Annotated in this window: 38 protein-coding genes and 1 pseudogene; 16 read left to right on the top strand and 23 right to left on the bottom strand. The window is 70.5% G+C overall.

The annotated features are described in order from the left end of the window. Positions 1–456: pseudogene (locus tag ABZ805_RS21545) on the top strand (bile acid:sodium symporter family protein); the annotation flags it as partial. Between the two features lie 10 nt (positions 457–466). Here ABZ805_RS21545 and ABZ805_RS21540 read toward each other — a convergent pair. The 10 genes from ABZ805_RS21540 to ABZ805_RS21495 all read right to left on the bottom strand — a co-directional run bounded on the left by ABZ805_RS21540 (position 467) and on the right by ABZ805_RS21495 (position 13,495). Continuing rightward, positions 467–1,681, bottom strand: coding sequence for a 3-deoxy-7-phosphoheptulonate synthase (locus ABZ805_RS21540; protein WP_358443069.1), 1,215 nt, complete (start codon positions 1,679–1,681; stop codon positions 467–469). Further along, the gene (locus tag ABZ805_RS21535) at positions 1,678–3,945 is read right to left on the bottom strand and encodes an anthranilate synthase component I (RefSeq protein WP_358443066.1); all 2,268 of its coding nucleotides are present in this window, start codon (positions 3,943–3,945) and stop codon (positions 1,678–1,680) included. Before ABZ805_RS21535 ends, ABZ805_RS21540 begins: the two co-directional genes overlap by 4 nt. A 45-nt stretch (positions 3,946–3,990) precedes the next feature. After that, positions 3,991–5,007 (bottom strand): ketol-acid reductoisomerase, encoded by a 1,017-nt coding sequence (gene ilvC, locus ABZ805_RS21530; protein ID WP_358443063.1) that lies wholly within the window; start codon positions 5,005–5,007, stop codon positions 3,991–3,993. Between the two features lie 108 nt (positions 5,008–5,115). Beyond that, positions 5,116–5,934, bottom strand: a complete 819-nt coding sequence (locus tag ABZ805_RS21525) for an acyl-CoA dehydrogenase family protein (protein WP_358443060.1) — start codon at positions 5,932–5,934, stop codon at positions 5,116–5,118. A gap of 53 nt (positions 5,935–5,987) precedes the next feature. Beyond that, on the bottom strand, positions 5,988–7,172 hold the full coding sequence (locus ABZ805_RS21520) for an acyl-CoA dehydrogenase family protein (RefSeq protein WP_358443057.1): 1,185 nt from the start codon (positions 7,170–7,172) through the stop codon (positions 5,988–5,990). A gap of 11 nt (positions 7,173–7,183) precedes the next feature. After that, positions 7,184–8,140, bottom strand: coding sequence for an enoyl-CoA hydratase/isomerase family protein (locus ABZ805_RS21515; protein WP_358443054.1), 957 nt, complete (start codon positions 8,138–8,140; stop codon positions 7,184–7,186). A 147-nt stretch (positions 8,141–8,287) separates the two neighbouring features. Further along, entirely contained in the window at positions 8,288–10,663 is a 2,376-nt protein-coding gene (locus ABZ805_RS21510; protein ID WP_358443052.1) for a bifunctional salicylyl-CoA 5-hydroxylase/oxidoreductase, read from the bottom strand. A gap of 10 nt (positions 10,664–10,673) precedes the next feature. Next, entirely contained in the window at positions 10,674–12,293 is a 1,620-nt protein-coding gene (locus tag ABZ805_RS21505; RefSeq protein WP_358443050.1) for an AMP-binding protein, read from the bottom strand. Positions 12,294–12,320: 27 nt separating this feature from the next. Continuing rightward, positions 12,321–12,728: a RidA family protein gene (locus tag ABZ805_RS21500; protein ID WP_358443048.1), complete on the bottom strand. Its 408-nt coding sequence runs from the start codon at positions 12,726–12,728 to the stop codon at positions 12,321–12,323. Beyond that, entirely contained in the window at positions 12,728–13,495 is a 768-nt protein-coding gene (locus ABZ805_RS21495) for an SDR family NAD(P)-dependent oxidoreductase (protein WP_358443045.1), read from the bottom strand. The genes ABZ805_RS21500 and ABZ805_RS21495 overlap by 1 nt, the downstream gene beginning before the upstream one ends. 145 nt (positions 13,496–13,640) lie before the next feature. On the opposite strand from ABZ805_RS21495, the gene ABZ805_RS21490 reads away from it, so the two are divergent. Next, the gene (locus tag ABZ805_RS21490) at positions 13,641–14,705 is read left to right on the top strand and encodes an aldolase/citrate lyase family protein (RefSeq protein ID WP_358443042.1); all 1,065 of its coding nucleotides are present in this window, start codon (positions 13,641–13,643) and stop codon (positions 14,703–14,705) included. A gap of 152 nt (positions 14,706–14,857) precedes the next feature. Here the strand turns inward: ABZ805_RS21490 and ABZ805_RS21485 are convergent, their stop codons facing one another. After that, positions 14,858–15,625, bottom strand: a complete 768-nt coding sequence (locus ABZ805_RS21485; RefSeq protein WP_358443039.1) for an SDR family oxidoreductase — start codon at positions 15,623–15,625, stop codon at positions 14,858–14,860. Between the two features lie 84 nt (positions 15,626–15,709). Beyond that, positions 15,710–16,492 carry a 3-oxoacyl-ACP reductase FabG gene (gene fabG, locus ABZ805_RS21480; protein ID WP_358443037.1) on the bottom strand — a complete coding sequence of 261 codons (783 nt, stop codon included), beginning with the start codon at positions 16,490–16,492 and terminating at the stop codon, positions 15,710–15,712. A gap of 155 nt (positions 16,493–16,647) precedes the next feature. Between fabG and ABZ805_RS21475 the strand changes: the two genes are divergently transcribed. Then, positions 16,648–17,082 carry a nuclear transport factor 2 family protein gene (locus tag ABZ805_RS21475; RefSeq protein WP_358443034.1) on the top strand — a complete coding sequence of 145 codons (435 nt, stop codon included), beginning with the start codon at positions 16,648–16,650 and terminating at the stop codon, positions 17,080–17,082. Positions 17,083–17,268: 186 nt separating this feature from the next. Here the strand turns inward: ABZ805_RS21475 and ABZ805_RS21470 are convergent, their stop codons facing one another. Together ABZ805_RS21470 and ABZ805_RS21465 are read right to left on the bottom strand one after the other, a co-directional pair. Then, on the bottom strand, positions 17,269–18,189 hold the full coding sequence (locus tag ABZ805_RS21470; protein ID WP_358443031.1) for an aromatase/cyclase: 921 nt from the start codon (positions 18,187–18,189) through the stop codon (positions 17,269–17,271). 140 nt (positions 18,190–18,329) lie between these two features. After that, positions 18,330–19,922: an FAD-binding protein gene (locus tag ABZ805_RS21465; RefSeq protein ID WP_358443028.1), complete on the bottom strand. Its 1,593-nt coding sequence runs from the start codon at positions 19,920–19,922 to the stop codon at positions 18,330–18,332. Between the two features lie 501 nt (positions 19,923–20,423). On the opposite strand from ABZ805_RS21465, the gene ABZ805_RS21460 reads away from it, so the two are divergent. Continuing rightward, positions 20,424–21,110: a cyclase family protein gene (locus tag ABZ805_RS21460; protein WP_358443025.1), complete on the top strand. Its 687-nt coding sequence runs from the start codon at positions 20,424–20,426 to the stop codon at positions 21,108–21,110. A 32-nt stretch (positions 21,111–21,142) separates the two neighbouring features. Here the strand turns inward: ABZ805_RS21460 and ABZ805_RS21455 are convergent, their stop codons facing one another. Further along, positions 21,143–21,937: an AfsR/SARP family transcriptional regulator gene (locus ABZ805_RS21455; protein ID WP_358443023.1), complete on the bottom strand. Its 795-nt coding sequence runs from the start codon at positions 21,935–21,937 to the stop codon at positions 21,143–21,145. A 450-nt stretch (positions 21,938–22,387) separates the two neighbouring features. On the opposite strand from ABZ805_RS21455, the gene ABZ805_RS21450 reads away from it, so the two are divergent. Then, entirely contained in the window at positions 22,388–22,966 is a 579-nt protein-coding gene (locus tag ABZ805_RS21450) for a flavodoxin family protein (RefSeq protein WP_358443020.1), read from the top strand. A gap of 315 nt (positions 22,967–23,281) precedes the next feature. Here ABZ805_RS21450 and ABZ805_RS21445 read toward each other — a convergent pair whose 3' ends face one another. Together ABZ805_RS21445 and ABZ805_RS21440 are read right to left on the bottom strand one after the other, a co-directional pair. Further along, positions 23,282–23,692 carry a lipocalin-like domain-containing protein gene (locus tag ABZ805_RS21445; RefSeq protein ID WP_358443017.1) on the bottom strand — a complete coding sequence of 137 codons (411 nt, stop codon included), beginning with the start codon at positions 23,690–23,692 and terminating at the stop codon, positions 23,282–23,284. 2 nt (positions 23,693–23,694) lie between these two features. Continuing rightward, a complete protein-coding gene (locus ABZ805_RS21440) occupies positions 23,695–24,837 on the bottom strand; it encodes an acyl-CoA dehydrogenase family protein (protein ID WP_358443015.1) in 1,143 nt (380 codons plus the stop codon). 265 nt (positions 24,838–25,102) lie between these two features. On the opposite strand from ABZ805_RS21440, the gene ABZ805_RS21435 reads away from it, so the two are divergent. From ABZ805_RS21435 to ABZ805_RS21395, 9 genes are all read left to right on the top strand, one after another. Next, positions 25,103–26,365, top strand: a complete 1,263-nt coding sequence (locus ABZ805_RS21435; protein ID WP_358443012.1) for a beta-ketoacyl-[acyl-carrier-protein] synthase family protein — start codon at positions 25,103–25,105, stop codon at positions 26,363–26,365. A 5-nt stretch (positions 26,366–26,370) separates the two neighbouring features. Further along, entirely contained in the window at positions 26,371–27,606 is a 1,236-nt protein-coding gene (locus tag ABZ805_RS21430; RefSeq protein WP_358443009.1) for a ketosynthase chain-length factor, read from the top strand. 2 nt (positions 27,607–27,608) lie between these two features. Then, on the top strand, positions 27,609–27,857 hold the full coding sequence (locus ABZ805_RS21425; RefSeq protein WP_358443006.1) for an acyl carrier protein: 249 nt from the start codon (positions 27,609–27,611) through the stop codon (positions 27,855–27,857). Between the two features lie 14 nt (positions 27,858–27,871). Continuing rightward, complete coding sequence (locus ABZ805_RS21420) at positions 27,872–28,345, top strand: flavin reductase family protein (protein ID WP_358443003.1); 474 nt, start codon at positions 27,872–27,874, stop codon at positions 28,343–28,345. A gap of 35 nt (positions 28,346–28,380) precedes the next feature. Then, on the top strand, positions 28,381–30,264 hold the full coding sequence (locus ABZ805_RS21415) for an NAD(P)-binding domain-containing protein (RefSeq protein WP_358443000.1): 1,884 nt from the start codon (positions 28,381–28,383) through the stop codon (positions 30,262–30,264). A 20-nt stretch (positions 30,265–30,284) separates the two neighbouring features. Further along, positions 30,285–31,394: an acyl-CoA dehydrogenase family protein gene (locus ABZ805_RS21410; RefSeq protein ID WP_358442998.1), complete on the top strand. Its 1,110-nt coding sequence runs from the start codon at positions 30,285–30,287 to the stop codon at positions 31,392–31,394. 1 nt (position 31,395) lies between these two features. Beyond that, on the top strand, positions 31,396–32,427 hold the full coding sequence (locus ABZ805_RS21405; protein WP_358442995.1) for a methyltransferase: 1,032 nt from the start codon (positions 31,396–31,398) through the stop codon (positions 32,425–32,427). 64 nt (positions 32,428–32,491) lie between these two features. Beyond that, positions 32,492–32,890, top strand: coding sequence for a nuclear transport factor 2 family protein (locus tag ABZ805_RS21400; protein ID WP_358442993.1), 399 nt, complete (start codon positions 32,492–32,494; stop codon positions 32,888–32,890). A gap of 8 nt (positions 32,891–32,898) precedes the next feature. Beyond that, positions 32,899–33,834 carry an NADP-dependent oxidoreductase gene (locus ABZ805_RS21395; protein ID WP_358443071.1) on the top strand — a complete coding sequence of 312 codons (936 nt, stop codon included), beginning with the start codon at positions 32,899–32,901 and terminating at the stop codon, positions 33,832–33,834. 547 nt (positions 33,835–34,381) lie between these two features. On the opposite strand, the gene ABZ805_RS21390 is transcribed toward ABZ805_RS21395, so the two are convergent. After that, entirely contained in the window at positions 34,382–35,677 is a 1,296-nt protein-coding gene (locus ABZ805_RS21390) for a LuxR C-terminal-related transcriptional regulator (RefSeq protein ID WP_358442989.1), read from the bottom strand. A 132-nt stretch (positions 35,678–35,809) separates the two neighbouring features. Next, the gene (locus ABZ805_RS21385; RefSeq protein WP_358442987.1) at positions 35,810–35,974 is read right to left on the bottom strand and encodes a hypothetical protein; all 165 of its coding nucleotides are present in this window, start codon (positions 35,972–35,974) and stop codon (positions 35,810–35,812) included. Positions 35,975–36,423: 449 nt separating this feature from the next. Between ABZ805_RS21385 and ABZ805_RS21380 the strand changes: the two genes are divergently transcribed. Then, positions 36,424–36,852: a zinc ribbon domain-containing protein gene (locus ABZ805_RS21380; RefSeq protein WP_358442984.1), complete on the top strand. Its 429-nt coding sequence runs from the start codon at positions 36,424–36,426 to the stop codon at positions 36,850–36,852. 680 nt (positions 36,853–37,532) lie between these two features. Here ABZ805_RS21380 and ABZ805_RS21375 read toward each other — a convergent pair. From ABZ805_RS21375 to ABZ805_RS21365, 3 genes are all read right to left on the bottom strand, one after another. Beyond that, positions 37,533–39,761, bottom strand: a complete 2,229-nt coding sequence (locus tag ABZ805_RS21375; protein WP_358442981.1) for a DUF87 domain-containing protein — start codon at positions 39,759–39,761, stop codon at positions 37,533–37,535. 45 nt (positions 39,762–39,806) lie between these two features. After that, on the bottom strand, positions 39,807–40,931 hold the full coding sequence (locus ABZ805_RS21370) for a hypothetical protein (RefSeq protein ID WP_358442978.1): 1,125 nt from the start codon (positions 40,929–40,931) through the stop codon (positions 39,807–39,809). A 129-nt stretch (positions 40,932–41,060) separates the two neighbouring features. After that, a complete protein-coding gene (locus ABZ805_RS21365; RefSeq protein WP_358442976.1) occupies positions 41,061–42,191 on the bottom strand; it encodes a hypothetical protein in 1,131 nt (376 codons plus the stop codon). 29 nt (positions 42,192–42,220) lie between these two features. On the opposite strand from ABZ805_RS21365, the gene ABZ805_RS21360 reads away from it, so the two are divergent. After that, positions 42,221–42,514, top strand: a complete 294-nt coding sequence (locus ABZ805_RS21360; protein ID WP_358442974.1) for a helix-turn-helix transcriptional regulator — start codon at positions 42,221–42,223, stop codon at positions 42,512–42,514. 343 nt (positions 42,515–42,857) lie between these two features. Here ABZ805_RS21360 and ABZ805_RS21355 read toward each other — a convergent pair whose 3' ends face one another. Then, positions 42,858–42,989 carry a hypothetical protein gene (locus ABZ805_RS21355; protein ID WP_358442971.1) on the bottom strand — a complete coding sequence of 44 codons (132 nt, stop codon included), beginning with the start codon at positions 42,987–42,989 and terminating at the stop codon, positions 42,858–42,860. Positions 42,990–43,885 lie beyond the last annotated feature (896 nt).

Raw genomic sequence — 43,885 nt, 5'->3', positions numbered from 1 at the left:
CCGGTGGTGCTCGGTTTCGTGCTGCGCCGGTTCGCCGGGCCGGTGGTGGCGAAGGCGTTGCCGGTGCTGCCGCTGGTCTCGGTGATCGGGATCACCGGTGTGGTGGTCGCGGTGGTGTCGGGCAGTGCGGACAAGTTGCTCAGCGTGGGGCCGGTCGTGGTGCTCGCGGTCGTGCTGCACAACGTGCTCGGCGTCGGGCTGGGGTACGTGGCCGCCCGGGTGGCGGGGATCGACGAGGCGGGGCGGCGGGCGATCGCGCTGGAGGTGGGGATGCAGAACTCCGGTCTGGCGGCGAGCCTGGCGTCGACCTACTTCTCGCCGGTCGCGGCGCTGCCCGGGGCGATCTTCTCGGTGTGGCACAACATCTCCGGTTCACTGGTCGCCACCTTCTGGGCCCGGCGGCCCGTCGCGGTCGCCGGGGACGAGCAGAGCCGGATCGCGAGCGACGAGCGGTGACGCCGCCGGCTCAGGGCACCGGCCGGGCACCGCGCCGGAGGCCCTGAGCCGCGGCGCGCACCAGGGCCGAGGCCTGGTCGGCGTCGAGGCGGGGATCGCACAGCGGCTGAGCACCGCCCACTTCGGACGTGTCCTCGTCCACGCACTCCCGGACGTCGTCGGGCGTGCACTCCAGGTGCAGCCCACCCGGGTGCGCCCCCGCCTCGGCGAGCACGTCGAACCAGCCGTCGAGCTCGGCCAGCAGATCGGTGACCCGGCGGGTCTTGATCCCCGAGGGGAGCCGGATCGTGTTGCCGTGCATGGGATCGCACATCCAGACCACCGGATGTCCGGCCGCGGACACGGCCGCGACGAGCTCGGGCAGGACGCGGCGGACGGCGTTCGCGCCGAACCGGGTGATCAGGGTCAGGCGGCCCGGTGCCCGCTCCGGATCGAGCCGGGCGCAGAGGGCCACGAGCTCCGCCGGCGTGACCGCGGGCCCCACCTTGACCCCCAGCGGATTCGCCACCCCGCTCAGCAGCTCGACGTGAGCTCCACCGATGTCGCGGGTCCGCTCGCCGATCCACGGGAAGTGGGTGCTGGACAGGAACCACTGCTCGCTGGCGGGATCGTTGCGCAAGGTCGCCCGGTCGTAGGGGAGCAGCAGGCACTCGCGGCTGACCCACAGCTGCCCGGCCGGGTGCGCGTGCAGGGTGCGGAGCAGGTTGAGCGTGGTCGCCGACCGGTAGTAGCCCTGCAGGAGCCGCGCGGCGTCCGCGCGCCGCGCTGAGGCGGTGGGTGCGGCACCGTTGACCATGTGCCCGCGGAACACCGGGAGCGCCCGGCCGTCCACGAGTTCGGTCGGTGCGCTGCGCGGCTTCGCGTACTGCCCGGCGATGCGTCCGATCGCGACGGCGGGCCGACCGGAGATCTCCGCGAAGCCGCGTGCGAGCCGGGCGATGAGCCGGCCTCGACTCGTGATGTGCTCGGTGGTCGCGTCCTCGAAGGACTCGGCGCAGTCGCCCGCCTGGACGACGAACGCCTCGCCGCGCGCCGCGTCGGCCAGCTCTCGACGCAGGTTCGAGATCTCGCCGGGCTGCACCAGGGCGGGCAGGCTGCGCAGTTCCGCCACGGCCCGTTCCAGCTCGGCGGGATCCCACGCGGGCTGCTGCTGCGCGACGCGCGAACGCCAGGAGTCGGGCGTCCACGGGGTGTGCCGGGCCTCGGCCGTACGACTGTGGATCATGCCGGCCCGACCTGGGCCGCGGCGGTGCGCCTGCCTGCTGCCGAACCGGTTCGGCAGCCGTCGATGAGGTTCGCGATGACGCGGTGCCCCACCTCGCCGTCGAGCGACAGCAGGGATTCGGGGTGGAACTGGACCCCGGCGACCGGGAGTGCGGGGTGCTCGACGGCCATGGCGACGCCGTCGTCGGTCGCGGCGGTGACCCGCAGCGGTGGCGGTACCTCGTGCGAGGCGACGTAGAGCGAGTGGTAGCGCCCGGCGGTGAACCGCGCGGGCAGTCCGCGCAGCAGCGCGCCGCCGCCGCCGACCGCGCGGATCTCCGACGCGCGGCCGTGGACCGGATCGGGGAGCACGCGCAGGTGCCCGCCGAAGTGCTCGACGACGCCCTGCATCCCGAGGCAGACGCCGAACACGCCGGCTCCTGCCGCGAGCGCGGCGTCGATCGTGCCGCTCATGCGGAACGCCGCCGGTCGGTCCGGCCCGGGGGAGAGCACCACGAGATCCGTGCCCTCGTCGAACCCGGTCAGCGAGGACCACCTCCGCGTGACGACCTCGCAGCCGTTCTGCCGCAGGTAGCCCGCGAGCGTGTGCACGAAGGAGTCCTCGTGGTCGACGAGCGCGATGCGCGGACCTCGTGCGGTGACCCTGGTCCCGCCGTGCGGACCGACCGGCCGCTCGGTGCGCGGGGGCGGGGCCGCCCGGCCGCGCAGCGCGTCCAGCACGGCGGAGGCCTTGAGGCGCGTCTCGGCCTCCTCGGCGTCGGGGTCGCTGCCGATGAGCAGCGTCGCTCCCGCGCGCACCTCGGTCGTCGTGTCCGTCAAGCGCGCCGTCCGGAGGGTCAGCGCCGTGTCCATCGCTCCGTCCGCAGTGGCGTAGCCGACCGCGCCGCCGTACCAGCGCCGAGCCGAGGTCTCCCAGCGCTCGATGAACTCGGCGGCGGCCCGCTTCGGCGCACCGCTCACCGTGGCGGCCCACATGTGGCTGAGGAAGGCGTCCCACGCGTCGTAACCGCGTTCGAGATCGCCCTTGACGTGGTCCACGGTGTGGATCAGCCGGGAGTAGAGCTCGATCTGGCGCCGGCCGACGATCCGCACCGAGCCGGGGACCGCGACGCGGCTCTTGTCGTTGCGGTCGACGTCGGTGCACATCGTCAGCTCGGCGGCCTCCTTCTCGGAGCCCAGCAGCGCGGCCACGTTCCGGGACTCCTCGATCGCGGACGCGCCCCGCGCGATGGTGCCGGAGATGGGGCAGGTCTCCACGACGCCGTCGGCGACCCGCACGTACATCTCCGGTGAGGCACCGACGAGCGACTCACCGCGACCCAGGTTGATGAGGAAGCCGTACGGGCTGGGGTTCGCGGCGGTGAGCCGCTCGAAGACCACGCTCGCGGACTCGCCGCCGCGGTCGGCGGACAGGGTCTGGCTCAGCACCGTCTCGAAGGCGTCGCCCGCGTGGAACTTCGACAGCGCCGCGCGCACCCCCGCCCGGTAGTGCCCGGGATCGGCCCGCGCGGGCGGGTCGGGGGCCCGGCGAGCACCGGCGAGGTCGACGGTCGCGACCGTCGCGGAGGTCCCGGTCGGACCGGAGAAGGCGTAGTCGACCTCGACCGCCAGCTCGCGCTCGGGATCCGCCACGATCACCGAGGCGGGCAGGAACGCGACGATGTCCCGGTAGCCCGCCGGGCGCCGGTGCCGCCGGGTGATGGGGTCGAACCCGAGCATCAGGTCGTAGCCGAAAGCCCCGTACCAGCCCAGCACCGGCTCATCGGGATGGGCGAGGGCCCGGGTGAGCGTGCGCAGCACGCCGACCGTCGACGGTTGCCGGGTGCGCTCCTCCTCGGCGAAGCCGGTACCGGCGGGGGCGACGGCGCCGTGCAGTCCGGATCCGTCGGGCAGCACCGCGAGTCCGCGCACCTGCGGGTCCGCCACCAGCGCGGTGGTGGCCAGCTCCAGCAGCGGGCCTGCACCCGGGTCGAGGGCGAGCACGCGGAACGCACGCCCCCGGGCCTCGAAGGCCAGCGCCACCCGCTGCGTGGCGCGGGTCCACGGCGAGTAGCGCCCTGGTTGGGTCACCGACCCGTGGAACAGGGCTCCCGGCGCGGAATCCAACGCGGCGGCGACGCGGCTCAGCGACCTCGACGCGGCGTTCGGCCCGGGCAACGGGCGAGCGCGCCGCTCGACGTCGAGACCACCCGCCGTCCGGTACCGGGTGGCGCTGTGCGCGCCCTCCTCCAGCGCCCGGTCGATCCAAGCGAAGTCCACGCGCATGACCACTCCACAGATCAGAAGGTGAGGAACGTGTCGTCGAGCGGCTCAGGAGGTGGCCGAGCCGCCGGTCATCCGGCGCAGCGGTGCTCCCACCGCCTCGATCGCGTGCGCCCCGGCGGTGGACCGCGCCGTCCGGAAGTGCGGGCGACCGCCCTGGTCCTCGGCCACCCACTCCGCGGCGAACCCGCCGGACCTGATGTCGGCGAGCACGGCCTCCATCGAGGAGCGGACGTGCGCGTCGATCACCCGCGGCCCCCGGCTGTACCCGCCGTACTCCGCGGTGTCGGAGATGTGGTCGGTCATGGCGGCCAGGCCGTGCCGCTGGATCAGGTCGACGGTCAGCTTGAGCTCGTGCAGGCATTCGAAGTACGCCGATTCCGGTTGGTACCCGGCGTCGACCAGCACCTCGAAGGCGGTCTTGATCAGCTCGGTGACCCCGCCGACCAGCACCGCCTGCTCGCCGAACAGGTCGGTCTCGGTCTCCTCGGCGAAGGTCGTCTCCAGCGCTCCGGCCCGGGTCGCGCCCAGCGCGTCGGCGTAGTCCAGGGCGAGGGAGAACCCCGAGCCGGTGGCGTCCTGCGCCACGGCGACCAGCGCCGGGCAGCCGCGGCCGCGCTCGAAGCTCTCCCGCACGTCCCGGCCGGGCGCCTTCGGGGCCACCATCACCACGTCGACCTCGCCCGGTGCGGTGATCAGGCCGTGGTGCACGGCGAATCCGTGGGCGAACACGAGCGCGTCGCCGGGGTCCAGGTTCGGCCGCACCGATTCGGTGAACACCCCGGGCGCCAGGGTGTCCGGCACCAGCACGACGATCACGTCCGCCCACCGGGCCGCCGATGCGGTGTCGGTCACGGTGAAGCCCTCGTCGCGGGCGGTGGCCACCGACGCCGAGTCCGGCCGCAGCCCGACCTGCACCGCGATCCCGGAGTCGCGGAGGTTGTGCGCGTGCGCGCGGCCCTGCGAGCCGTATCCCAGCACCGCGACGCGGCGGTCGGGCAGCAGGGGAACGCGCTCCTCGTCCGCGTAGTGCACGGTCGCCGCGTCGTTCGTCGGCCGGGTCATCGCGCCACCGTCCTCGGGGGTTCGACGTCGTGCGGGGCAGGTGTTCCCGGCGCGCGCGGGTCGCGTCCGGACGGGGGAGGGCGGGCCGGTGGCCCGCGAATTCGGCCATCACGCCGGGACCTCCGGGATCGAGGTCGTCGGGCGGCTGCGGTCGGCGAGGTCCTGCAGGTCGCCGCGCAGCGCGTCGAGGAGGTGGTCGGGGTGCGGGGACAGCGCGCGCAGGACGAGCGCCCGGCGCAGCGGGCCGTGCACCGCGGCCTCGCCGGTCAGCCCGATCGCGCCGTGCAGGTGCACCGCGGAGATCGCGACGTCGGGCGCGGTCGTGGCCGCGAGCCCGCGCGACAGCCGCGCGTCGGTCGCGGTGCCGGTGGCCGCCGCGAGCAGCACCCCGGATCGGGCCAGCTCGACGGCGCAGTACATGTCGGCCAGCCGGTGGGCGACCGACTGGAAGGACGCGATCGGGCGCCCGAACTGGGTGCGCTCCCGGGCGTACGCGGCGGCGAGGCCGAGCGCGCGGTCCGCGACCCCCACCAGGGCGGCGGCCACGGCGATGTCCTCGACGACCGCGAGCCGCTCGGCCACGTCCGCGGGCAGGCGGACCGGCACGGCGGGTGCGTCCGGTTCCGCGGTGCCCCGCCACCGGCGCACCGCGGGATCGGTGAGCTCGGTGCCCTCGGCGGATCCGGTCGGGCGCAGCACCCATTCGGCGCCGGGTTCCCGGCGTTCGAGCAGCACGTCCGGCGGGGAGACCGCGACGACGTCGAACCGCCCGCCGGACCCGGTGACGACGGTGCCGGGCGGGGAGTCCGGGGCGAGCCGCGTCCGGATCCAGCCCGTGACGGCCGCCCCGGCGGGCCATCCCGCCGTCCCCTCGCGTTCCGCGGAGAGGCAGCCGAGCGCGAGTTCGGTCAGCACATCGCGGTCCACATCGGATGCCCCTGGATTGTCCACTTCGGACGATGTCGTAGTGCGTTCCGCCCTCATGCGGGAAGTCCCAGGACGTGGCGGGCGATCGTGGTCCGCTGGATCTCGCTGGTGCCGCCCTCGATGGCGTTGCCGATGCCCCGGTAGAGCTCCAGCAACCACCCGGTGGCCATCCCGCCGGAGGGCGCCAGCGCGTCGAGCCCGCCCAGCAGCACCGCGTGCTCGGCGACCTGCCGGGACAGCTCGCCCCAGAGCAGCTTCTCGGTCGAGGCGACCGGGCCCGGCACCCCGTCGGCCGCCAGGTCGGCCACCTTCCGGTAGGCGAGGCCGCGCAGGGCCTCGGCCCTGGCGTGGAAGTCGGTCAAGGCCATCACCTCGGTCGGTGGCAGGTCCGCGGCCGATCCGCAGGACTCGATGCGTTCGGAGATCAGGCGGGCCAGCGCTCGGCGCAGCGCGCCGACCCGCGTCAGGGTGGAGAGCCCCCTGGCCAGGGACAGGCTCGTCATCAGCACGGACCAGCCGCGGTCGAGCTCCCCGACCAGGGCGTCCGCTCCGACGCGGACGTCGTCGAGCACGATGTCGGATTCCTCGGCGTCGCCGTAGAGCATCGGGACGGGCCGCACGCTCACCCCGGGGCGCGCGAGCGGCACGATGAAGCACGAGAGGGCCTTGTGCCGGGCCTCGGTGCTGCCGGTGCGGGCCAGCACCAGCACCTGGTCGGCGAACCGCGACCAGCTGCTCCAGCGCTTGCGCCCGCGCAGCACGAAACCGTCGCCGTCCGGCGTGGCCCGGGTGGTCACCGCGGCCAGGTCCGAACCGGCTTCCGGTTCGGAGAAGGCCTGGCACCACACGGATCCGCCGTCCAGGATCGCGGGAACGTGCTCGGCCCGCTGCTCCGCGCTGCCCCAGGCCACCAGCGTGGGTGCCACGAGCTCGACCCCGACCCAGTTCGCGATCGGCGGGGCGTCGGCCGCGGTCAGCTCGTCGATCAGGACGGCCCGGTGCAGCGCGTCGAGCCCGTGACCACCGAGTTCGGCGGGCAGGTCGACCCCGATCCACCCACCGCGGTGCAGCGTCCGGTGCCAGGCGTGGCGCCACCAGAACCGGTCCTCGACGCCGTCCGGTTCCGGGGTGCGGGGCAGGTTCTCCGGCAGCCATGCGCGCAGCCGTCCCCGGAACTCCGCGCGGACGGCGTCGTCGATCAGCACCGAGGTGAGTCCCTCGTCGGCGGTGTGGCCCATCGTCGCCGCCCTCACCTCGCGGCCAGTTCCGCGCCGCACGCCCCGCACCACCGGAACGTCGCGGGCAGGTCCGCGGTCCCGCAGGCGGGGCACGATCCCACCGGCGGGCCGTGCGGGAACTCCGGCGACTCGTCCCGGGCCGCGCGCTCCCGCAGCCCCGTGCGGTCCGCGGGGCGCTTGTCGAGGAACGACCCCATGCCCCGGCGGGTCTCGACGGAGCCGCTGTGGATCGCCAGCCATTCGCCCGCGAGCGCCGCGCTCGCGGCCCACGCCGCCTCCTTGGCCTGGTTGACCAGGGCGCGGGTGAACCGGAGCGACTCCGGGAAGGTGTCGGTGAGCCGCCGCGCCGCGGCGTCGACGGCGGCGTCCAGCTCCGCGGCGGGCACGACCTTGTTGATCAATCCCCAGTCCCGCGCCGTCTCGGCCGGGAGGTCTTCGGAGAGCAGGACGACCTCGCGGGCGCGCCGGTCGCCGATCATCAGCGGCAGCCACTGCGTGACGCCGATGCCGGAGACGCTGCCGACGAGGGGGCCCACCTCCCGGATCACGACCTCGTCGCAGGCGATCGCGAGGTCGCAGGCGAGGGCGAGCTCGTTCCCGGCCCCGACCACCAGTCCGTTGAGCCGGGCGATCGTCGGCTTGCTGCAGCGGACGATGGACGTCTGCATGGCGATGAACTCGCGCACCCACGGGACGTAGTCGCGCGGGCGGCGGCACAGCTCCCAGTGCTCGTGCAGGTCGGCACCCGCGCAGAACGCCTTGCTCCCGGCGCCGGTGATCACGATGACCGCCACCGAGTCGTCCCGCTCGGCCACCCGCAGCGCGTCCTGGATCTCCTGGAAGGCGAGGAAGTTGAGGCTGTTGAGGGCTTTCGGGCGGTCGATCGCGATGATCGCCTGCCCCTCGCGCCGGGTGTAGGTGATCGTGCTCGCCTCGGCGGGTCGATCCTGCTGCGGTACGCGCGCCATCTAGCAACCCCTCGGCCAGACCGGACAGTTGTGAGCGTGTGACCAAAAAACATCGAGATCAGTGTTCAATTGTATTCACTATTGGCGCATCGGCAAGCCGTTTGACTGGTCCGGTCGCGTGATCCGGCCGCTCTCCCGGGGCGTCCGTCATCCCGCGCCGGGCCCGTGCGGGGATCCGGTGGGGTTCCACCTGGCGTGGCGGGTGCGGACCGGGCCGTGCCGGACGAGGTCCAGCCGCGGCGGCGGCCCGTCGGTGCGCCCCGTCCGCGGCGGCCGCGAACCCGCCGCGAACGGGTCCGGCCACATCGCGGCGGGACCCGCGTAGTCCTGCTCCGCTGCGGCGTGCAGCGTCCAGTGCGGGTCGTGCAGGTGCGGTCTGCCCAGGGCGCACAGGTCGGCCCGCCCGGCCAGCAGGATCGAGTTGACGTCGTCCCAGCTGGAGATCGCCCCCACCGCGATCACCGCGGGCCCGCCGTGCGGCCGGCCGACGGAGTTGCGGATCCGGTCGGCGAACGGGGTCTGGTAGCTCCGGCCGAACTCGGGGGCCTCCTCGCGCACCACCTGGCCGGTCGACACGTCGATGGCGTCGGCACCGCGCTCGGCGAACGCGCGAGCGATCTCGACCGAGGCGTCCGCGTCGACGCCGCCCGGATACCAGTCCGTCGCCGAGATCCGCACCGACATCGGCCGCTCCGCCGGCCACGCCTCGCGGACGGCGTCGAAGACCTCCAGCGGATAGCGCAACCGCCCGGCCAGGTCGCCGCCGTAGCGGTCGGTGCGCCGGTTCGACAGCGGGGAGACGAACGACGACAGCAGGTAGCCGTGCGCGACGTGCAGCTCCAGCAGGTCGAACCCGCAGCGGGCGGCGGCGCGGGCGGAGGCGGCGAACTCGTCCCGGATGTCGCGCAGCTCGTCCGTCGTCAGCTCGTGCGGCACCGCGTTCGCCGCGGAGTACGGGATCGCCGACGGCCCCACCACCGGCCACCCGCCGGTGTCGAGCGGCTCGTCGATCCCCTCCCACATCAACCGGGTGGAGCCCTTGCGCCCCGAGTGTCCCAATTGGACACCGATCCGGGCTCGGGTCGAGGAGTGGACGAAGTCGACCACCCGGCGCCACGCGGCCTCCTGCTCGGCGTTCCACAGGCCGGTGCACCCCGGCGTGATCCGCCCGGTCGGCGAGACGCACACCATCTCGGTCATCACCAGCCCCGCACCGCCGAGCGCCTTGCCACCCAGGTGCACGAGGTGGAAGTCCGACGGCACCCCGTCGCGCGCCGAGTAGACGTCCATCGCCGAGACGACGACCCGGTTCGGCAGCGCGAGACCACCGATCCGGACCGGAGTGAACATCGGCGGGACGGGATCGGCTCCGGCGCCGCAGAACCAGCGCTCGGCGCTCTCGATGAAGGCCGCGTCCCGCGTGCGCAGGTTGTCGTGGGTGACGCGGCGGCTGCGGGTGAGCAGGTTGAACGCGAACTGCTCCCGTTCCTGGCCGACGTAGCGGTCGATGTCCTCGAACCAGGCCTGGCTCGCCGCCGCCGCGCGCTGGGTGGAGGCGACCACGGGCCGCCGCTCCGCCTCGTACGCGGCGAGCGCGGTCCCGACGTCCGGTTGCTCGTGCAGGCACGCCGCCAGCGCGAGCGCGTCCTCCATCGCCAGCTTCGTGCCCGACCCGATGGAGAAGTGCGCGGTGTGCGCGGCGTCGCCGAGCAGCACCAGGTTGCCCGCGCGCCAGCGATCGGTGCGCAGAGTCCGGAACCGCGACCAGCGCGAGGCGTTCGCCAGCAGCGCTGCGCCGCCGAGCCGGTCCGCGAACAGCTCCCCGACGAGCTCGATCGACGCCAGGTCGCTCTCGCCGGGCTCCGGATCGCGGGCGCAGCGGTCGTGGAAGAGGCGCTGCCAGACCTGTTCCGAGGTCTCCGCCACGATCGTCGAGGCGCGGTCCGAGTAGGGGTAGCCGTGCAGCTGCACGACACCGCAGGGGGTCTCCGCGACGTCGAAGGTGAACGCGGGGAATACCCGGTCGGTGCCGAGCCACATGTACCGGCTGCTCCCGGTGGCGATGCGCGCGCCGAAGTCCCCGGCGCGCGCCGACCGGACCGCCGAGTTCACCCCGTCGGCCGCGACCACCAGGTCGTGCTCGGCCTGCAGCACCGCGACGTCCGGGCACCGGGTGCGGTAGTGCACGGTGATCCCGAGCTCCGCGCAGCGGCGCTGGAGCACCCCCAGCAGCTCCCGGCGGCCGATCGCGGCGAACCCGTGCCCGCCCGACGTGGACACGGTCCCCCGGTGGTGCACGTCGATGTCGTCCCAGCGCGCCATCCGCTCCGACATGGCGGCGAACACGGCCGGATCCGCCTGCTCGATCCCGCCGAGGGTCTCGTCGGAGAGCACGACGCCGAAGCCGAACGTGTCGTCCGCGGCGTTCTGCTCCCACACCGTGATGTCGTGCGGGCCGAGCTGCGCCAGCAGGGCGGCCAGGTAGAGGCCGCCCGGGCCGCCGCCCGCGATCGCGATCCGCATGCCCGCCACCTCAGACCGCCTCGCGGAGCGCGGACCGCTGCAGCTTCCCGGTGCTGCTGCGCGGCAGCGCGTCGACGAAGTGGATGCGGCGGGGGTACTTGTACGGGGCGATCAGGTTCTTCACGAACACCTGCAGCTCGGCTGCGGTGGCCGTGTCCCCCGGCCGGAGCACGACGTGGGCGGTGACGACGTGGCCGCGTTCCGCGTCCGGGGTGCCGACGACCGCGCAGTCGGCGACCGAGGGGTGCTGCTGGAGCGCCTGCTCCACCTCCGGCCCGGCCACGTTGTACCCGGCGGTGATGATCATGTCGTCGGAACGGGCCTGGAACCGGTACCGGCCGTCGGCATCGCGGACGTAGATGTCGCCGGTGCGGTTCCAGCCGTGCACGACGTACTCCCGCTGCCTGCGCCCGCCGAGGTAGCGGCAGCCGGTCGGCCCCCGCACCACGAGATGACCCGGCACGCCGTCGGGCACGCTGCGGCCGAGGTCGTCGACGACGTCGACCCGGTACCCGGGAACCGCCCGGCCGGTGGTCCCGGGCCTGCTGTCCGCGTCGGCGGCCGAGATGAACACGTGCAGCATCTCGGTCGATCCGATCCCGTCGATGAGGCGGATCCCGGTGGCCGCGTGGAAGCCGTGCCACACCGACGCGGGCAGCGGCTCACCCGCCGACACGCAGCGGCGCAGGCTCGCCAGCCGCTCGGGCCGGCCGTCGCCGGCGAGCGCGCGGTAGGCGGTGGGTGCGGTGAACAGCGCCGTGGCGCGGTGCGCGGCCACGTGCTCGGCGAGCTCCTCGGACGTGGCGCGTTCGAGCAGCAGCGCCGCGGCACCGGCCCGGAGCGGGAAGACCAGCAGCCCGCCCAGCCCGAACGTGAAGGCGTACGGCGGCGTCCCGGTCACCAGGTCGTCCGGGCGGAGCGCCACGACGTGGCGGGCGAAGGTGTCTGCGATCGCGAGCAGGTCGCGGTGGAAGTGCATCGTGACCTTCGGCTCGCCGGTCGTGCCGGACGTGCAGGCCAGCAGCGCGACGTCGTCGGCCGAGGTCGGCACGTCGTCGAACGGGCCCTGCCGGGCCGCGCGCACCGCGAGGTCGTCGGGGCCGTCACCGCCGAACGGCACGATCGGCATCCCGGTGATGCCCGCGGACGCCAGCGCGGCCGCGAAGCGGTGGTCGCACAGGGCCACCGCCGGGCAGGTCAGCCCGCCGATGGTGGCGAGTTCGCCGGGCCGGAGCATCGCCGCCGTCGTGACGGCGACCGCGCCCGCTTTGAGCACGCCGAGCCAGGCGGCCGCGAGCCACGGGGTGTTCGGCCCGTGCAGGACCACGCGGTTCCCCGGCACGACGCCGAGCTCCCGGGTCAGCGCGGCGGCCACGCCGGTGGCGCGGTCCCGCAGCTCGCCGTAGGTCCACGAGACGTGGCTCGGCTCCGGGGCGAGCAGGGCCCGGCGGTCCGGCCCGTACCGCGCGATCGTGGCGTCGAGCAGCTCCGAGCCCGCGTTCAGCCGCGCGGGGTAGTGCAGTTCCGGCAGCTCGAACAGCAGCTCCGGCCAGTCCTCCTCGGCGGGCAGCCGGTCCCGGCAGAAGGTGTCGATGTGCGCGGACGGGTTGAGGGACGACGTCGGCACCACGGCCAGGTCCTCCTCGCTCGCAGGTGACTACGGGTTCCGCGGCTCGGCGTCGAGCACGGCGATGCCTTGCAGTTCGACCAGGGCCGCGCGATCCCACAACCGGGTCACCCCGATCGCCGCGGTCGCCGGGTAGTGCGCGCCGACGTGCCGCCGCCAGACCGCTCCCACTTCGCGGCCTGCGGCCCGGTAGGCCTCGACGTCGACCAGGTAGATCGTCAGTTGGGCGAGGTCGTCCGGGGTGCCGCCCGCGGCGCGCAGCGCCGCCACCAGGTTGGCCAGCGCGCGGTCGAACTGGTCGAGGACACCGGAGTCGGCGATGCGCCCCTCGGCGTCGGTCCCGGTCTGCCCGGCCAGCAGCACCATCCGGCCCTCGGCGACGACGGCGTGGCTGAACCCGGAGGGCCGGGCCAGCTCGGGGGGATTCACGCGGTCCATCACGAGTGCACCCCGCCGCCGTCGACGACGATGCCCTGGCCGTTGATCGCACCGCTGGCGACGCAGACGGCCACGACGTCGGCGACCTCCTCGGCGGTGATGAGCCGGCCGATCGGTTGCTTGGCGGCCAGGACCGCCCGGGCCGCCGCGAGGTCGCGGCCGGTGCGGGCGCTGATCGCGGCCACCGTGGCGTCGGTCATGGGCGTGTCCACGTACCCGGGGCACACGGCGTTGACGGTGACGCCCGTCCCGGCCAGCTCCGCCGCCGCGCTGCGCACCAGCCCCAGCACCCCGTGCTTGCTGGCGGAGTAGGCGCTGACGTAGCGCTCGCCGCGCCGGGCGGCCACCGAGGCGATCGACACCACCCGGCCCCACCCCGCGTCGGCCATCGCCGGGGTAGCCCGGCGCAGCAGGCGGAACGGGGCCGTCAGGTTCAGCGCGAGCATCTGCTCCCACTGCTCATCAGTGGTCGACGCCAACGGAGCGGACGTGCCGGCCCCGGCCGCGAGCACCAGGACCTCGACGTGCCCCCACCGGGATTCGACCGCGGTGCACGCGGTTTCCGCGGCATCCGGGGAGGTCAGGTCCAGCGGCAGGGTGAGGGTCGGCCCCGGCAGCTCGGCGGCGACCGCCTCCAGCTCCGAGGCGGTGCGGGCGGCCAAGGCGACCCGGTTCCCCGCGGCACCGAGCCGCCGCGCCACCGCAGCCCCGATCCCGCGCCCCGCCCCCGAGACGAGGCAGGTCCGTGGCTTTAGCCGATTGGTCATGATTTGAAGGTAGAACTGGTCAATAGTTCATGTCTAGTCTCCGATCGGGAACAAGTGATCCATCGACATCGGTCCACCTTCGCCGTCGTCGGCGTTGAAGACGATGCGGCCGCGCTGCTGGTCCGCTTGCTCGTCTCGGACGTAGGTGAGCAAACGGCCGTCTTCGACACCGCCGCGGCCCACGTTCAGCGCCTCGACGGGCGCCCGCTCGGACGGGATGCGCTGCCCCGGAGTCAGATCCCCGGAGAGCAGGTATCCCAGCAGTTCGCCGGCCGGTCACCCGGGGTTCGACTTCGTCCTCATCGACACCGAACACGGCCTCGCCGACAGCTCGGAACTGGAACACCACCTCCGGGCGGCGGACGCAGCCGGCATCGCCGCACTGGTCCGCGTCGGCAGCAACGATCCACTGTGGACTCTACGTGTCCTCGACGCGGGTGCGACCGGAATCGTCGTGCCGCACATCTCGACGGAGGCCGAAGCGCACGCCGCCGCCTCCGCGGCGCACTACCCGCCCCGCGGAACGCGCGGACCGGCGCTGAGCGCCCGGGCCGGACGCTCGGGAACCGTTTCCATGCAACGACATCTGGCCGATGCGGCGCGAGGAACCGTCGTCGTCGCGCAGGCCGAGGACACCGAATCCGTCGACAACATCGGCGCCATCACGGCAACCGGGGATCTCAACGCCGTCTGGATCGGACCCAGCGACCTGCCCATGTCGCTCGGCAGGCCCGGCGAAATGGACCGCCCCGAGGTGGTCGCGGCCATCGACGAGATCGTCGAAGGCGTCCTGTCCTCGCCCGCATGCCGCCTCGCGGTCCTGGTCGACGACGTCGAGGACGCTGATCGGTGGCGCGCCCGCGGAGCCACCATGCTGCTGTTCAACCACACCACGATCCTGCAAGCAGGGCATGCGCCACATCGCGGAAGGATTCCGCCGGCTCCAGGGGTGACACTCCCCATTTCGATTGAGCGGAACCGGGGTGCGGTGTTCACGTCGACCGCCTGTCCGATGTTGCCGCTACCTCGCAGCGGCAACATCGGGACAGGGATGACGGTCGGCGGTGCGAGCCGCTTCGGCCGCGGCCTTGAGCTCTTCCACGCCTCCCTTCGCCGAAGACGTGCCGCAAGAACCACGACGCAAGCTGACGGGCTGAGTAGTTCGTTCAGAACGGCCCGCGCAGGATGGAACCTCGCTGCCTGTCTCTGAACCTGCTCGGCGGGTCGTGTCGGTTTCCTGCGAGCGGCGAAGCCGCTGAGGTTCCGCTACCCGAGCACTACGCGGCAGCAGCAGCGAGACAGGCGGTCAGCGGCTCCGGCGCTGACCCGGCGACGATCGAAAGATCGTGACGATCAGTGGTGTCACCAGGGGATGTGCTCGTCGGCCGATCCCGACATGTCGCCGCGGAACTCCCCGGTAGGGCCGCTGTCGCGGGACAGCGCCAGCCGGACGGGGACTTCGGCGCCCTGCTCAGGAGTGAGCACGCCCCGGCTGAACGGCGATGGCGCGTTCAGATCGGTCGCGACCAGCCCAGGGTTGACCGAGTTCACCCGGATCCCGCTGTCCCGCAACGCGTTCGCGTACACCAGGGTGATCGCGTTCAACGCGGCCTTGGACGAGCTGTAGGTCAGCAGCCCCCGAGTGGAGATCGGGTTCTGCGAGTCGCTGAGCAGCGCCAGCGAACCGAGCGGGCTGGACAGGTTCACCACGCGCCCTGCCGCGGAGCGGCTCAGCAACGGCAGGCACGCCTGGGTCACCGCGACCACGCCGAAGACGTTCACCTCGAAGGTCCGGCGCATCTGCTCGGCCGTGATCCCGGTGACCGGTACGCCCCACTCCGACACGACTCCGGCGTTGTTGACCAGCACGTCGAGCCGCCCGGCCGCCTCGCCGACGTGCTCGGCCGCCGCGTTCACCTGCGCCTGATCGGTCACGTCCAACTGCACGAACCGCACGTCGGAGCCGTCCTCGCGCAGCTCCGCGGCGGCCCGTTCGCCTCGCTCGGCGTCGCGGGCACCGAGGAACACCGTCATGCCCGCCCGCGCCAAGCGGTGCGCGATCTGCCGCCCGATTCCCTTGTTGGCGCCGGTGATGAGCGCGATCTCGCCGTTGTCGACCGCCGATTCCATGGGGAGTCCTTTCAGAATGGCCTGCGTGGCGGGTCAGGGCCGGACCTCGGCGGCTTCCTCGCTGCGGGACGACCTCCCGGAGCACTAGTAGTTGCCGAGCCCGCCGCACACATTCAACGCCTGTGCGGTGACCGCCGCCGCGCGGTCGCTGACCAGGTACTGGACCATGGCCGCGACCTCGTCCGGTTCGACGTACCGGCGCATCGGCACCCTCGTGGTGATGCGCTCGAACGCCTCATCGGTCGACACGCCCCAGATCCCCGCGTAGTGCTCGCGCACCCGTGCGGCCATCGGCGTCTCCACGAAACCGGGGCACACGGCATTCACCGTGACCCCGGTGGCCGCCAGTTCCAAGCCGAGCGCCTTGCTGAACCCGACCACGCCGTGCTTCGAGGCGGAGTACGGCGCCGCGTGCACGACCCCCTGCTTGCCGCCGGTGGAGGCGATGTTGATGACCCGTCCCCACGTCTTGTCGCGCATCCCGCCGGTGGTGAGCACCGCCTTCGTCATCAAGAACACGCTGTGCAGGTTGGTGGCGATCACGTCGAACCACAGTTCGTCGGAGATCTCGGCCGTGGTGCCGCCGCCGCTGCGTCCGGCGTTGTTCACGAGCACGTCGATCTCGCCGAACCGCTCGGTGGCCGCGGTGACGAACCGGTGCACCTGCTCGGGATTCGATACGTCGCACGTGGTGCCGTCGACTTCGAGGCCGGCGTCGCGAAGCTTCTCGACGGTTGCCGCGACCTCGTCGGCGGCGCGGGCGCAGAGGAACACCCGGCACCCATCGGCGGCCAAGTGCTCGGTGATGGCCAGGCCCATCCCGCTGGTCGCGCCCGTGACGATCGCTATCGGACGGCTCGGTGACATCGGCTCCCCCTTCGAGCGGTTTCCGGGATGGTCGCCGGGTCCGCTCGAAGACCGGTCGAACAGTCCTCGATCCAGCGCGGCCCGTCCCGGATTCGAGCCAGGCGCGATCAGCGGACGGCAGTGTCGGCGCGATACCGCGTACCGGAGGAGAAACCATGCCGATCGACCAGCCGACCGCCGAGACCTACGCGGAAGTGCAGCACTTCTACGCCCGCCAGATGCAGTTCATGGATGAGCGCGATTTTGCCGCGTTCGCCGCGACTTTCATCCCCGCCGGGGAGTTCAGCCACACCCCTGGACAGACGGCTCACGGACGGGCGCAGATCGTCGACGAGTTGCAGCGCTTCCACCGCCGCTTCGACGACGATCCGGTGATCCGCAGGCACTGGTTCGACATGATCGTGCTCGACGAGCTCGGCAGGGGAGAGCTCGGCGCCCGGTTCTACGCCTACGTGGTCGACACGCGGCCCGGCGCCACCGCGCCGCGACTCGGCCCGAGCTGCACGGTGTCCGACGTGCTGGTGCGCACCGATGGAGGACTGCTCAACAAGTCGCGTCACGTCCGCCAGGACCGACTGCGCTTCGAGTGAGCCGGTTCGCGTAGCGGGCCGGGTAGCAGGACCTGTGCGGCTTCCCCGCTGTGCCTCCGAGAAGTCGCCGTCCTCGCGAGGAAGCCGCTGCGCACCCGCCGGTGGTCGGCCTGCTCACGCTCGGTCACTGCTCGACGGCATCGCCGACAACGCAATGATCAGGAGAGCAGGGGCTCATCCCGAACCTCAGGGTCGCTCCGCGATGGCCGCCATCGTCGTACGGCTGTTGCGCCGCAGCGCATCCCTGACCCGCCGGCCGGTCTCGGCGGCCGACGAGCCGTCCACGACGGCGGCCGGCCCCAGCACGATCGTGTGCCGCGAGGTCAGCAACGTGCCGGCCGCGACCGGCTCGAAGCTCCACAGCCCGCTGTGGCCGGTCAACATCATCGGCGGGCGGAGCTGCTTGTACGCGATCCACTCGGCCGGTTCGCACACCCGCACCGAGCGCGTCTCGTGCCGCGCACCGTCGCCGGTCTCGGTCGCCATCCGGAGGTCCTGGATGCCGGGCTCGTCCTCACCCAACCGCACGCTGCGGACGTGCGGCAGCAGTTCGGCCCACCGGTCGGCTCGCGCGATGAACTCGTACGCCCGGTCCACCGGCACGGGCAGTTCCACGTCGTCGGTGAACGACAGCACGACGTCGCCCACCGGTAGCCCGAGTTCGGCGACCCGCGCCAGGTCGGACAATTCCCGAGGGCTGTTCCGGCGCAACGCGGCGGTGATCGTCCGCACCGCTTCCGGGGAGTCGTCGACCGCGGTGAAGGTGTGCCGCAACGACACCTCGGTCCGGCCTCCGGGCAGCTCTCGCAGCGACCACTCACCGCTCATCGTGCGCACCGGCGCGCTGCTGCGTTCCTGCGCGAACGCGATCCGCAACTCGTCCGGGTCGAGTTCCCGCCGAGAGGTCCAGCTCGCGACCTTCTCGTTCACCAGCGCCCAGATCTCGAAGCGTTCGGAGCGTTCGGAACGTTCCAGATGCCGCACGTGCACGCTGGGGCCGAAGAGAGCGGGCCACGCGGTGACATCCGCGAGCAGTTCGTAGAGCACCCGCGGCGGCGCGTCGACGATGCGGGTGTGCTCGGTGTCGTGAACGTTCTTGGGGCGCACGCTCGACTCCTCTGCGAGGACGGGAATTCGATGTGCGCCCCAGGTTCGCGGTGCGGTCTAGAAGAACGGTGGGGTCCGGATCGGGCGGCCCGGACCCCACCGGTGTGCCTCGCCGGCCGCGGAGCGCCGCAGCGGGACCCTCAGCAGGTGCGCACCGACATGGAGTGCCGGAACACGTCGGCCGGGTCCCAGCGCGCCTTGATCCGCTGCAACCGCGGGTAATTCCCGCCGAAGTAGAACGAGTGCCAAGGCAGCCCGGTGCGGTTGAACGCCGGGTCGAGCACGTCCGGATCGGGCGCGTTGATGTTGCAGCCCTCGTAGCGTTCGCCCGGTACCGGATACCCGCCGGTCGCGGCGAACGTCCGGTGGTAGAACTCGCGCACCCAGCCCAGGTGCTGGTCGTCCTGCGCCTCGTCGACCCAGAAGCTCTCGAAGATCGCGACCAACGCGGAACGGCGTTGCACCAGGGCGGTGTCACCGGGCGCGGGCTCGTTCATCCGGCCGCCCGCCATCGCCCCGAGCTGCAACATCGAGCTGCCCGGCATCGAGTTGGCGTAGTCCGGGCGCGTCAGCGACTCGTAGATCACGTCGAGCTGCTCGTCGGTGAACGGCTTGCGCAGGAAGGCGTGCTTGGTCGAGCCGCGCAGCGTCGCGTTCGTCATGACGGTCGGGTTGCTGGTGTCGAGGGTTTCGGTGGAGGCCATCCACGGCAGCCGGCGTCGCGGGAACGGGCCCTCGATGCCGGTTCCCGCGGTGACCGCCGAGAGGTACTCGTCCAGCAGCTCGTCCGCGTTCGGGACCGTCGCGTCGACCTGCGTGAGCATGCCGATGGCCCCGCTGGAGACGTGCTGCGCGAACAGCAGACCGCACAACGCCTCGCCGGGATCACCCGGTTCGCTGTGGTCGACGTACCACTGGCACTGGTTGCGCAGCAGGTTCGCGAACCCGGTCCGGTCGAGCTGATCCCACCCGGCGAACACGGTGCTGATCAGCACTTCGCGCGGCGGCCGGGGCAGCTGTTCTCCCGGATCGGAGCCGGTGGCGTCCGGCTTGCGGAACCAGAACTTGGTGATGATGCCGAAGCTCCCGCCGCCGCCACCGGTGCACGCCCACCACAGATCGCCGAGCGCACCGGAGTCCGAGCGCGACGCGACGACCGTGCGCACCGTGCACCCGTCGGTCACGACGACTTCCACCGCTTCGATCTGGTCGCACACGTACCCGTGCTGCCGGGACAGCAACCCGTGCCCGCCGCCGGTGGCGTGCCCGGCGATGCCCACCGTCGGGCACACCCCGCCGGGCAGCGTCACGCCCCAGCCGCGGAACAAGACCTCGTAGATCTCGCCGAGCTGAGCCCCGCTCTGCACGGCGAACGCCCGCCGTCGCGGGTCGTAGCCGATCTCCCGCATCAACGACAGGTCGATGATCAGCTCTGTCTCCGCGTTGTAGACGAAGTCGGCGTAGGAGTGCCCCCCGCTGCGCACTGAAAGGCGCTTGCCGGTGCGCACCGCTTCGCGCACCGCGTCCGCGACCTGCTCGGTGCTGCCGACCAGCCGCACCGAATCCGGCCGTGCGTGCCAGCGCCGGTTGAACCCGACGACGAGTTCCGCGTACCGCGGGTCGTCCGGACCGACCGTCGTCGGGCCGAATCCCGCCCGGTGCGGCGGAGGACCGCCGTCGGCCGAGCGGCGATCGGCTTCTTCCCCCAGGAAGACCATGGTGAACCCCTCCATCTTTCAGGTCCGCGTCGCGGACCACTGGACATGCGCGGCGAAGTGCGCCGCAGGTCATGAGCAACCGAGACCCCGGATTCGGAGCCACCGCCGAAGTGTCCGAAGTGGATGGTCTCGGTTCCGCGGAGCGGCGCGCGTTCCCGCGCCGTTCCGGAGTCCGGTGCGCGGCCGACCGCGGCACCGGACGGTCATCGGGCCGGGCGGAGCCGAACGCGCCGGGCTCGGGTGCCGCACCCGGTCGCGCCGCGGTGAACCGCACTGCGCCGCCGCGGCTCCCGTGCGGTTCTCGAGCGATCTGCGAACGTGCTACCGGACACTGCCCGCGCAGAACAACGGACGAGCGGACCCGCCATGGCGGAACCACGCTCCCCGGTGCCGCGCTCGGCGCTCGGCCGGTCCCCGTTGCAGCGCGCACCCCACCCCGGCCAGGAGGTTGCCCGGATGACCAGACTCGTCGATCTCAGCGTCCGCACGCGGAATTGCCCTAGCGAAGCCACCCCGGTGCGGATCGAACCTCTCGGGCACGCGGACGCGGCCGCGGTGCTCGGACTCGCCGCGAGCGACTTCCCGGACGGGCTCGCGATCTCCAACGAGACCGTCACCTTGACCACGCACACCGGAACGCACATGGACGCCCCGCTGCACTACGGGCCGGTCAGCGGCGGTGCACCGGCGAAGAGCATCGACCAGGTCCCGCTGGAGTGGTGCTTCGGGCCGGGCGTGCGCCTCGACCTGCGGCACGTCCCCCCTGGCGACGGGATCACCGTCGAGCAGGTCCGCGAAGCGCTGTCGGCGTGCGGTCATCGGCTCCGAGCCGGTGACATCGTGTTGCTGTGGACCGGCGCGGACGCCCTGTGGGGCACGCCGGAGTACCTGACCGAGTACCCCGGTCTCACCGGCGCCGCCACCGCTTACCTGGTGGAGCGCGGTGTCCGGGTGATCGGCATCGACGCGTGGGGTGTGGACCGGCCGATGCGCTCGATGATCGCCGATTACCGCCGCACCGGGGACAACGGCTGGCTCTGGCCCGCGCACCTGTACGGCCGCGAGCACGAGTACGCGCAGTTGGAGAAGCTCGCCAACCTGGGCGAGCTGCCCGCCCCGACCGGTTTTTCGGTGGCCTGCTTCCCAGTCGCGATCGCGGGCGCCGGCGCGGGCTGGACGCGGGTCGTCGCCTTGCTCGGGTGAGCGTGCGCGGCGCATCCGTGGCACGCCGGGCCTCATTGCGGGGACACCGGGGTGCCGCCCCGCCGCGCACCTCGGCGCGCGGCGCCGAGGTCGAGCAGTTCGTGCTGCAGTCGTTGGAGTTCGGGCGCGGGTTCGACGCCGAGCTCGGTGTCGAGGACCTGCCACAGCCTGCGGTAGCTCTGCAGCGCCTCCGCGCGCCGGCCGCACTTGTGCAGCGCTTTGATGAGTTGCGCGTGCAGGCTTTCGTTCAACGGGTTCTGCGCGACGAGCATGCGCAGTTGCGGGACGAGCTCCTGGTGCCTGCCGAGCCGCTGCCCGGCCTCGATGTGCAATTCGGTCGCGGAGAACCGCAACTCGTCGAGGTAGGTGATCGCGGCATCCAGCACGGCGCCGGTCATCATTCCGGCCAGCATTGGACCGCGCCAGAGCCGGAACGCCTGCTCGACGAATTCCAATGCCCGGTCCGGACGAGCGTCCTCGAGCGCTTTCCTGGCCTGCTGCACGTGCAGTTCGAACCGGTTGAGATCGATCGCGTCCGGGGCGGCTTGGATGGTGTATCCGCACGGCCTGGTGATGAGCAGGTTCGAATCGATCCCCATGCTCGTGAACATCTTGCGCGCGTGGTAGACGTAGGTCTGCAACGTGGTCAGCGCGCTTCGCGGGACCTTTTCCCCCCAGATCTCGGCTATCAGCGTGCCGGTGCTGACCGTCTCGCCGTTGTGCGCCAGCAGCACCCCGAGCAACTGGCTTATCTTGGATCGGGTCAGCAGGTAGGAACGCCCGTCATCAGCCACCATCTCGAATCGTCCGAGCAGGTTGAACTCCATTTTTCCCCCAGCGGTCGTGCTCCCCCGGTGCTGTGCGCGTCGGATTCCCGCATTGTCGGGAGTTTCGGCGCGGTGAGAGGCAGGGCTGCTCGTGGCTCCCTGCCGTCGATTCGGGTCTAACGGTTACCGTGGACGTCGTGCATGATGAAGTGGTCCGTCGAGGTTAGTACCCCAGGTATCGACTTAACGGAGAGTATCCGGACATGAAGATCGCCTGCCACCAAAGTGACTGTGATTAACATCACGGCACAATGTGGTCGTTTTGCTGTGTCCGGGTGACGTTGGTTCGGTAACTGCGGCGATTCGCTCCTCCTTCGGGTAGTGGAAATTGTTCGAACGGTTAGTGCCGGGTATGCGGTGATGTCGTGAAACTGGTCATGTGGGTTGAAATCGGTTGTCGGCGCATCCGCCGGCGGTCGTGACTCGATAGTGCATCCGGAAGGAATATTCATGTCCGACATTTCCGTTTCCGTCGTCATCGCTTTCCACAGCGGATACGGGCACACGGCCAGGATGGCCGAGGCGGTCCGGGACGGTGCCGCCTCCGTGCCAGGGGTCGGTGTCGAGCTGCTGCCGCTGGACGCGCTGAGCGAGCAGGACTGGGCTCGGCTGGACGGCGCGGACGCCATCGTGTTCGGCTCACCGACCTACATGGGTTCGGCGAGTCCCGCGTTCCACGCCTTCGCCCACGACAGCAGCGGCCGTTGGTACGGGCAGGCGTGGAAGGACAAGGTCGCCGCCGGATTCACCGTGTCCAGCGGGATGAGCGGGGACAAGCTGCACACCCTGCACTACTTCACGGTCCTCGCGGCGCAGCACGGCATGCACTGGGTGAACCTGGACCTGCTGCCCGGTTCGGACGACAGCGACCTGAACCGGCTCGGCGGCTGGCTCGGTGCGATGGGCCGGTGCCCTGCGAACGACGGCCCGGAGCTGATGAACAAGGCCGACCTGCTGACCGGGGCGCACTTGGGCCAGCGCGTCGCCGAGCACACCCTGTTGCTCAAGCGCGCCGAACAGGCGGCGTGACGCCTCGGGACGCGGAATCCGGTTGCGGCGTCCGTTCGGAACGGCCTGCGGGCGGGGCGCGCAGCGGTACCTCGGCGGGTACCTCGCGGCGACCCTGTCCGGGTGTGCCGGCACTTTTCCGAGCGGCTCCGGGATGAGGGAAGATGCCGGCCTCGCGAGGAAGTGGCTGAGGGCCTGCCGGCGATGAGCTGGTCGCTGCTCGGCGGCTCCGGTCGCTGACGAGGCACTGAACAAGAGCCGTCCGCGAGGACTCCTGGGCGGCGTCGTGCGGCGGGCCCTCGCCGGGATCACCGGTGACGGCCCGCCGCACGTGCGTCAGCCCGCAGCCGGCCGCCAGCGCAGCACGCCGCGCCCGGCAGGGCCGCCGGCGTCGGCGGCCGAACCGGACAACACCAGCAGTTCCCCCGCGAACGACAGCTCCCGCACCTGGGTGCTGCCGATCAGGTAGCGGTGCGAGCTGACTTCGATCCGATGGTGCACCTGGAGCCCTGCCAGCCGCCACGTGCCCGCGTAGCCCATGAAGCGGGTGCGCGGATCACCCTGCGCGGCAACGGGTTCAGCGGTGGACATCATGCTCACCGAGACGTGCCGGTCCGCGCCGTAGATCAGTAATCCCCGCGGTTCCGGGCCGAGCGGCCCGTCGACCGGCGCGCCGTCGGAACCCACGACGTGGAACGACTCCAGGGACCACGTGCCGATCAGGTCGCGTGGGTCGATGGCGGCCACGGTCAGATCCCCAGCAGCCGATAGGAGTACGCGGTCGCGGCGGCCTCGGTCCGCAATCCCTGGTGGCTCGCCACCGAGTTCACGTCCCGCCAGAACCGCTGCACCGGGTGGGCGGTGGACTGTCCGGACGTGCCGCACCGCTGGAACAGCCCGTCCACCACGCGGACCAGGTCCGCGGTCGCCACCGCGCAGTCCCGCCAGCTGCGCATCGTCTGCAACTCGGTGATCTCCGGCCCGAGGTCCGCGGTCGAAGCGGCGCGCTCCAGCAGCAGTTCGGCCGCGTCCGTGCGGGCCGTGCACTCGGCCAGCTCCACGTCGTAGCCGACGCGGTGGAACGACGGCATTCCCGGCAGCGGTACCACCGGATTCTCGGCCGCTGCCCGGATCTTCGGCGTGACGTGCTGGAGCCACGCCGCCAGCGCGCCCTGGGCAGCGCCCAGCACCGGTGTCGCGAACATCATCGTCGTCGCCTGCATCGGTATCCGGTGGCACGGCGCGTTCGAATCCGCTCGCCCGGCGAACAGATCCGCTCTGGTGACGGTGCGGGCCGCGGGGATCAGCGCTTCCGCGACGACGACGGTGTGGCTGCCGGTCGCGGCCATCCCGACGTTGTGCCAGGTGTCCTCGATCCGCAGTGCGGCGCGCGGTACCGCGAACACCCGGGGGTGCTCGCCGCCGTCCTCGTCGACCAGCGCCGCCAGCAAAGCCCAGTCCGCGTAGTCGATCGCGCTGATGAACGGCCACCGTCCGGACAACCGGTAGCCGCCGGCCACCGGCTCGGCGCGGCCGCCCGGAGTGAGCGCGGCGACCAGGAACGCGTCCGGGCCGTCCGCCCAGAGTTCGTGCCTGCCCGCGGCCGGGAGGTGCGCGGCCATCCGGCCGACGTGCGAGGTCAGCGACGCGCACCAGGCGGTGGCGGTGCAGCCCGAGCCGACGGCTGCGACCGCCCGGTTCAGCTCCAGGAACGTTCCCTCATCGCCGCCGCAGGACGCCGGGACGAAGTGCCGGGCGAAACCGGCTGCGACCAGCCCGCGCACGACCTCGGGATCCAGCCGCCGATCCCGCTCGGCACGCGGCGCGGCCGCCGCGGCAGCCGCACCGACCTGCTGTGCGGCGGTGATGAAGGCGGTGCGCGTGTGCTCCATCCGGTTTCGCTCCCCACTCGTCGAAACAGCCGCCCGGCCGGGCGGGCCGGGCGGCCACGATCGCCGCACCGGTTCGAAGTTCGCTCGACCGTCGCTGGAACGGCTCCGCCGCGAGCGGAGTTCGAGCGAGCCTCGAACCGGCGAGCCGACGCTCGACACGTCCCAGCGGCGCCTGCCGCACCGGGCCGCAGCGCCCGTTCCCACATCGGAGAGGAGCCCTCCGGATGAGCCACGCAGAGTTCCGGCGGATGCCGGGCGGTGTCCGGTGAGACGGGTCGCGATCACCGGCATCGGCATCCGCGCTCCCGGCGGAACGGGAGTGACTAAGTTCTGGGAACTGCTGACCGCGGGCCGGACCGCGACCCGGCGGATCAGCCTGTTCGACCCGGCGCCCTTCCGGTCTCAAGTGGCGGCCGAAACCGGGTTCGACCCGGTGGCGGAAGGACTGTCGCCGCGTGAGGTGCGCCGGATGGACCGGGCCACGCAGCTGGCGGTGGTGTGCGCGCGGGAAGCCGCGGCCGACGGCGGTTTCGTGCCGGGCGACGTCGATCCCGGCCGCGTCGGGGTGTCGGTGGGCAGCGCGGTCGCTGCGGCGACCAGCCTGGAGCAGGAGTACCTGGTGCTCTCCGACAGCGGGCGGAACTGGCTGGTCGATCCGATGAGCGTGAGCCCGCACATGTTCGACTACCTGGTACCGAGCGTGCTGCCGGCCGAGGTGGCGTGGACCGTCGCAGCGGAGGGACCGGTGACCATGCTGTCCAACGGCTGCACCTCCGGTATCGACGCCGTCGGTCACGGCGCCCGTGTGATCCGCGAGGGCGACGCCGACGTGGTGCTCGCCGGAGCGGCCGACGCTCCGATCACCCCGATCGTCGTCGCCTGCTTCGACGCGATCAAGGCGACCACCCCGCGCAACGACGAACCGGAAGGCGCCTCCCGGCCCTTCGACGGCTCCCGCAACGGGTTCGTGCTCGCCGAAGGCGCGGCCATGTTCGTGCTGGAGGACTTCGACCACGCCGAGCGCCGCGGTGCCCACGTCTACGCCGAGATCTCCGGTTATGCCGCGCGGTGCAACGCATTCCACATGACCGGGCTCAAGAGCGACGGGCGGGAGATGGCGGAGGCGATCCGGGTCGCGATGGACGAGGCCCGCATCGCTCCGGAGGACATCGGCTACGTGAACGCGCACGGTTCCGGCACGAAGCAGAACGACCGGCACGAAACCGCCGCCTACAAGCGCAGCCTCGGGGAGCACGCGCGGAAGGTGCCGATCAGTTCCATCAAGTCGATGGTCGGCCACTCGCTCGGCGCCATCGGCTCCATCGAGATCGCGGCGTGCGCGCTGGCGATCGAGCGCGACATCATCCCGCCGACGGCGAACCTGTACGACCCGGATCCGGACTGCGACCTCGACTACGTTCCGCTGCTGCCCAGGGAAGTGCGGCTGCGCGAGGTGCTGACCGTGGGCAGCGGGTTCGGCGGGTTCCAGAGCGCGATGTTGCTGCGCAGGCCGGGGGCCGCGAGGTGAACGGGGTGTACGTCACCGGCATCGGCCTGCTCGCGCCGAACGGGATCGGGTTGGAAGAGCATTGGCGCGCGACGTTGAACGGGCGGACCGGGATCGGCGAGCTCACCAGGTTCGACACGTCCGGTTACCCGATACGGCTGGCGGGGCAGATCGACGAGTTCGATCCGGCCGAACACCTGCCGGGGCGACTGCTGCCGCAGACCGACGTCTCCACCCGCTACGCGCTGGTCGCCGCGGACTGGGCGTTGGGCGGCGCCGAGCTGGCACGGGACGACTACGCCGACTACGAGATGGGCGTGATCACCGCCAACGCGGCGGGCGGCTTCGAGTTCACCCACCGGGAGTTCAAGAAGCTGTGGTCGGACGGTCCTGCCGCGGTGAGCGTCTACGAGTCGTTCGCCTGGTTCTACGCGGTGAACACCGGCCAGATCTCGATCCGGCACGGAATGCGCGGTCCGGGCAGCGCGGTGGTCGCCGAACAGGCCGGTGGCCTCGACGCGATCGGGCACGCGCGGCGCGCGGTCCTGCGCGGCACGCCACTGGTGCTCACCGGCGGGGTCGATTCGGCGTTCGATCCGTGGGGCTGGGCTTCCCAGATCGCGGGCGGGCGGCTGTCGCCCTCGACATCCCCGGAGCACGCCTACGCGCCGTTCAGCGCTACGGCGAACGGTTGTGTGCCGGGAGAGGGCGGGGCGGTGCTCGTCTTCGAATCCGCCGAGACCGCGCTGCGGCGCGGCGCGCCGCGGATCTACGGCGAGATCGCCGGGCACGGGTGCACCTTCGACCCGCCGCCCGGAGTGCCGCGCCCGCCAGGGTTGCGGCGGGCAGCGGAGCTGGCGCTCGCGGATGCCGGCGTGGAACCCGAGCAGGTCGACGTCGTATTCGCCGACGCGGCCGGGACACCGGAGCTGGACCGCGCGGAGGCCGCCGCCATCGCCGAACTGTTCGGACCGTTCGAAGTTCCGGTGACCGCGCCGAAGGCGTTGATCGGACGGCTGTACTCCGGTGCGGGCCCGGTCGACGTGGCCACCGCCTTGATGTCCATCGCGGAAGGCGTGGTGCCGCCGACCGCGACCGCCGTGCAGCCGCCCGCCGACTACGCCATCGACCTGGTCCGCGGCGAACCGAGGCACGGGCCGATCCGGACCGCCCTCGTGCTCGCCAGGGGCAAGTGGGGTTTCAACGCCGCCGTCGTGGTGCGCGCGGCACCCGGCCGACCGTCCGACCTACCGAGGAGCTGATCATGCGGATGACCATCGACGACCTGCGCCGAGTGCTGGCCGAGTGCGCGGGCGAGAACGACGGGGAACTCTCCGGCGACATGCGGGGCCGGGGCTTCGACGAGCTCGGGTACGACTCGTTGGCCCTGATGGAGACCGCGGCGCGCATCGCCGCCGAGTACGGGGTGCGGCTCAGCGACGACGACGTCGCGGGACTGCGAACTCCCGACGACCTGCTGGACGCGGTCAACCGCGCACCCGCGTCGAGCTGACCGAGGACGCGCGGATGTCCGACGAACTCAAGGACGTGCTAGCCCGCTATGCCAGCGGTGTCGCGATCCTCACCACGCGCGACGAGACCGGGCAGCCCCACGGGATGACGGTGAGCTCGTTCTGCCCGGTCTCGCTGGAACCGCCGCTGGTGCTGGTGTGCGTGGCGAAATCCGCGAAGTCCTTCCCGGTGTTCTCCCGCACCCGCGACTTCGCGGTGAGCGTGTTGCGCGACCAGCACGTCGAGGTGGCGCGGAGGTTCGCCACCAGCGGGGCGCGGAAGTTCGCCGCGGGCGGCTTCGTGCGCTCCGAACACGGGGGAGTGGTGCTCGACGGTGCACTGGCGGCGGTCGAATGCCGGTTGGAGCGCAGCCACGACGCGGGGGACCACCTGATCCTCGTCGGAGCCGTGGTCGGTCACGAACTCCTGCACGACGGTGTGCCGGTCGTCTACTACGACCGTGGTTTCTCCGCGCTGCGCACGATATGACCCGCCCGAATCCTGGACTTGGAGGTGACGGCACGTTGTCCGGCCCACCCGTTTCCGACGAGGAGCTGTCCGCGCACCTGGCGGAGGCCGACGTCCCCGCGTTGATGATGACGCTCGCGCACCTCACCGGCGATCCGTCCGTGCTGGAGCCCGCGGCGCTCGCGCCGGGCTGGCTGTTCTCCGAACAGGGCGGCCTGTCCGCGGCGCAGCAGGAGGCGGCTCGGGAGGTGGCGTTCGACCAGCTCACCCGGCTGCGGTCGGAGGGCGGCTGGCGTTGGCCCGACCCACCGGATTTCCCGCTGCTGCGGGAGATCGCGGGCTGGGCGCTGGGTGGCGACGTCGACGAACTGCTGCCGCTGCTGGCCGAGGAGATCATCGCGCCGGGCGCCGATCCGCGGTCTCCGGACTGGACCGCGCCGCGGCTCGCACCGGAGCGGGAATTCCACGTCGCCGTGATCGGCGCCGGGTTCAGCGGCCTGCTGGCCGGCTACCGGCTGGCTCAGGCGGACATCCCGTTCGTGATCTACGAGAGCGCGACCGAGCTCGGCGGGACGTGGGCGCACAACACCTACCCGGGCTGCCGCACCGACGTGGCGAGCCACCTCTACAACTATTCGTTCGCGCCCCGCTCGGACTGGCCGGAGCACTTCTGCCGCCGCGAGGTGGTGCAGGACTACCTGCGCGAGTTCGCCGCGAGCACCGGCGTGGCCGGGCGGATCCGGTTCGGCACCGAGGTCACCGAGTTGCGCTGGGACGAAGCCGAACACGAGTGGCGAGTGCAACTGCGCGAAGGCGGAACGGCGCGGCACCACGCGGTGATCAGCGCGGTCGGGCAGCTCAACCGACCCCACGTGCCGGACATTCCTGGGCGGGACGGCTTCGCGGGCACCAGCGTGCACTCCGCCCGCTGGGAACAGGGCATCGACGTCGCCGGCAAGCGGGTCGGCGTGGTCGGTACCGGTGCGAGCGCGTTCCAGATCGTGCCGGAGATCGCGGGCACCGCGGCGGAGGTCGCGGTGTTCCAGCGGCACCCGCCGTGGTTGCGACCGACGCCGAACTACCGCAGCCCGATCCGGGACGGTGCCCGGTGGCTGTTCGAGAACCTGCCGTACTACGCGCGGTGGTACCGGTTCTGGCTGTTCGCCCCAGGGCTGCGGGGAATCCTGGAAGGCTGGGTGGTCGACCCGGACCACCCGCCGACCGAACGCGCGGTGTCCGGCCCCAACGAACGGCTGCGCGCCTCCTTGTCGCAGTACTTGCGGGACCAGCTGGCCGGGGAACCGGAACTGCTCGACGCGGTGGTGCCGCGCTACCCGGTCGGAGCGAAGCGGGTGCTGCGCGACGACGGCCGCTGGCTGACCGCGCTGCGGCGGGACGACGTGCGGCTGGTGACCGATCCGGTCGAACGGGTCGAGCCGCGCGGGATCGTCGCGGGCGGGCGCCGGCACGACCTGGATCTGATCGTCTACGCGACGGGGTTCCAGGCATCCGGTTTCCTCGCCCCGATGCGGGTCCTCGGGCGGGGCGGTGCTGAAATGCCCGCCCGCGATGCCCGCGCCTACCTCGGCATCGCGATGCCCGAATTCCCCAACCTGTTCTGCATGTACGGGCCGAACACGAACCTCGTCGGCCAGGGCGGCAGCATCGTGTACTTCTCCGAATGTGCGGCCGCGCACATCATCGACGCCATCCGGTTGCTGCTCACGGATGGGAAGCGGTCGATGCGGGTGCGGCGCGAGGTGCATGATCGGTTCAACGATCGAGTGGATGCGGGAAACCGGGAGCGCGCCTGGGGATTCTCCGCGGTCGGTGGCTGGTACAACGAGAACGGCCGGTCCGCGACGAATTGGCCGTTCTCCGCGCTCGAATACTGGCGGCTCACCCGCCGGGCCGATCCGAGCGATTACGAATTCCTGTGAAGCACCGGAGGAGAGGTGTCATGCGAGAAGTCGCCCGAACACTGCCGGAACGTTCGCGGGCGGTCGCGGAACTGGTCGCCGAACGTGCCGCGGGGATGGAGATCGCCTGCGGGATCGACGCGGATGTGATCACGGGGATGGCCGAGGCCGGCTTCATGCGGCATTGCGTTCCGACCGAGTTCGGCGGCCGTGGCGGCGGGTTCGGCGAACTGCTCGACGCGGTCGCGCTGATCGGCGCGGAGTGCGCCGCCTCGGCCTGGTGCGCTTCGCTGTTCGCCGCCACGACGCGGTTCCTCGAACCCTTCCCCCAGGAGGTGCGGCACGAGGTGTGGGCGACGGGCCCCGACGCCGTGGTGGTGGCTTCCACCATCCCGTGCGGGAAGGCCGCCGCGGACGGGGACGGAGTGCGGGTCTCCGGGCGGTGGCCGTACCTCAGCGCCGTCGAGTTCGCGGACTGGGCGGTGCTGTGCGCCGCGCTGGAGGGCCCGGGCGGTGAACCGGAGCTGAAGCTGGTGGCGGTCCCGGCCGCGCACCTCTGGGTCGAGCGGACCTGGCAGAGCGCCGGGATGTGCGCCACCGGCAGCCACACGGCGGTGCTGGCGGACGTGGCGGTTCCCGCGTCGCGGATGCGCGACCTCGCCGAGCTGTTCAGCGGCCCGGTGCCGCTGGGCGCGGTGAACGGGTTGACGTTCGTCGCGCCCGCCCTCGGAGCCGCGCGCGGGGCGCTGCGCGCACTCACCGGACGGCACTCGGGCCGCGGCGCTGCCGGATCGCAGACGGGTCGCGATGCCGCGCTCGCCCGCTCGGCCGCCGAGATCGACTCCGTCGAGCTGTTGTTGCGGCGTGCCGCAGCGGTCGCCGACACCGGCTCGCTCACCGCGGCCGAGGTCGCGCGCAATTCCCGGGACAGCGCGTTCGCGATCGAAGTGCTGACGGGCGCGGTGAATCGGATGTTCCTGGCGGCGGGCACCGGCGGCCAGCTCGCCGGCGCTCCGTTGCAGCGCCTCTGGCGCGACGTCAACTCGGTGGCCACGCACCGGGCGCTTCAGTTCGAACCGGCGGCGCAGAACTACGTGCGTTCGCTGGCACGTGACCGAGCGGATCTGGATTCCGCAGGAACGAGGGAGTGAGATGAACGTTTCCGCACCGTCGCCGCACCGCATCATGCGGGTGGGCATGGGTTTCCAGGAGTCGAGAACTCTGCTGGCCGCCGTCGAGCTCGGGGTCTTCACCGAGCTCGCGCGCGGACCGGCCGACGGCGAGGAGTTGCGGACGCGGTTGGGCGTCGACCAGCGGGGCGCGCGGGACTTCTTCGACGCGCTCGTCGCGATGGGGTTCCTGGAACGTTCGGACGGCCGCTACCGCAACGCGCCGGATGCGGACGCTTACCTGGACCGGGCCAAACCCGCGTACCGGGAGATGGGCGGCCTGCTGGAGATGGCGAACTCCAGGTTGTACGGCATCTGGGGTGGTCTCGCGGAGGCGCTGCGCACCGGTCGCGCGCAGGACGAGTCGAAGACCGAGCAGCCCGGCGCGGACACCTTCGGGGCGTTGTACGCGGACCCGGAACGCCTCGCGCAGTTCCTGGCGTCGATGACCGGCGTCAGCCACGCCGCGAACCGCCAGCTCGCCGCTCGCTTCGACTGGAGCGGCTATCGCACGGTGGCAGACCTGGGCACGGCGCAGGGCGACATGGCGGTGCAGATCCTGCTGGCGAACCCGCACCTGGACGGGATCGGTTTCGACCTGCCCGCGGTGCGGCCGGTGTTCGACGACTACGTGGCGGAGGCCGGTCTCTCCGAACGGCTGAGATTCGTCGGCGGTGACTTCTTCCAGGACGAATTCCCGTCCGCGGACGTGATCACGATGGGGCACGTGCTGCACAATTGGGACCTCGCGGGGAAGCGATTGCTGCTGGAGAAGTCCTGGCGCGCGCTCCGGCCCGGTGGTGCGGTGATCCTGTACGATTCGATGATCGACGACGGCCGGTCGGAGAACGTGTTCGCGTTGATGATGAGCCTGAACATGATGGCGGTAACCGATGGGGGATTCGGGTACACCACGGCGGAATGCCAGGAATGGCTGCGTGCGGCCGGTTTCAGTCGATCTTGGTCGCAGCACCTGATCGGGCCGGATTCGATCGTCGTCGGGATCAAGGAATGACGGCCACCGCACGGGCTTCCAATGATCCGAAAGGCGAGGAGAATCGATGAGTTCATCTGATCAGGTGACTGACACCGTCGCGTCCGCGAACCGGCGGCTGGTCCTCGAATACATCCGCATCTTCTACAACGAGAAGGACTTCGACCGCGCTCGGCCGATGCTGACCGAGGACTTCGCGAACCACCACACCGGTGTCGGCACGGGCCGGGAACGCACGATCGAGACCTTCCGCGAACAGGTCGGCGTTCCGCTGCCGGACTTCACGCTGACCGTGCTGCGTTCGATCGCCGAAGGCGACTTCGTGTGGACCTGCGGCGTCGTGCGGGCGTTCCCGGACACCCCGAGCGCGCTGGTGGTGGACATCTGGCGGGTCGAGAACGGCCGGCTCGCCGAGCACTGGGACGTGGCGCAGGGCCTGCCCTCCGACGGCACCGCCGCCGAGCTGATCGCGGAGGTGTCGTGAGCGCCACCATGTGGATGGTGACCCAGCGGTCCCTCGGCGGTCCGGAGGTGCTGGAGGTCGTGCGCGGCGACCGGCCGCACCCCGTGGTCAACGAGGTGGTGGTGCGGGTGCGGGCGGCCGGGGTGAACCCGGTCGACGCGCTCCTGCGTTCGGGTTTCCTGCGCTGGCTGGGCGAACCGCCGTTCACGCTCGGCTGGGACGTGTCCGGCGAGGTCGTGCAAGTGGCGCCCGGGGTGACCAGGTTCTCGGTGGGCGACGAGGTGTTCGGGATGCCGTGCATCCCGCACCCGGCCAACGGCTACGCGGAGTTCGTCTCGGTGCCCTCCCGGCACCTCGCCCGCAAACCCGCCGGACTCGACCACGTGCGGGCGGCTGCGCTGCCGCTCGCGGGCCTGACGGCCTGGCAGGCGCTGGTGGACACCGCCGGGGTCGGTGCGGGGGACCGGGTGCTGGTGCACGGAGGCGGTGGCGGGGTGGGCCATGTGGCCGTCCAGCTCGCGAAATCCCGCGGGGCCGAGGTGGTCACGACCGCGAGCCTCGGCAAGCACGAGTTCGTCCGCGGAATCGGTGCCGACGAGGTGATCGACTACCGGGCCGTGGACTTCGGTTCGGTGGTGGCGCCGGTGGACGTCGTGCTCGACACCGTCGGCGGTGCCACCGCGCTGCGCTCGCTCGACGTCCTCCGCCCCGGCGGCCTGCTGATCACACTCGTCGGGATGGGGGACGAGCGGTTGTTCGCGCGTGCCGCGGAGTTGGGACTGCGCTGCTCCGTGCTCACCGCGGAACCCGACCACGCCGGCCTCGCCGCGCTGGCGGACGAGGTCGACGCCGGCCGGTTGCGAGTGCACGTGGCGGAGACGGTGCCGCTGCACGATGTCGCACGGGCGCACGGGCTGATCGACGCCGGTTCCGGCGCGGGCAAGATCGTGCTGGTGATGGACTGAGCGCTTCGGCGTCTCGAGCATGCGCGAGCCGTCCGGTTCCCGGACCGCGCGTGGAGTGCTGGACCGCTCCCGCGCGCGGACCGGGAACCGCAGCAGCGGAGCTGACGAGCTCGTGCAGAATGATCTTCGACCGGGTGTCCTGCCAGCGGCGGAGCCGTCGAGCAGCTCGGGCGACCCGCGCACCGGCAGGTCCGCCGCGGGTTCCTCGGGAACGACGTCGGTTTCGCTGTGGGCGTGCGAGGTTCACCGGCACGCCGCGTCGAGGAAACCGCCAGATCGCCCGTTTCCGAACCTGTCCGGCGGGTCGGTTTCCTGTCAGCGGCGCAGCCGCTGAGCCGACGACCGCCCGAGACACCGGCACCGCAGCGGGTTCTCAACGGCTTCCTCGCGAGGGCAGCGATGTCACGTGCGGCCGGGCCACCCGAGAGATCGATCCCGCAGCGAGGAAGCCGCTGAGGTTCCGCTGCCCGACTACTACGCAGAAGCAGCGAGGCAGGCCGTGAGGTTCCGCTGAGCGAGCCATCGCTCTGGCCGCGATGACAGGTTCCTAGGTCGCCACGGCGGTGGGGATCGGGACTCCGGAGGCGCGGGCGAGAGCGGCGGCTTCTCCGCGGGTGCTGACGCCGAGCTTGCGGAAGATCTTCGCGACGTGGAACTTCACGGTGTGCTCGCTGACGTGCAGCTGTTCGGCGATCGCACGGTTGCGCCTGCCCAGCGCGAGCTGCCGCAGCACTTCGAGTTCGCGCGGTTTGAGCTCGCCCAGCGCGTCGTTGCGCGGGGCGTCCGGGGCGGCGAGAGGCAGCCGGGTCGTGACGATCGTGCCCCACTGGGGCACCGAATCCACGTGCAGCGTCCCGTGCAGCGCGGCCACGCGATCGGTCAGCCGGTGCACGGCGAGGGTCTCCGCGGCCAGCGTGCCGGGGCCGTCGTCCCGGATGCTGGTGCGCAGCTCGGTGTCGTCCACCTCCCAGCTGACTCGGATCCGTCCCACATCGCCCTGCTCCAGCATGGTGAGCACGGTGCCGCGCGCGGTGGTGCGAGCTGCGCGCGCGATCTCCGGCGGCAGCAGCCGATCACCGCGTTCCGGCGGCCGGAACTCCAGCGCGATGTTGCCGTACCGGGACAGCAGTCCCAGCATCTCGGTCATCCGGTCGAACGCCTCCGCGGTGGACTCCTCCGGAGGAGCCTGCTCGTCGGCGTTGTTCGCGCGCAGCTCCACCAGCGCGGACACGGCGATGTCCGTCGCGGAGCGTCGGGCACCGGCATCGTCGAGGGTGCGGGAGCGCAGCGCGCCGAGCACGGTCGTGAGCGTGGCGGCGTGCGCCTCGGTGAGGTTCGTGAGCACACGGGCGCGCTCGCTGTTGGCGAGCCACGGTCCGGTGACGTCCACCGGTACGGCCGCGGGCAGCAGTTCGATGATCCGCGCGGTGGCCAGGTCCCACAGCCGCTGGACGAGCTCGCGCACCGCCGCATCGGGTCGGCCGCCAGTGGTGAGCACGGTCAGCAGCGCCCCCGCCGAACCTTCGGGTGCGGAGGCGACCGCGAGAACGGGGCGCTCCTCGCCGGCGACCACTGCGGTGCCGCACCACGGCCGCGCCACGTCCACCCGGGTCGCCAGTGCGGCGAGTTCCGCGCTGGTCGCCGCCTCCGCGAGCTCCCGGTCCCCGCAGTTCCAGGTGGCGGATTTCGGGCAGTCACCGGTGAGCATGATCAGCGCCTGGTGCTCGACGAGCTCGGCTATCCCGTGCGACAGCGTCGGCAGGATCTCCTCGAGTGGTGCACCGGCCAAGCTCTTGGCGAGTTCCAGCGCGTGCAGCACCCGCCCCCAGTCCTCGTGTGCCATGTCTCCGAGTTTATGGAATCGGAGCGGACTGCCGAGTCCCCGTTCGGGTAGCGTTCGCTACTTCAACGGGTAGTGCTGAACGACGCCTTCTGTCCAAGTGGACGACTGCACGACTGCGGGTGCCTGCCCACATCAAGAACAACCGTGGCTCCAGTCGGACGCGCGTGGGCGGACCGCGTCGTGCGCGAGGAGCGTGGTGCGCACACTGCCCATCCCGATCAGCGCGTTCGTGCGGACGACCGGGAAGAGATCCGCGAACACGCCGACGACCAGCGGGTCGATGCCTGGGATGGACATCGTGGTGGTGTTGAGCAGCGCGAACCCGTGTCCCCGGAGGTCGGCCGGGTGCGCCGAGTAGCCGGCTCGCGAACACGGCGCGGAACCACGCGACGGCGAGCGCCCGGACGCGAGCGGCCTTCGTCGTGAATCCGCCGGCCACGACTTCCCGTGCGTGCGAGGCCGGTCCCGGCAGCCTCCTGACCGAGCACTCGCATGCTGGCGCAGCGGGGCACTGACTCGGCCGGGACCAGCGACCCGCGCGCAGCTCGCGCACCCGCTCGGCGATCGCCGCCGCACGGCTGGGCGCGATCCGCACTATGCGCGGCTCAATGAAGACGGGATTCCGTGTCCGGCTGAGGTGGATGCGGAACGCAATGCGCATCGTGGTCGGCGGTGGTGGACGTTGCGGACGGCGGCGTGCATCTTGTCCGATCCCCGCGATACGGGCTGGGAGGTGTGGAACAGGCATGGCACCGATCACGAGATCCCAAGCCGCCTCGACGCCCGAACCCTGCGGGGGAGCGGACGATCTCGACGAGGGCGAGTCATCCAGCGTGGTCACGGAGGAGGGCTGCGTCGCGGTGCAATCGGTCCGGGCTGTGCGTAAGACCGGCGACGATGCGGTCCGGGCGGATGCGTTGTCGGGGCTGGTGCGTTGTGGTGTGTGCGGGCGGCGGATGGACTCGCATTGGATCAACCACCGGCCTGGTTTCCGGGACCGGCATGGACACACCAGCACCCGGCAGCGAGCAGCGGACCAGCCGAAGAGCCTTTTACGTCCGGAAGACCGCTTGTCGGACTGGTTGACCGCTCAACTCGGCAACGAGTCGAGCTCAGTGGGGGCGGCCCGTCTGCGTGAAGCAGGTCAGACGATCACGTGCAGCGCCGAAACCTGAGAGCTGTCCCAGACACCGACGACGCACCTCAACAGCAAATTACCCCATGAACCACACAGGTTCATGGGGTAATGACGTGTCCGAGGGGCAAGTTGCGCACTAACCACACGGCTCCCGCTGCCGGAGAATGACTGATCCGACGTGGGGTTAGGTGTCCTACCGGTCTCTGGGAACCCAGGTGGGATGAAAGGGCGGGACATGTGCTCTTGTGTCATGATCTGCCCAAATATGAGCTTGGGAGCGAGCTGGGACAGGTGTCATCAGGTTTCCCGGCCTGTCCCAAACGACCCGTGGCGCATCCAAATCGGGCTCTACTGTTCGCGCGTGTCCCAACAGTGCGATCCGTCCTGTTGGTCGCGGCAGTGGAACTCCTTCAAAGTAGGATTGACGCGGCTCCGGCGCCCCCATCTTGTCCTCGGGGCTGGATCGCGCGCTCACCACGCGATCTGAGATTGCTTGGGCATCGCGCAGCGGTATGGACGGGCACTGATCGCTCACTACCGCAGCGCGCTTCAAAACCTAACCGGATTGAACGAACTGTCCCGCGTCGCCGGAGGTGTGAAAGGCCAGCAGGATGCGCATCGTACACCGGCTGCGAAGGTCTGAAGGGGGTCGCTATCGACCCGGTGCAGCGGTGTACTGCTGTTGCTGATCGTCACGCCTTCCCTCGGTACACGAGGTTAGAAGGGAGGCTGTTCTTCCGTCTGCACCGTGTCGGGCAGCGCATCGCTTGGCTCCTCGGCTGCCTCTTGGCCTGTTTTCGGTTCGGCATCCGGAGCATGCTCCTTGAGCATGATGAACTTGGGAAACTTGCCTGGCTGCTTGTCGTCTTCTCGGGGTACCGAGACCCACTGGTCCGGATACAACTGGTCCAGTGCCTGTTTGACCAGGCCGTTGCCCCAGGCAAAGTTCAATCCGTCACGCTGGGCGTGCGCGGGTGCCTTCTCGGCCAGCATGTAGGCGACACGGCCCCACTTGATGCCACGGGTGGTGTTGATCATCTTGTGGAACTCGGGCTTGTTGTCCCGCAGATGGACGATCGCGATCGCGCTGTCGTCGGCCGCGAGGTCTTCCCCGGTCGCCTCACTTGCGTTGCCCTGGGGGTGGCTGGCGGCGAGGCTGGCAGAGGCGGCCCGTGCTTCGGAACGGCGCTCTTCGATGGCGGTCCGGGCCTTGGCAGCGAAGCTGTCGGGGACCTCGAGTGAGTAGTCGGGGTCGGCCATCTTGTGCGAGTCCTCGAAACTGAGGACCCGCACGGAGATTGGGTAAGGGCGCGCGTGGCGGTCGGTGTTGGGTGCGCTGGACCAGTAGACGCCGTTGCCGACGAGCGGTTCGTTGAGAAGGGTGGCCAGCAGGTCCTCGGAGAAGTGGGCGTTGGCCTTCTTTAGGGAGATAAGGTCGCCCTGGGACAGGAGGTGAAATACGAAGAAATTGTCGCCCTGGCTGAGGAGTTCCTGCGGCAGGCTGCCCGGCTGCTGTGTGATCATAAGGGCGCCGAGATCGTACTTACGACCTTCCTTCACCCAGGAGACAAAGGGGCCGTCATCGTTCTGATTAGAGCCGCCGAGGACGGATTGGGCCTCTTCGATGACGGCGATGGTGGGGATGGACTTCGGGTCGGCCTCGGTGAACTGGGTCTGGTTGTGCTCGAAGATGTCACCGAGGATCACACCGGCGAGCTGGAGCCCCTGGGAACCGCGCATTTGGGAGATGTCGACGACACACAACTTGCCCTGAGACAGGCAGTCCTTCAGGGCGCTCAAAAGTTGGCTGTCAGGGTCATGCAGTGCGTTGACAACGCGGGTCATGTTGCCGATCGCTGCGTTGGTCTCGGCCTCTTGGCCGGAGTCGAGGTTCAGGATCTCGCGGACCTGGTCTCGATCCGCACCGTACTTCTCGCGGTGGATCAGGTCGACGAGGCGGTTCCACTTGGGGCCTTCGAGAGACTTGAGCTTGACGACGTTTTGCTGGTCCTGCTTCTCCGGCGGCAGTGCGATACCCAGCACGCGAGAAGCCTGCAGTTCTTTGATATTTAGTTTGACGCCGTTGACGACGAAGGATTGGTAGAAGTCGCTGGGACCCTTGCGGTTGGTAAAGACCACAAGCTTGTCGCGCAGGTGCGGTACGTCGCACAGGGCGGGGCGGCCCTTGAAGTCGGGCCAGAAGTACTCGCCGTCCGGATCAAAAATGACCGTGCCGACGGGAGCTTCGCCAGAGCGGCGCGGGACGGTGGGCTGTTCTTCGTACAGGGCGGAGAAGAGCAGCTTGACCAGGTTCGACTTGCCAAAGCCAGCGCGGGCGAAGACGAAGCTGCGACGGGCTACGAGCTTGTCGATCTGGAAGGTCGGCATGATCGCGGGGTGCTGGACCTGCATCCAAGAGGTGTCGCCTACGCGTTCGTCGTTGCCGGCGTAGACGAATTCACCGAAGGCGAGGAAGCCGATGGGGACCGCGCCGTCGTCGGTGTCTTTGGCGTTGACGACCTCGGCGAGTAGGTCGTCACCTAGGAGCGCGACCTGGGCGCCTACATGCGGGAGACGCCGGTGGCTGGGGACGAAGATGTGCTTGTCGCCCTCCATGCGCAGAACACCGAGGATGCGGATGTCGACCTTGTACTTCAGGTAGCGCTCGCGTAGCTCGTCAGGGATAGGTCGCTGGTCACGTACCGCGCGGGTTGCGTAGTCCTCGCCAATTGGGGACACCAGGCGCCCCTGGGAGGAAATGGTGGTGATTCGCCCGAGGATGGCCTCACGTTCGTGTTCAAGCTGGACGAGGACGAACTGGCCGTGCATGGCCATGGTCTGGAAGTCGTCGTGGTGCGGCAGCACGAGGTCGGCGTGGAATTCCATGCCGCTTTCAGAAAAGCCGCGGAAGGTGCCGATGACTTTGTCTCGCTCGAACAGGCTCATGACGGTTCTTGCTCCACAGGATGCGGGGCGGACAGAAAAAGGGCGTTACTCGTAGCGGCGGGCGGCTACATCGGAGGCGAGCCGCAGGGCGTCGATGACAGGGGCTTTGTCTTCACCGACTTGGTCGCGTACGGCGTCGACGAGCTGGTCTTCGACAATGTCCATGTCCAGGTCGGCGATGCGGGAGAAGCTGTCGGCCTGCTGGATGCAGTTCGGATAGAGCGGGATGGGGAAGCCAGCTACCGCATCTGCCTGCAGGTAGCCGAAGACTGCCTGGGCTTCCCTGTCCTGGCGGGACATCACGTCCACGGTCCAGATGGGGTCACCAGAGTGCGGGCCGAAGCGGACGAAGTACATCGATCCGAAATTGAACTTTGGCTTCTCGCCCGTAGCGTCGTCCTGAATGTCCCGCGTGTACTCGTCCCAGAGGTACACCTCATCCAGCATCTGAGCGGGGACCCTGGCGAAGCAGGCGGAGCCGTTGTCAAACACGCCGGACAGCGAGATTGCCAGTCGGTAGTACTCGAGGACCTGGGTCTTCTTCGCGAGCCCTACCAGCCACACCTTGCACCGGTCGCGGAGCCGGACCCGCTCGATGGCCTCATACATCAGCTCGCCCATCTTTACGAACAGCTCGCCGTGAAAGACCTTGCTGCGCAGCAGGCCGTCGCGAACGATCAGCGTGTCGGTCGCGTAGTCGCGGTGGCAGATCAGATCATAGAGCGTCGCCCACTCGCACAGATCCCGGAAGACCTGCACCCAGCTGGGCGAATTGCCGGACATCATCGGCGACAGATTTTGGAGCCTGTGGACACCCAGGCCGTCCATCATCCTGCCCAGGGCGGTGTACGGACTTCCGTCTTCGTTGAACTGGCGGCGACTCAGGGCGTCAATGTCGGCGATCGGGGAGACCACCTCCATGCAGAGCTCCTTGCCGTTGGAGTCTACGACGCGGACGACCTGGAGGTAGAAGGGATTGAAGGCGACCTTGTTGTTGCCACCGTCAGAGGACATCAGTGCAACCGAGGTCGCTGCCCGCGGTTTGATCACCTTGACCTCGGAGCGGATGGCATGAGCCTGCTCGACCAGCTTGTCCAGCTCAGCGCGACCGGCTTCGACCTGGTCCCCGATCAGCTGCTTGAGCTGCTTGAGCTGGTCCGCGTCGAACATGCCTCTCCCTATGCCACGCTCGTACTGTCACAAACGAGTGGATACTCGTATGGCCACCACAGGATGACACGGGGCCATGACAGCCCATAACACAGCTGTGGGAAGTAGCCGGGTTACATCATCAGCTCATCAGCCAGGCCGTCCGGTCAGCTCCGCGACGAGGTCGATCTCGTCGATGGCGGAGCCGGCCTTACCGAACTGCTCGGCCTGTCTGTTCCGCTTGGTCGGTGTGCCAGCCTGCGTGACCTCTTTGACAGTCCACCCGACCCTCGACTCCTTTACGGAGGCCAGCAGCATCTGCTCCGGATCGGTGCGAGCCGAGGGCAGGGCGCCGAAGCGGATCGCCAGTCGGGCGCCCTGGTGGCAGCAGTCGGCGACAGCGGCCCACACTTCGCTCAGGGCTAATGTGAACGCCTCCTGATTTGGCTGGCGGGCGATCTGCCCATACGTGCCGTAGGGGACCTCCGGTGGCCCGCCGAGGAACCACGAGCGCAGCCACTGGTCGGCCACGTAGGTGCGCATGCCGTAGTACGGGGGCGAGGTGACCACCAGATCAAATTTCTGGCGCAGGTCGCCCAGGGTCTCGACCGAGTCGCCCAGGTAGACCTTCCCGCCGTGGGCAAGCGGTGCCGCGTCCAGTAGGCGCTTGGCCCGCCGCTCGATGACCTCCAGAGCCGGGACGCGTACAGGCTCCATGCCGCGATTCGTCCAAAACTTCACCGCGTAGGCCGGCTTGGAGGCGTAAGTCCGCGGCATCTGGTTCGACAGGTACGACGGGAGGTTTTTGTTGCGCGGCCCGTGCAGAATCCCCAGCATGACCGCCCGAAGCATGGCCGCCGTCGGCGTGGTCATCGCCAGCAGAGCCGCGCGTAACGTCACCAGCTCGCGCAGCGTCTCCCGCTCGAAGCACCACTGCCAGAACTCTCCCTCGGGCACTTCGCTCCGCATACCTCCGTCGAGGATCTGCCGGGCCAGCCGAACCACGGCGCCGGGCGTGACCTGGATCAGCTTGGCCTGAGCGATGGCGGCTGCCACTGGGTTGATGTCGATGCCTACTGACGGCAGCCCAGCCAGACGTGCGGCATACAGCGACGTACCTCGCCCGCAGAACGGGTCCAGCATCCGGCTGGTGTCGGGGCGAGCCGCAAGTTGCTGGAGAGGAAAGTCCAGCGGAAACATCGTGTAGTAAGGGCAGACGGCATTCAGCCGCAGCGCATCTTCAGGCCAACTGGCGGAAGGGGCCGCCGCGGTCACCGTCATGAGTATAATAATACAGGTATAGTTACACCATGTCACGCAGGAGGCTAGACCCCGCAGCACAACGCCGCGGGCAGATTCTGACCTCCCGACTGACGCAGGCACGCCGCGCCTCTGGCCGCTCGGCCGAGGTCATCGCGCGCAGTGCGGGTGTCTCCGTGGAGACCGTGCGGAACATCGAGAAAGGCCGCACCGCAACGCCGGAATTCTTCACCGTTGCCGCTTTGGCTACTGAGCTGGGTCTCTCTCTCGACGAGCTCTATGCGTTCGTCCGCAGTGATCGCTCCGCAGCGCTTGATCGGAGTAGCGCCGACACTGCCCGTTGACCCGCGCGATCTCCCGAAGCGCTCTGTCGTAGCTCCAGAGTCACTTCAGCGTCCCGCTTGGTTACTTGCGGGAAGGGGACGGAGGCCGCCTCGGGCGCGTCATCGTCGCCATGTGCTCGGCTCCGATCACCGACGGCGCAGCGTCTTCATGCACTCGCATGAAGTCTCGGTCTCCATAAACCAAGCGGGCATCCCTCCAGATGTGGCTCCAGGTCGGGACCATACCCACGAGATCATTAACGTGGGTGGCGGACCTGCGAGGCAACCCGATTCGATCAGTCACTCCGCTTGGCGCGGTGGAGAACATCTGCGATGTCGAGCACGCTTACGCGACTGCGCCGAGTCAGTTCTCCGCAGAGTCGTCGCGTGTCTCGGTCGGTTCGTTGCCGACACCGGCTGCAACAGAGTCTGTCTGGATTCTGACCAGGATCGGGGGGCCAACGATCGCTGGCTGCTCTTCGTCGATCTCGTCCACTCTGCTCGCTTTCCATCGGACGCGTTTGGCGTCGGTACCGGTGCCGGTGCGTGTTGCTGAGAAGACCGACGGTCTCGGTTTCTGCGGTCTGTGGGGTGTCCTTCGCCCGTCCCAGTGGTGTCCTGCGAACGGCTCTGGCTTCAAAGCCTGGGACAGCTTCCTCATGTCGCTGAACTGCTGCTTTGAGGTTTGGGATAGCGTGTGCTGCCTGTCCTTGCTGTCCCGTGGATACCGTGAGCGGCTTGTGGCGAGACACCGTTGGCGGGACAGGGACGGTGTCCCGGCCATGTCTCGGGTGCCACGCGGGCGTGATCGCACTGCTCTACGAACAGGCCGTGTGCTGGCAGGCGTCGCAGAGCGTGCGCGTCAGCCGTCCAGTTCCGAGGGGTGGTGTTTCGGCCAGCCGCCGGTGAACAGGGGCGTGCAGGTGGTGCCCGCATGCGGCGGCGGGGGTTGGCCCGCTGGATGACATCGGGGCCAGGTGCCAGCGGGATTCGCGGACGCTGGTCATCCAGGCGTATCGGCAGCACACCGGCTGGTTATGGATGCTCGTCTGCGAGTGCGGCGCGGGCCGATGGCGGGGCCGGTGTTTGCTCGGTTGCAGCAGTGGTAAGCAGAAGACACGGGACGCACGGTGCGCATGGCGCGACTTGCCCGAGGGCTGGCGCTGCGCCGGGCTCTGCCGCCTCTTCGACCGTGGCGGTGTCGAATTCGCGGCGGCACCAGGAACGGATGCGTGTTTCGGAGGTGTCCCGAGTGTCCCGGGCTGCGTGGGTGACGCGTTGGGTTTCGCCGACGTGGCCGGGCTTGTACTGGAACCACTGGATGGTGTCGGGCATGTGGGCGCTCCTCGAAGTGGGGCCGCGGGCGGAGCCGGGATCGGGGGTTTGGCCGGC

This window comes from Saccharopolyspora sp. NPDC047091, assembly GCF_040643635.1.
Taxonomy (GTDB): domain Bacteria; phylum Actinomycetota; class Actinomycetes; order Mycobacteriales; family Pseudonocardiaceae; genus Saccharopolyspora_C.
This window is presented reverse-complemented; position numbering and strand designations above follow the sequence as displayed.

What these genes read in the sequence shown, in the direction of transcription:
- ABZ805_RS21540 (WP_358443069.1), bottom strand. Translation starts at nt 1,681, where the DNA reads ATGATCCACAGTCGTACGGCCGAGGCCCGGCACACCCCGTGGACGCCC.
- ABZ805_RS21535 (WP_358443066.1), bottom strand. Translation starts at nt 3,945, where the DNA reads ATGCGCGTGGACTTCGCTTGGATCGACCGGGCGCTGGAGGAGGGCGCG.
- ilvC (WP_358443063.1), bottom strand. Translation starts at nt 5,007, where the DNA reads ATGACCCGGCCGACGAACGACGCGGCGACCGTGCACTACGCGGACGAG.
- ABZ805_RS21520 (WP_358443057.1), bottom strand. Translation starts at nt 7,172, where the DNA reads ATGGGCCACACCGCCGACGAGGGACTCACCTCGGTGCTGATCGACGAC.
- ABZ805_RS21515 (WP_358443054.1), bottom strand. Translation starts at nt 8,140, where the DNA reads ATGGCGCGCGTACCGCAGCAGGATCGACCCGCCGAGGCGAGCACGATC.
- ABZ805_RS21510 (WP_358443052.1), bottom strand. Translation starts at nt 10,663, where the DNA reads ATGCGGATCGCGATCGCGGGCGGCGGCCCGGGCGGCCTCTACCTGGCC.
- ABZ805_RS21500 (WP_358443048.1), bottom strand. Translation starts at nt 12,728, where the DNA reads ATGGACCGCGTGAATCCCCCCGAGCTGGCCCGGCCCTCCGGGTTCAGC.
- ABZ805_RS21495 (WP_358443045.1), bottom strand. Translation starts at nt 13,495, where the DNA reads ATGACCAATCGGCTAAAGCCACGGACCTGCCTCGTCTCGGGGGCGGGG.
- ABZ805_RS21485 (WP_358443039.1), bottom strand. Translation starts at nt 15,625, where the DNA reads ATGGAATCGGCGGTCGACAACGGCGAGATCGCGCTCATCACCGGCGCC.
- fabG (WP_358443037.1), bottom strand. Translation starts at nt 16,492, where the DNA reads ATGTCACCGAGCCGTCCGATAGCGATCGTCACGGGCGCGACCAGCGGG.
- ABZ805_RS21475 (WP_358443034.1), top strand. Translation starts at nt 16,648, where the DNA reads ATGCCGATCGACCAGCCGACCGCCGAGACCTACGCGGAAGTGCAGCAC.
- ABZ805_RS21465 (WP_358443028.1), bottom strand. Translation starts at nt 19,922, where the DNA reads ATGGAGGGGTTCACCATGGTCTTCCTGGGGGAAGAAGCCGATCGCCGC.
- ABZ805_RS21455 (WP_358443023.1), bottom strand. Translation starts at nt 21,937, where the DNA reads ATGGAGTTCAACCTGCTCGGACGATTCGAGATGGTGGCTGATGACGGG.
- ABZ805_RS21450 (WP_358443020.1), top strand. Translation starts at nt 22,388, where the DNA reads ATGTCCGACATTTCCGTTTCCGTCGTCATCGCTTTCCACAGCGGATAC.
- ABZ805_RS21440 (WP_358443015.1), bottom strand. Translation starts at nt 24,837, where the DNA reads ATGGAGCACACGCGCACCGCCTTCATCACCGCCGCACAGCAGGTCGGT.
- ABZ805_RS21425 (WP_358443006.1), top strand. Translation starts at nt 27,609, where the DNA reads ATGCGGATGACCATCGACGACCTGCGCCGAGTGCTGGCCGAGTGCGCG.
- ABZ805_RS21420 (WP_358443003.1), top strand. Translation starts at nt 27,872, where the DNA reads ATGTCCGACGAACTCAAGGACGTGCTAGCCCGCTATGCCAGCGGTGTC.
- ABZ805_RS21410 (WP_358442998.1), top strand. Translation starts at nt 30,285, where the DNA reads ATGCGAGAAGTCGCCCGAACACTGCCGGAACGTTCGCGGGCGGTCGCG.
- ABZ805_RS21405 (WP_358442995.1), top strand. Translation starts at nt 31,396, where the DNA reads ATGAACGTTTCCGCACCGTCGCCGCACCGCATCATGCGGGTGGGCATG.
- ABZ805_RS21395 (WP_358443071.1), top strand. Translation starts at nt 32,899, where the DNA reads ATGTGGATGGTGACCCAGCGGTCCCTCGGCGGTCCGGAGGTGCTGGAG.
- ABZ805_RS21390 (WP_358442989.1), bottom strand. Translation starts at nt 35,677, where the DNA reads ATGGCACACGAGGACTGGGGGCGGGTGCTGCACGCGCTGGAACTCGCC.
- ABZ805_RS21385 (WP_358442987.1), bottom strand. Translation starts at nt 35,974, where the DNA reads ATGTCCATCCCAGGCATCGACCCGCTGGTCGTCGGCGTGTTCGCGGAT.
- ABZ805_RS21380 (WP_358442984.1), top strand. Translation starts at nt 36,424, where the DNA reads ATGGCACCGATCACGAGATCCCAAGCCGCCTCGACGCCCGAACCCTGC.
- ABZ805_RS21375 (WP_358442981.1), bottom strand. Translation starts at nt 39,761, where the DNA reads ATGAGCCTGTTCGAGCGAGACAAAGTCATCGGCACCTTCCGCGGCTTT.
- ABZ805_RS21370 (WP_358442978.1), bottom strand. Translation starts at nt 40,931, where the DNA reads ATGTTCGACGCGGACCAGCTCAAGCAGCTCAAGCAGCTGATCGGGGAC.
- ABZ805_RS21365 (WP_358442976.1), bottom strand. Translation starts at nt 42,191, where the DNA reads ATGACGGTGACCGCGGCGGCCCCTTCCGCCAGTTGGCCTGAAGATGCG.
- ABZ805_RS21360 (WP_358442974.1), top strand. Translation starts at nt 42,221, where the DNA reads ATGTCACGCAGGAGGCTAGACCCCGCAGCACAACGCCGCGGGCAGATT.